The 56,547-nt window shown below is 49.4% G+C and carries 60 protein-coding genes and 1 other RNA gene (2 of these 61 running past the window's edge); 29 read left to right on the top strand and 32 right to left on the bottom strand.

Annotation, left to right across the window (positions count from 1 at the left end; all coding sequences use genetic code 11):
- Nucleotides 1-940 carry the 5' portion of a glucose-6-phosphate isomerase gene (gene pgi, locus AB1K62_RS03870; protein WP_367001395.1) on the bottom strand. 554 nt of this gene lie to the left of the window's left edge, so the window shows 940 of its 1,494 coding nt (coding positions 1-940); the start codon lies at nt 938-940; the stop codon falls past the left edge of the window.
- Between the two features lie 156 nt (nt 941-1,096).
- On the opposite strand from pgi, the gene lepB reads away from it, so the two are divergent.
- The 3 genes from lepB to era are packed head-to-tail and all read left to right on the top strand — an operon-like array spanning nt 1,097 to nt 3,469.
- Entirely contained in the window at nt 1,097-1,903 is an 807-nt protein-coding gene (gene lepB / locus AB1K62_RS03865) for a signal peptidase I (protein ID WP_367001394.1), read from the top strand.
- Nucleotides 1,896-2,564 (top strand): ribonuclease III, encoded by a 669-nt coding sequence (gene rnc / locus AB1K62_RS03860; RefSeq protein WP_367001392.1) that lies wholly within the window; start codon nt 1,896-1,898, stop codon nt 2,562-2,564. Before lepB ends, rnc begins: the two co-directional genes overlap by 8 nt.
- Complete coding sequence (gene era / locus AB1K62_RS03855; protein ID WP_367001390.1) at nt 2,561-3,469, top strand: GTPase Era; 909 nt, start codon at nt 2,561-2,563, stop codon at nt 3,467-3,469. The genes rnc and era overlap by 4 nt, the downstream gene beginning before the upstream one ends.
- 37 nt (nt 3,470-3,506) lie before the next feature.
- On the opposite strand, the gene topA is transcribed toward era, so the two are convergent.
- The 3 genes from topA to plsY form a co-directional block, all read right to left on the bottom strand.
- Complete coding sequence (gene topA / locus AB1K62_RS03850; protein WP_367001388.1) at nt 3,507-6,122, bottom strand: type I DNA topoisomerase; 2,616 nt, start codon at nt 6,120-6,122, stop codon at nt 3,507-3,509.
- Nucleotides 6,123-6,251: 129 nt separating this feature from the next.
- Nucleotides 6,252-7,373, bottom strand: a complete 1,122-nt coding sequence (gene dprA / locus AB1K62_RS03845; RefSeq protein ID WP_367001387.1) for a DNA-processing protein DprA — start codon at nt 7,371-7,373, stop codon at nt 6,252-6,254.
- A gap of 62 nt (nt 7,374-7,435) precedes the next feature.
- Complete coding sequence (plsY, locus tag AB1K62_RS03840) at nt 7,436-8,029, bottom strand: glycerol-3-phosphate 1-O-acyltransferase PlsY (RefSeq protein ID WP_367001385.1); 594 nt, start codon at nt 8,027-8,029, stop codon at nt 7,436-7,438.
- Between the two features lie 164 nt (nt 8,030-8,193).
- Here plsY and murI point away from each other — a divergent pair, with 164 nt between their 5' ends.
- Nucleotides 8,194-9,006 (top strand): glutamate racemase, encoded by an 813-nt coding sequence (murI, locus tag AB1K62_RS03835; protein WP_367001383.1) that lies wholly within the window; start codon nt 8,194-8,196, stop codon nt 9,004-9,006.
- 110 nt (nt 9,007-9,116) lie between these two features.
- Nucleotides 9,117-10,331, top strand: a complete 1,215-nt coding sequence (gene hemA / locus AB1K62_RS03830; protein WP_367001382.1) for a 5-aminolevulinate synthase — start codon at nt 9,117-9,119, stop codon at nt 10,329-10,331.
- A gap of 206 nt (nt 10,332-10,537) precedes the next feature.
- Here the strand turns inward: hemA and AB1K62_RS03825 are convergent, their stop codons facing one another.
- The gene (locus tag AB1K62_RS03825; RefSeq protein WP_367001380.1) at nt 10,538-11,521 is read right to left on the bottom strand and encodes a threonine/serine dehydratase; all 984 of its coding nucleotides are present in this window, start codon (nt 11,519-11,521) and stop codon (nt 10,538-10,540) included.
- Nucleotides 11,522-11,574: 53 nt separating this feature from the next.
- Here AB1K62_RS03825 and AB1K62_RS03820 point away from each other — a divergent pair, with 53 nt between their 5' ends.
- Both AB1K62_RS03820 and AB1K62_RS03815 read left to right on the top strand, forming a co-directional pair.
- On the top strand, nt 11,575-12,792 hold the full coding sequence (locus tag AB1K62_RS03820; protein ID WP_367001378.1) for a saccharopine dehydrogenase family protein: 1,218 nt from the start codon (nt 11,575-11,577) through the stop codon (nt 12,790-12,792).
- Between the two features lies 1 nt (nt 12,793).
- Entirely contained in the window at nt 12,794-13,963 is a 1,170-nt protein-coding gene (locus AB1K62_RS03815) for a carboxynorspermidine decarboxylase (protein WP_367001376.1), read from the top strand.
- Nucleotides 13,964-14,032: 69 nt separating this feature from the next.
- Here the strand turns inward: AB1K62_RS03815 and AB1K62_RS03810 are convergent, their stop codons facing one another.
- The gene (locus AB1K62_RS03810) at nt 14,033-14,299 is read right to left on the bottom strand and encodes a hypothetical protein (RefSeq protein WP_367002081.1); all 267 of its coding nucleotides are present in this window, start codon (nt 14,297-14,299) and stop codon (nt 14,033-14,035) included.
- Here AB1K62_RS03810 and AB1K62_RS03805 point away from each other — a divergent pair.
- The 3 genes from AB1K62_RS03805 (at nt 14,203) to AB1K62_RS03795 (ending at nt 16,344) form a co-directional block, all read left to right on the top strand.
- Nucleotides 14,203-15,348, top strand: a complete 1,146-nt coding sequence (locus tag AB1K62_RS03805; RefSeq protein ID WP_367002055.1) for a type III PLP-dependent enzyme — start codon at nt 14,203-14,205, stop codon at nt 15,346-15,348. The genes AB1K62_RS03810 and AB1K62_RS03805 overlap by 97 nt on opposite strands.
- A gap of 99 nt (nt 15,349-15,447) precedes the next feature.
- Entirely contained in the window at nt 15,448-15,876 is a 429-nt protein-coding gene (locus tag AB1K62_RS03800; RefSeq protein WP_367001374.1) for an MAPEG family protein, read from the top strand.
- A gap of 36 nt (nt 15,877-15,912) precedes the next feature.
- Entirely contained in the window at nt 15,913-16,344 is a 432-nt protein-coding gene (locus AB1K62_RS03795) for an MAPEG family protein (protein WP_367001373.1), read from the top strand.
- A gap of 302 nt (nt 16,345-16,646) precedes the next feature.
- Here AB1K62_RS03795 and AB1K62_RS03790 read toward each other — a convergent pair whose 3' ends face one another.
- Genes AB1K62_RS03790 through AB1K62_RS03755 form a run of 8 tightly spaced genes read right to left on the bottom strand, consistent with a single transcriptional unit; the run spans nt 16,647 to nt 26,338 of the window.
- Nucleotides 16,647-17,858 carry a class I SAM-dependent RNA methyltransferase gene (locus AB1K62_RS03790; RefSeq protein WP_367001370.1) on the bottom strand — a complete coding sequence of 404 codons (1,212 nt, stop codon included), beginning with the start codon at nt 17,856-17,858 and terminating at the stop codon, nt 16,647-16,649.
- On the bottom strand, nt 17,855-19,258 hold the full coding sequence (locus tag AB1K62_RS03785) for an NAD(P)H-hydrate dehydratase (protein WP_367001369.1): 1,404 nt from the start codon (nt 19,256-19,258) through the stop codon (nt 17,855-17,857). Before AB1K62_RS03785 ends, AB1K62_RS03790 begins: the two co-directional genes overlap by 4 nt.
- Nucleotides 19,259-19,279: 21 nt before the next feature.
- Complete coding sequence (locus AB1K62_RS03780) at nt 19,280-19,690, bottom strand: hypothetical protein (protein ID WP_367001368.1); 411 nt, start codon at nt 19,688-19,690, stop codon at nt 19,280-19,282.
- A complete protein-coding gene (gene ilvD, locus AB1K62_RS03775; protein ID WP_367001367.1) occupies nt 19,671-21,392 on the bottom strand; it encodes a dihydroxy-acid dehydratase in 1,722 nt (573 codons plus the stop codon). Before ilvD ends, AB1K62_RS03780 begins: the two co-directional genes overlap by 20 nt.
- 57 nt (nt 21,393-21,449) lie before the next feature.
- Nucleotides 21,450-22,175: an N-formylglutamate amidohydrolase gene (locus AB1K62_RS03770; protein WP_367001366.1), complete on the bottom strand. Its 726-nt coding sequence runs from the start codon at nt 22,173-22,175 to the stop codon at nt 21,450-21,452.
- Complete coding sequence (locus AB1K62_RS03765) at nt 22,172-23,026, bottom strand: 4-(cytidine 5'-diphospho)-2-C-methyl-D-erythritol kinase (RefSeq protein ID WP_367001364.1); 855 nt, start codon at nt 23,024-23,026, stop codon at nt 22,172-22,174. The genes AB1K62_RS03770 and AB1K62_RS03765 overlap by 4 nt, the downstream gene beginning before the upstream one ends.
- Nucleotides 23,026-24,660, bottom strand: a complete 1,635-nt coding sequence (locus AB1K62_RS03760) for a tetratricopeptide repeat protein (protein ID WP_367001362.1) — start codon at nt 24,658-24,660, stop codon at nt 23,026-23,028. The genes AB1K62_RS03765 and AB1K62_RS03760 overlap by 1 nt, the downstream gene beginning before the upstream one ends.
- A gap of 22 nt (nt 24,661-24,682) precedes the next feature.
- A complete protein-coding gene (locus AB1K62_RS03755) occupies nt 24,683-26,338 on the bottom strand; it encodes an electron transfer flavoprotein-ubiquinone oxidoreductase (protein WP_367001361.1) in 1,656 nt (551 codons plus the stop codon).
- A 127-nt stretch (nt 26,339-26,465) separates the two neighbouring features.
- On the opposite strand from AB1K62_RS03755, the gene AB1K62_RS03750 reads away from it, so the two are divergent.
- Together AB1K62_RS03750 and AB1K62_RS03745 are read left to right on the top strand one after the other, a co-directional pair.
- Complete coding sequence (locus AB1K62_RS03750) at nt 26,466-27,269, top strand: uracil-DNA glycosylase family protein (protein WP_367001359.1); 804 nt, start codon at nt 26,466-26,468, stop codon at nt 27,267-27,269.
- Between the two features lie 53 nt (nt 27,270-27,322).
- Nucleotides 27,323-29,029: a lytic transglycosylase domain-containing protein gene (locus AB1K62_RS03745; protein WP_367001356.1), complete on the top strand. Its 1,707-nt coding sequence runs from the start codon at nt 27,323-27,325 to the stop codon at nt 29,027-29,029.
- A gap of 65 nt (nt 29,030-29,094) precedes the next feature.
- Here the strand turns inward: AB1K62_RS03745 and ahcY are convergent, their stop codons facing one another.
- Both ahcY and AB1K62_RS03735 read right to left on the bottom strand, forming a co-directional pair.
- Nucleotides 29,095-30,513: an adenosylhomocysteinase gene (gene ahcY / locus AB1K62_RS03740; RefSeq protein WP_367001355.1), complete on the bottom strand. Its 1,419-nt coding sequence runs from the start codon at nt 30,511-30,513 to the stop codon at nt 29,095-29,097.
- Nucleotides 30,514-30,675: 162 nt separating this feature from the next.
- Nucleotides 30,676-31,236 carry a YqgE/AlgH family protein gene (locus AB1K62_RS03735; protein WP_367001354.1) on the bottom strand — a complete coding sequence of 187 codons (561 nt, stop codon included), beginning with the start codon at nt 31,234-31,236 and terminating at the stop codon, nt 30,676-30,678.
- A 148-nt stretch (nt 31,237-31,384) separates the two neighbouring features.
- Here AB1K62_RS03735 and AB1K62_RS03730 point away from each other — a divergent pair, with 148 nt between their 5' ends.
- Nucleotides 31,385-31,864 (top strand): peroxiredoxin, encoded by a 480-nt coding sequence (locus AB1K62_RS03730; RefSeq protein ID WP_367001353.1) that lies wholly within the window; start codon nt 31,385-31,387, stop codon nt 31,862-31,864.
- A 58-nt stretch (nt 31,865-31,922) separates the two neighbouring features.
- Here the strand turns inward: AB1K62_RS03730 and AB1K62_RS03725 are convergent, their stop codons facing one another.
- From AB1K62_RS03725 to AB1K62_RS03710, 4 genes are all read right to left on the bottom strand, one after another.
- Nucleotides 31,923-33,776, bottom strand: a complete 1,854-nt coding sequence (locus AB1K62_RS03725; RefSeq protein ID WP_367001352.1) for a M2 family metallopeptidase — start codon at nt 33,774-33,776, stop codon at nt 31,923-31,925.
- 57 nt (nt 33,777-33,833) lie between these two features.
- A complete protein-coding gene (locus tag AB1K62_RS03720) occupies nt 33,834-34,361 on the bottom strand; it encodes a hypothetical protein (RefSeq protein WP_367001351.1) in 528 nt (175 codons plus the stop codon).
- A gap of 32 nt (nt 34,362-34,393) precedes the next feature.
- Nucleotides 34,394-35,188 carry an alpha/beta hydrolase gene (locus AB1K62_RS03715; RefSeq protein ID WP_367001349.1) on the bottom strand — a complete coding sequence of 265 codons (795 nt, stop codon included), beginning with the start codon at nt 35,186-35,188 and terminating at the stop codon, nt 34,394-34,396.
- Between the two features lie 223 nt (nt 35,189-35,411).
- Nucleotides 35,412-36,059 (bottom strand): DsbA family protein, encoded by a 648-nt coding sequence (locus tag AB1K62_RS03710; protein WP_367001346.1) that lies wholly within the window; start codon nt 36,057-36,059, stop codon nt 35,412-35,414.
- 127 nt (nt 36,060-36,186) lie between these two features.
- Here AB1K62_RS03710 and AB1K62_RS03705 point away from each other — a divergent pair, with 127 nt between their 5' ends.
- Genes AB1K62_RS03705 through AB1K62_RS03695 form a run of 3 tightly spaced genes read left to right on the top strand, consistent with a single transcriptional unit; the run spans nt 36,187 to nt 39,288 of the window.
- Entirely contained in the window at nt 36,187-36,645 is a 459-nt protein-coding gene (locus AB1K62_RS03705; protein ID WP_367001343.1) for a MarR family transcriptional regulator, read from the top strand.
- On the top strand, nt 36,638-37,741 hold the full coding sequence (locus AB1K62_RS03700) for an HlyD family secretion protein (protein WP_367001342.1): 1,104 nt from the start codon (nt 36,638-36,640) through the stop codon (nt 37,739-37,741). The genes AB1K62_RS03705 and AB1K62_RS03700 overlap by 8 nt, the downstream gene beginning before the upstream one ends.
- Entirely contained in the window at nt 37,738-39,288 is a 1,551-nt protein-coding gene (locus AB1K62_RS03695; RefSeq protein WP_367001340.1) for a DHA2 family efflux MFS transporter permease subunit, read from the top strand. Before AB1K62_RS03700 ends, AB1K62_RS03695 begins: the two co-directional genes overlap by 4 nt.
- Before the next feature lie 62 nt (nt 39,289-39,350).
- On the opposite strand, the gene AB1K62_RS03690 is transcribed toward AB1K62_RS03695, so the two are convergent.
- The 7 genes from AB1K62_RS03690 to ffh form a co-directional block, all read right to left on the bottom strand.
- Nucleotides 39,351-40,376, bottom strand: coding sequence for an aspartate-semialdehyde dehydrogenase (locus AB1K62_RS03690; protein ID WP_367001339.1), 1,026 nt, complete (start codon nt 40,374-40,376; stop codon nt 39,351-39,353).
- Nucleotides 40,377-40,459: 83 nt separating this feature from the next.
- Complete coding sequence (gene rplS, locus AB1K62_RS03685; protein ID WP_367001338.1) at nt 40,460-40,849, bottom strand: 50S ribosomal protein L19; 390 nt, start codon at nt 40,847-40,849, stop codon at nt 40,460-40,462.
- Complete coding sequence (trmD, locus tag AB1K62_RS03680) at nt 40,846-41,592, bottom strand: tRNA (guanosine(37)-N1)-methyltransferase TrmD (RefSeq protein WP_367001337.1); 747 nt, start codon at nt 41,590-41,592, stop codon at nt 40,846-40,848. Before trmD ends, rplS begins: the two co-directional genes overlap by 4 nt.
- The gene (locus AB1K62_RS03675) at nt 41,589-41,882 is read right to left on the bottom strand and encodes a hypothetical protein (RefSeq protein WP_367001336.1); all 294 of its coding nucleotides are present in this window, start codon (nt 41,880-41,882) and stop codon (nt 41,589-41,591) included. Before AB1K62_RS03675 ends, trmD begins: the two co-directional genes overlap by 4 nt.
- Nucleotides 41,879-42,364: a ribosome maturation factor RimM gene (gene rimM / locus AB1K62_RS03670; protein WP_367001335.1), complete on the bottom strand. Its 486-nt coding sequence runs from the start codon at nt 42,362-42,364 to the stop codon at nt 41,879-41,881. The genes AB1K62_RS03675 and rimM overlap by 4 nt, the downstream gene beginning before the upstream one ends.
- A gap of 121 nt (nt 42,365-42,485) precedes the next feature.
- Nucleotides 42,486-42,923, bottom strand: a complete 438-nt coding sequence (gene rpsP, locus AB1K62_RS03665) for a 30S ribosomal protein S16 (RefSeq protein ID WP_367001334.1) — start codon at nt 42,921-42,923, stop codon at nt 42,486-42,488.
- 42 nt (nt 42,924-42,965) lie between these two features.
- Nucleotides 42,966-44,429, bottom strand: a complete 1,464-nt coding sequence (gene ffh, locus AB1K62_RS03660) for a signal recognition particle protein (protein ID WP_367001332.1) — start codon at nt 44,427-44,429, stop codon at nt 42,966-42,968.
- A gap of 297 nt (nt 44,430-44,726) precedes the next feature.
- Here ffh and AB1K62_RS03655 point away from each other — a divergent pair, with 297 nt between their 5' ends.
- From AB1K62_RS03655 to ispZ, 5 genes are all read left to right on the top strand, one after another.
- Nucleotides 44,727-46,367, top strand: coding sequence for an EAL domain-containing protein (locus AB1K62_RS03655; RefSeq protein ID WP_367001331.1), 1,641 nt, complete (start codon nt 44,727-44,729; stop codon nt 46,365-46,367).
- A 92-nt stretch (nt 46,368-46,459) separates the two neighbouring features.
- Nucleotides 46,460-47,278 (top strand): diaminopimelate epimerase, encoded by an 819-nt coding sequence (dapF, locus tag AB1K62_RS03650; protein ID WP_367001330.1) that lies wholly within the window; start codon nt 46,460-46,462, stop codon nt 47,276-47,278.
- Complete coding sequence (gene mtaB, locus AB1K62_RS03645) at nt 47,275-48,555, top strand: tRNA (N(6)-L-threonylcarbamoyladenosine(37)-C(2))-methylthiotransferase MtaB (RefSeq protein ID WP_367001329.1); 1,281 nt, start codon at nt 47,275-47,277, stop codon at nt 48,553-48,555. Before dapF ends, mtaB begins: the two co-directional genes overlap by 4 nt.
- On the top strand, nt 48,555-49,484 hold the full coding sequence (gene ftsY / locus AB1K62_RS03640; protein WP_367001328.1) for a signal recognition particle-docking protein FtsY: 930 nt from the start codon (nt 48,555-48,557) through the stop codon (nt 49,482-49,484). Before mtaB ends, ftsY begins: the two co-directional genes overlap by 1 nt.
- Nucleotides 49,481-50,095 (top strand): septation protein IspZ, encoded by a 615-nt coding sequence (gene ispZ / locus AB1K62_RS03635; protein ID WP_367001326.1) that lies wholly within the window; start codon nt 49,481-49,483, stop codon nt 50,093-50,095. The genes ftsY and ispZ overlap by 4 nt, the downstream gene beginning before the upstream one ends.
- 46 nt (nt 50,096-50,141) lie before the next feature.
- Here ispZ and AB1K62_RS03630 read toward each other — a convergent pair whose 3' ends face one another.
- Complete coding sequence (locus tag AB1K62_RS03630; protein WP_367001323.1) at nt 50,142-50,747, bottom strand: superoxide dismutase; 606 nt, start codon at nt 50,745-50,747, stop codon at nt 50,142-50,144.
- A 178-nt stretch (nt 50,748-50,925) separates the two neighbouring features.
- On the bottom strand, nt 50,926-51,990 hold the full coding sequence (gene pspF, locus AB1K62_RS03625; RefSeq protein WP_367001321.1) for a phage shock protein operon transcriptional activator: 1,065 nt from the start codon (nt 51,988-51,990) through the stop codon (nt 50,926-50,928).
- 168 nt (nt 51,991-52,158) lie between these two features.
- On the opposite strand from pspF, the gene AB1K62_RS03620 reads away from it, so the two are divergent.
- The 8 genes from AB1K62_RS03620 to AB1K62_RS03585 all read left to right on the top strand — a co-directional run bounded on the left by AB1K62_RS03620 (nt 52,159) and on the right by AB1K62_RS03585 (nt 55,308).
- Nucleotides 52,159-52,341 carry a hypothetical protein gene (locus AB1K62_RS03620; protein ID WP_367001319.1) on the top strand — a complete coding sequence of 61 codons (183 nt, stop codon included), beginning with the start codon at nt 52,159-52,161 and terminating at the stop codon, nt 52,339-52,341.
- 161 nt (nt 52,342-52,502) lie between these two features.
- On the top strand, nt 52,503-53,186 hold the full coding sequence (gene pspA / locus AB1K62_RS03615; RefSeq protein WP_367001318.1) for a phage shock protein PspA: 684 nt from the start codon (nt 52,503-52,505) through the stop codon (nt 53,184-53,186).
- Nucleotides 53,186-53,488 (top strand): envelope stress response membrane protein PspB, encoded by a 303-nt coding sequence (pspB, locus tag AB1K62_RS03610; protein ID WP_367001317.1) that lies wholly within the window; start codon nt 53,186-53,188, stop codon nt 53,486-53,488. The genes pspA and pspB overlap by 1 nt, the downstream gene beginning before the upstream one ends.
- A complete protein-coding gene (gene pspC, locus AB1K62_RS03605; protein ID WP_367001316.1) occupies nt 53,485-53,865 on the top strand; it encodes an envelope stress response membrane protein PspC in 381 nt (126 codons plus the stop codon). Before pspB ends, pspC begins: the two co-directional genes overlap by 4 nt.
- A gap of 41 nt (nt 53,866-53,906) precedes the next feature.
- On the top strand, nt 53,907-54,224 hold the full coding sequence (locus AB1K62_RS03600) for a hypothetical protein (protein WP_367001315.1): 318 nt from the start codon (nt 53,907-53,909) through the stop codon (nt 54,222-54,224).
- Between the two features lie 23 nt (nt 54,225-54,247).
- Entirely contained in the window at nt 54,248-54,508 is a 261-nt protein-coding gene (locus tag AB1K62_RS03595) for a hypothetical protein (RefSeq protein WP_367001314.1), read from the top strand.
- Nucleotides 54,509-54,550: 42 nt separating this feature from the next.
- Complete coding sequence (locus tag AB1K62_RS03590; RefSeq protein WP_367001312.1) at nt 54,551-54,781, top strand: hypothetical protein; 231 nt, start codon at nt 54,551-54,553, stop codon at nt 54,779-54,781.
- A 116-nt stretch (nt 54,782-54,897) separates the two neighbouring features.
- The gene (locus AB1K62_RS03585; protein ID WP_367001311.1) at nt 54,898-55,308 is read left to right on the top strand and encodes a SufE family protein; all 411 of its coding nucleotides are present in this window, start codon (nt 54,898-54,900) and stop codon (nt 55,306-55,308) included.
- Here AB1K62_RS03585 and AB1K62_RS03580 read toward each other — a convergent pair.
- From AB1K62_RS03580 to AB1K62_RS03570, 3 genes are all read right to left on the bottom strand, one after another.
- The gene (locus AB1K62_RS03580; protein WP_367001309.1) at nt 55,305-55,841 is read right to left on the bottom strand and encodes a DnaJ domain-containing protein; all 537 of its coding nucleotides are present in this window, start codon (nt 55,839-55,841) and stop codon (nt 55,305-55,307) included. The genes AB1K62_RS03585 and AB1K62_RS03580 overlap by 4 nt on opposite strands.
- Before the next feature lie 99 nt (nt 55,842-55,940).
- Nucleotides 55,941-56,317: RNase P RNA component class A (rnpB, locus tag AB1K62_RS03575), an RNA gene on the bottom strand.
- 6 nt (nt 56,318-56,323) lie between these two features.
- A protein-coding gene (locus AB1K62_RS03570) for an N-acetylmuramoyl-L-alanine amidase (RefSeq protein ID WP_367001308.1) crosses the window boundary here: on the bottom strand, nt 56,324-56,547 show its 3' end. It continues 463 nt past the right edge of the window; only the last 224 of its 687 coding nucleotides appear in the window; its start codon lies beyond the right edge, outside the window; its stop codon occupies nt 56,324-56,326.

The following is a 56,547-nucleotide window of genomic DNA, read 5'->3' as shown; positions in this document are numbered from 1 at the left end:
GCTCGTCATAGGCAAATATCGCGCGTGCTTCACATCCGCGGGCCTGATTATAATATTGGTCGCAAAATGCGGCTATAACCGGAATATTCTGATCAAATGAAGCGGATTGGAAATGCTGGTCCATTTCTGCAGCTCCGGCTAACAGATCGTCAAAAACATCGATGCCAAGGGTTAGAGCCGCGCTAAAACCAATGGATGACCATAAAGAATATCGCCCGCCAATAGTTTCTGAAAAAGGCAGAATACGGGTTTCATCAATGCCCCATTCCAGCGCTTTTTCCGGCATGGCGGTCAACGCCACGATTTTGCCAAACGGATCGGAAACCCCCTGTTCGCGCATCCAGTCTATCACCGAATGTGCGTTAAGAAATGTCTCGGCAGTCGTGAAACTTTTGGATGCAATAACTATCAGGGTTTTATGTGCATCAAACCGCTCTAAAACCGGCTCCAATGCACAACCGTCAATATTTGAGATGACCGCCGTTTGATATTCCTCATCGCCAATTTTCAACGCCTCCAGCAACAGTTCAGGCCCCAATGCCGATCCGCCTATGCCAAGATGGATAATATATTCAATTTCACCCAGCGCCCCTGCATCAATGGCCTGGATCAAAGCCTGCATGCGGATTCTCAACATATTGGCATGTTCAACGCTTGACTGTGCGCCCATGCCCCTTTCAGCAGTATGTTCCGCAGGGCGATTCTCGCTGGAATTGACAATAGCACCAGTGGTGAGCGCCATTATCTGGCCAGCCAGATCCTGATGCTCAGCCAGACGAAGGAATTTTTCCAGCAAGACATTTTCCATATGGGTTTTAGAAAAGTCGAAATATATTCCGGATTGTTCAAAACCTAATTGTTTTGTCCGATCGTCATTGGCATCAAATAACGCTCTTATGGGCGTTTCAATATGGGTTTCTATCGCATTCCAGTGATCCAAAGCTGGTTTCTTTCCTGTAATATATATGATTGATACACGGCCTGTTTCGATTATTGCTCTATCCTGCGTGTATCGGGCGAACAAGGCTGAATTATTGGATTTTACCGAAACATACTGTCTCTTGACCGCGCGGACCAATATAAGCAAAGGGGCGCGATGAAAGATAATAGCCCAAAGCGGTCCGAAACCGCTGATTTCATGATATTCCTCGTAAAATTGGCGTTTTTTGTCATTATTTTACGCAGCTTCATTATGTCACCGTTCAATATTCCCTCGGAATCCATGCAGCCGCGGCTGATGGTTGGTGATTATCTGCTCGTAGCAAAATGGCCCTATGGCTATTCCAAATATAGCATGCCGTTCAGTGTTCCGGTCATTCCCGGAAGGATTTTAGCCAATGAGCCGGAGCGCGGCGATGTGGTTGTGTTCAAAGCGCCGCCCAGTGCGAAAGATGACTATATCAAGCGGGTTATTGGCTTGCCCGGCGATATTATAAAAATCACCAACGGCGTTGTATTTCTTAACGGTACTGCCATTGAACGCAAAAAGATTGAAGATTATACACATCGGGTTTCGCCCAACAGCCCCTGTTATGCCGATTATTTTGAAACAACGAACAAAGATGGTGAACGGATTTGCCGCTATCCCCAGTTTGAAGAAACCCTGCCCAATGGTAGAAGTTACAAAGTATTGGACGTGAATGAAGCGTCTGAAGGTGATAATACCCAAAGTTATGTTGTACCGGACGGACATTTGTTCATGATGGGCGATAACCGGGACCGCAGTGCAGACAGCCGCTTCCCGGCAGAAGACGGAAAAGCAATTGGTATGGTGCCACAGGAAAATCTGGTAGGCCGTGCGCTGGTGTCCGTATTCTCGACTGACGGTTCCGCGGAGTGGATCAAGCCATGGACATGGTTTAGCGCAACGCGATGGAACCGGATTGGAGAGAGTTTTGATTAAGACGGAATTTCTTGACTGGTTAACCGAGCTGACCGGACGAAAGCCCGAGAATGAAACATTATATATCCGCGCCTTTACCCATGGCAGTTTTGGCGACGGCGATTATCAACGGCTTGAGTTTTTAGGCGACCGTGTTCTGGGATTCACCATTGCGGCGCATCTTTATGATCAGTTTCCCGATGAGCCGGAAGGTATTTTGTCCCAGCGGCTGAACAGTCTGGTATCTGGCAAGGTTTGCGCGGAAATTGCCCGCGCTATAGGTGTTTCCAACCATTTGCGTCTTGGCAAACAGGCACGGGATGACGGAGCGCGCCAAAGCACAAAGGTGCTGGGCGATGTGATGGAATCGTTAATAGGGGCGGTTTACCTTGATCTCGGGATGGAAACGGCCAAGCAATTTATCTTGAAGCACTGGAGTGACCGCATCTCAGGTATGGCGCAGGATATTCGCCACCCCAAATCCGCGCTACAAGAATGGGCCGCTTCCCATAACCGCAAGATGCCGGTTTACGAACTGGTTGAAAAAAACGGTCCGGACCATGATTTGCGTTTTACGATCAAGGTTGCTGTTAGTCAGGTAGGCGAAGTCGAAGCCACCGCATCCTCCATACGGACGGCCGAGACAACAGCCGCGAAACTTTTTCTGGAAAAATTCACATGACAGATAAACATGCCCTCCCAAAATGCGGCGTAGTGGCGTTAATCGGCGCGCCCAATGCCGGGAAATCCACGCTGATCAACGCCTTGGTCGGTCAGAAAGTCGCCATCACCAGTTCAAAACCGCAAACAACGCGCACGCGGTTGCTTGGCATTGCGATCGAGGATGATGTGCAGCTTTTGCTGGTCGATACGCCCGGTATTTTTGAACCGCGCCGCCGGCTTGACCGGGCGATGGTTTCCGCCGCATGGGACGGCGCGGAAGACGCTGACGTTATCGTTTTTCTTGTTGATGCGCGCGCCGGACTTGGCCCCAAAGTCACATCCATCATCGAACGTGTGAAGCATCGTGAAGAAAAAATCATCCTCGTACTGAACAAGGTCGATATCGCGGCAAAGGATAAATTGCTAAACCATGCGGCCAAGCTGAATGATTTGTCGGCTTTCGACGAAACATTTTTTATCAGCGCCAAAACGGGTGACGGACTGGAAGAATTAAAGGCTTATCTGGTCGGCGCTATGCCGGAAGGACCATGGCATTTCCCCGAAGATCAGGTTTCCGACGCCAGCGAACGCATATTGGCCGCAGAAATCACTCGCGAACAAGTGTTTCGTCAGCTCCACGCCGAACTGCCTTATGCAACCGCGATTGCGATGGAACAATATAAGGAGCGCCCCGACGGGTCGATCGAAATCCATCAACAGATATTGGTCGAGAAATCCAGCCAGCGCGCCATCATCCTTGGCAAAGGCGGGCACCAGATTAAAGACATAGGCGCAAAGGCCCGCGCGGAATTATCCCGGATATTGGGCAAGACAGTCCATCTCTATCTCCACGTTAAAGTCAGCGCGAATTGGGATGAAGACAAAAGCCTGTATCAGGACATGGGACTGGATTGGGTTAAATAGGGGGCGCCCTCCCCCTCACGGGGGAGAGCGATACATCTTACTCCGCTTCTTTGCTGGCAGTCACTTTTTTGGTCGCAGCTTTCTTTGCCGCCGGTTTTTTTGCAGCAGGTTTCTTAGTAGCGGTTTTCTTTGCTGCCGGCTTCTTCTTGGCAGCAGGTTTTTTCTTCGGAGCAGCCTTTTTCTTGCGCTTCTTGGCCGGACCCTTAGCGGCGCGATCATCAATCAACTGCGCTGCTTCTTCCAGAGTCAGCTCATCCTTATCTACCGTTTTGGGCAAGGACGCATTGGTTATGCCGTCGGTAACATAAGGCCCGTAGCGGCCATCCATCAGCTTGATCTCTTCATCGGTCCGAGGATGTTTGCCCAAGATTTTCAGGGGTTCAGCACTTTTGCGTCCGCCTTTGCCATTTTTGGCAGCGTCAGCGAGTTTCGCAACAGCCGCGTTCATACCAATTTCAAAGACTTCCATGGTATTTTCGAGGCTTGCGGATTTTCCGTCATGACTCAAATAGGGACCATAACGACCAATTTGTGCAGTGACTTCCTTACCCGTTTCCGGATGTTTTCCGACTTCACGGGGAAGAGAGAGCAGTTTCAAAGCCCATTCCAGACCAAATTCTTCCTTAGGGACATCTTTGGGAATGGAGGATCTTTTGGCTTCCTTGCCCTCGCCGCGCTGGACATAGGGGCCAAAGCGGCCAACCATTTTCGTGACCTTTTCATCCGTATCCGGATCGATGCCCAAGTCTTCCGGGCCTTCATCCGCATCGGCATTAGCGCCGCCGCCTTGGGCAAAGCGGCGGGTAAACTTACATTCGGGATAGTTGGAACAGGCCACAAAGGCACCAAAACGTCCACCACGCAGGGCCAGCTTTCCTTCATTACAACGTGGGCAAAGACGCGGGTCGCTTCCGTCTTCTTTTTCCGGGAAGAGATAATCTTTGAGGAAAGTATCCAGTTCCGCGGTTACTTCGGACGGCAAACGCTCCATGACTTCGGCTGTTTTGGGTTTGAAATCCTGCCAGAATGCTTTGAGCACCTTTTGCCATTGCGCGCGGCCATCACTGACATCATCCAGCTCTTCTTCAAGACCGGCCGTATAATCATAGGCGACATATCGTTCAAAAAATCTTTCGAGAAACCCTATTAAAAGCCGCCCACTTTCCTCTGCAAAGAAACGGTTTCCTTCGGTCCGTACATAGGCACGGTCCTTGAGGGTTTTAATGATCGACGCATAAGTCGATGGACGGCCAATGCCCAGTTCTTCCATTTTTTTAACCAGACTGGCTTCACTGTAGCGGGGTGGCGGCTGTGTGAAATGCTGGTTAGCTTCGACCGATTTTTTCGCCGGGCTGTCGCCTTTCGACATTGCCGGTAACAAGCCGCTGTCTTCGTCATTATTATCGTCACGGCCTTCTTCATAAAGCGCAAGAAAGCCGGGGAATTTAACAACCTGACCCGTTGCCCGAAGGCCGGTTTGGCCCGTGCCGTCGCGCATTTCAATTGTTGTCCGTTCCAGACGGGCCGCGGCCATTTGGCTGGCCATCGCACGCTTCAGGATCAAACTGTATAATTTGGCATGATCGCCGCTACCTGCGCTATCACGGGTAAAGCTGGTGGGCCGGATGGCTTCATGGGCTTCCTGTGCGTTTTTGGCTTTTGATTTATAGACTCGCGGCTTGTCCGGAACATAGCTGGCGTCATAGCGGTCGGAAATGGCTTTACGCGCTTCCGATATGGCGCTGTCGTCCATCTGGACCCCGTCGGTACGCATATAGGTGATCGCGCCATCTTCATAAAGCTGCTGTGCGATACGCATGGTGTGACTGGCTGAATAGCCTAGTTTACGAGCGGCTTCCTGTTGCAGGGTTGATGTGGTGAAGGGCGGTGGAGGATTGCGCGTTAGCGGTTTTGTCTCAACCGTTTCAATTGTGAACAGGCCGTTTTCAACCGCAGATTTGGCGGCCATAGCTGCTGCTTCATCTGGCAGGTCCATCTTGCCGAGCTTCTTGCCCTGATGAATGGTCAGACGCGCTTCAAATGATTGGCCGCCCTGCTCCATTTGCGCCGCTACAGACCAATATTCTTCCGGTTTGAATATTTCAATTTCATGCTCACGCTCGACGATCAGACGCAAGGACACGGATTGTACCCGGCCGGCCGATTTCGCGCCGGGCAATTTGCGCCACAACACCGGAGAAAGCGTAAATCCAACCAGATAATCCAGTGCGCGACGCGCACGATACGCGTCGATCAGGTTATCATCCAATGCGCGGGGATTGGCCATGGCCTGTGTCACCGCCGCCTTGGTAATCGCGTTAAACGTGACGCGATCCACCTCATCCGGCAGAGCTTTCTTCTTCCGCAACACTTCCTGTACATGCCAGCTAATCGCCTCCCCTTCGCGGTCAGGGTCAGTTGCGAGGATCAGGCGCGAGGCTTTTTTCGACAGATCGGTAATTGCCTTTAGCTGTTTGCTTTTGTCCGTATAGGGCTGCCACACCATGGCGAAACCATCATCAGGATCAACCGAGCCGTCTTTGGGAGGCAAGTCACGGATATGGCCATAAGAGGCCAAGACCTTGAAATCCGATCCCAGATATTTTTCGATTGTTTTCGCCTTGGCGGGTGACTCAACGATTACTAATTGCATATTTTCCGATTTTCATTTGTCTCACGTATACACGCGAGGCTGTGACACAGATGGGACATTCGTCAAGCACTTGATCGACGAAATTGCCATTTAGGCTAATTACAGGGGAATTCAACCGGCCAGCCTTGATCAACCGGTTAACCCTACGCGCGCTCCGGCGTGGCGGGATAGCTTGCCTGCCAGTTCCAACTCCAGCAACATCATTTGAACCGATGCGGCGGGCAATGCGGATTGCCGGACCAATTCGTCCACCGATACGGGCGTCATGCTTAATAAACCGGCTAAAGATTGCCGGGCAGAATCATCAATATTTATATCATTACCGGGCGGATTTTCCTTTAATTTTGGAGAGGCAGTTGGACTATCAAATAAATCATAAGGGATGTTTGCTCCCGCTGCACGGTCATCAAAATGCCCGATCAACTCAATGATATCATCGGCGGACTGGACGAGTATTGCGCCCTCACGGATCAATCCGTTGCATCCCCGTGAACGTGGATCAAGCGGAGAACCGGGGACGGCCATCACATGTCGTCCGGCTTCTGCGGCCAGACGAGCGGTGATCAGCGATCCGGATTTAGGAGCGGCCTCAACGACCACGGTGCCTTGCGAAAGGCCGGCGATAATCCGGTTGCGATAAGGGAAGTGGCGCGCTCTGGGTTCCGTTCCGGGTGGTTGTTCCGACAGTAACAGACCATCAGACGCTATTTTCTCTTGCAACTGCTGATTTTCTGGCGGGAAATATACATCTGTTCCGCCTGCGATAACGGCGATTGCAGAACGGTTTAGCGACCCTTGATGTGCTGCAGTATCAATGCCGCGCGCCAGACCGGAAACAACCGACACGCCTTCGCCGGCCAGCGCGTTGGCAATATCCCTTGCAAATCGGCAGGCAGCGGCAGAGGCATTACGCGCACCGACGATGGCGACCGTCGGGTGGCTGAGCAAAGAAAGATTGCCGCGATAAATTAACGCAGGCGGAGCGTTGCCAAGTTCCGCAAGGAGATACGGGTAATCCGGATCGTCCATAAACAGATATTTTGCGCCGAGCTTCTCGACTTTTTCAATTTCGCGCCACACCGTATCTGCATCGGATATCCGGGGTGCTCTGCCGCCCCCTCTCGCGGCGAGTTCGGGGAGCATGTCCAGCGCGTTTCCTGCTGAGCCATAGCGTCGAATAAGCTGAACATAGCTGACCGGGCCGATATTCGCGGATCGAATCAGCCTCAATCTGTCAAAATATTCTTTCATGATAGGTGCCGTTTAACGGTTATGGCCTGTGAAACGGGTGGATTCAGGCAGTGGAATGGCAATCAGGATGCGCCGACTTTGGGCTCTTCACCCGCCATCAGCCGCTCGATATTAGCGCGATGCTTCCAGATTACAAGTAACGCAAAACCGACGAACATCGGCGTGGACGAATAATCCCCCATGATGAGGGTCGTCAGTGGTACGGAAACCGCAGCCAACATTCCGGCAACCGACGAGAATCTGAAAATTGCTAGGACGATCAGCCATGTAATGGCAAAGACCAGCCCCAGAACAGGTGCCAGTGCGGTAACTATACCAAGCAGGGTCGCAACCCCTTTGCCCCCCGCAAACCTGAGCCAAACGGGATAAAGATGCCCAAGAAACGCGCCCATACCGGCTAGTACGGCCAGCCCGCTGTCAACTTTGGCGGCAATCAGAACTGCCACCGCGCCTTTGCCGACATCGAGCAATAACGTCAGTGCGGCTATAGCCTTGTTTCCGGTCCGCAGCACATTGGTCGCACCGATATTCCCTGAGCCCATTTTACGCAGATCACCACCGCCTGTAATCCGCGTAAGCAGTAAACCAAACGGAACTGACCCCAGCATATAGCCAAAAAATACTGCCAAAATTGGTTCAATCCAGATGGATTGCATTATATCAATTTCCTTATAAATCCACCGGAGAGCTATCTCTAACGCATCATTCGCGCAATGAAAATCCTAACAATCACCAACAGATAAACATACGGACAACAAAACAGTTGCAAACTAAATCAAGATAGTTGCTGAACGCGCCTTGCCAATTTAAGGGAGCAACCATGACAGGCGACCAAGTAGATACATCCGGCCCACTTCTATTCTTCGACACGGGGGTTGGAGGCCTGTCTATTTTGCGTGAGGCGCAAAAATTGCTGCCTGATGCTCCAATTGTCTATGCTGCTGATTATGCGGGCATGCCCTATGGTATGAAAACCGAAGAAGAACTTTCCACCCGCATCCCTTTGCTGCTGGGGCGGCTCGTCGAGAGGTATAAGCCGCAATTGGTTACAATGGCATGTAATACAGCCTCCACCATTGCGCTTGATGTTGTCCGGTCGGTTCTTGATATTCCGGTGGTCGGAACCGTTCCCGCAGTCAAGCCAGCGAGCCAGATAACGAAAACAGGTGTTATCGGTTTATTGGGAACCTCTGCTACGATCCGCCAGCCTTATGTAGACCGATTGGCTGATGAATTTGCTTCAGATAAAAAGCTGTTGCGTTTCGGTGCTCCTGATCTGGTTCATTCCGCGGAAGCCAAATTACGCGGTGAAATACCAGACCCCCAGGCTATACAGGCTGCGGTTGCGGGTTTAATCGAACAGGAGCATGGAGACGAGATTGATACCGTCATTCTGGCCTGCACCCACTTCCCTTTAGTGGAAGAGGAGTTGCAGAAATATTTCGTTCAGCCTGTTCAGTTTATTGATGGTTCACAGGGAATTGCGAGGCGGATTGCTTATCTTACCAAAGGAACCAAATGGCCGGAAACTAAGCATGATGGTGTTCTCGTAACAACCGGCGAGCTTGACCAAATGGCCCCATATTGTAAGAAACTTCATGAATTTGGTTTAAGAAAGCTAGAACTACTTTAGTATTGCCGCTTATTGCGAATGGTTCTCGCTGGAAATTCCGCAAAAACATCGTTATTGGCTATGCTGAAAATCGCTTGGTACAATTACGAAGTAACAGGAACGGGTATAAAGTGGACTACGATAAGGTTTTTTCTCAAGCGATCGATCGCTTGCATAGCGAAGGACGCTACCGAGTTTTTATTGATATTCTGCGTAATAAGGGAAACTTCCCTAATGCCCGCTGTTTTGCCCATCACAACGGGCCAAAGCCTGTCACAGTCTGGTGTTCCAATGATTATCTCGCCATGGGGCAGCATCCCGATGTCGTCACTGCAATGGAAGATGCTTTGCATGATGTCGGGGCCGGCTCTGGCGGCACACGCAATATTGGTGGCAACACCCATTATCATGTCCAACTTGAAAGTGAGCTTGCTGATCTGCACGGAAAATCCGGTGCACTTTTATTCACATCAGGCTATGTTTCCAACGAAGCAACCCTTTCGACGCTCACCAAAGTTTTGCCCGGCTGCATTATTTTTTCTGATGAACTGAACCATGCTTCCATGATTGCAGGCATTAAAAATAGTGGCTGCGAGAAGCGTATTTTCCGCCATAATGATCTGGAGCATCTTGAACAGCTTTTGGCTGCCGAAGATCCCGAAGCGCCAAAGCTGATCGCTTTTGAAAGCATTTATTCAATGGACGGTGATGTCGCGCCGCTGCATGCGATTTGTGATCTTGCCGATAAATATAATGCATTGACCTATTGCGATGAAGTCCATGCCGTGGGCATGTATGGCGAACGAGGAGGTGGTATTTCCGAACGTGACGGCGCGGCTAGCCGTATCACGATTATTGAAGGCACTCTGGCAAAGGCCATAGGCGTCATGGGTGGTTATATTACCGCAGATCAGAAAATCATCGACGTAATCCGTTCCTATGCCCCCGGCTTTATTTTTACGACCAGCCTGTCTCCCGTTCTTGTAGCCGGAGCCTTGGCAAGTGTCAGGCATCTTAAAAAATCCAGCGTGGAACGCGATGGCCAGCAGGCTGCTGCACAGTTCCTAAAAGATATGTTTTGCGAAGCGGGCTTACCCGTCATGGACACAACCACTCATATCGTTCCTTTGTTGGTGGGCGATCCTGTGAAAGCCAAAAAGATCAGTGATATTTTGCTTGCAGAATATGGAGTCTATGTGCAGCCGATAAACTATCCTACCGTTCCGCGCGGTTTGGAACGTTTGCGCTTTACTCCGGGACCAGTCCACACCAAGGAAATGATGGTCGATCTTACCAAGGCGCTGGTTGAAATCTGGAGCCGGATGGAATTGCAACTCGCTGCCTGATGCGGCTTCTGTAAGATAAATATCTGTCCTACATGGCACGGGCAATGCTAATGCTTTGTCCGGCTCTTTCTCAATCTCGAATATGGTTCGTTTTGTGCTGATCTCTTGGCATGAGATTATGTGTTTTTTCTCACGCAATCACCGTGTGAATTGTGTGAACTTTGGCAGGGAAAAAAGCATTCTTGGTGTGAACTTAGTGAACTTAGCTAGCGGTCGCCCATTATTTTGGCGAAATATTTACGATCAATATTTCCGCCTGAAAGTGTAAGAGCTGTGTGGTTCGTTACCGGCGCTTTGCCAGCTAATATGGCCGCGAGTGCAACTGCGCCACCGGGTTCTATGACCAGTCGTAATTGTTCATAAGCAATCCGCATTGCGTGATGAACTTCTGTTTCTGAGACAGTAACGCCTTTTGCCTGATGCTCTTTTAATATGTCAAAGGTCAGCGGTGAGACTAATAAGGTCTGCAAGGCATCACAATCGGTAGCAGGTGGATTATCGCGAACCGGAACAATCCGCCCGTTTTCCAGCGACCGTTTCATGTCATCCCAGCCCTCGGGTTCCACAACAGTAATATTGGCTTCCGGATTGGCCAGCGATATTCCAGAAGCCAGCCCGCCTCCCCCGCAACAAATGACGAGATGATCGGGTTCCGAACCGCTTTGGTCTATCATTTGCTGACGGATTTCGATGCCGGTGCTGCCCTGCCCTTCTATGACCCATGGATCAGCAAAACTGGGAACAAGGACCGCACCATTTTTACCAGCGACTTCCGTTGCTATCTCTTCGCGCGATTCCGTTAGCCTGTCATAGGTAATGACCTTAGCGCCCAGTTTTTTGGTGTTTTCCAGTTTTGCAGCCGGCGCATCGGCAGGCATGATGATTGTTGCTTTAATTCCCAATCGCTGAGCTGCCCAAGCCACACCCTGCGCATGATTACCGCTGGAGAAGGCTACGACGCCGCGATGTTTTTGATCTTCATCAAGATCAGTTAAACGGTGCCATCCACCGCGTATCTTGAAAGCACCAATAGGCTGAAGGCACTCTGCTTTGCACCAGACTGTCGTGCCCTCGATAATGAGCGGTAGTAAAGGAGTAGGGGGTAAAATAGCGGCAATTTTTTTGGCTGCGCGTTTGACACCTGCCATATCGGGTTTTCTGGCAGGGTCCAAAAGTAATTGCTCTGTCATGATGACCTCTTATATGCGAGTACAGGATTCCTCTAGCGAAATGAGAATATATTATGAGTAAAGTTTTGGTGATCGGTGCAGGTGGCGTCAGCTCTGTGGCAGTCCACAAGATGGCACAATTACTCGCCGCTAAGACGGGACCGTTTTCGGAAATTATGTTGGCCAGCCGCACAATTGCCAAATGTGATGCCATTGCAAAGTCCGTAAAAGAGCGAACTGCCGTGGAGATTCAAACGGCTCAAATTGATGCAGATGATGTAGCTGCTACGATGAAGTTGATCGACGAAGCAAAGCCTGATCTGGTCGTTAATCTGGCTCTCCCTTATCAGGACTTGCCGATAATGGATGCGTGCCTGGCAACCAAAACAGATTATCTGGATACCGCCAATTATGAACCGCGCGATGAAGCGAAATTCGAATATAAGTGGCAGTGGGACTATCATGACCGTTTTCGTGAAGCCGGTATCATGGCGTTGCTTGGTTCGGGCTTTGATCCCGGCGTTACGTCGGTGTTCACAACATGGCTAAAGAAGCATCACTTCGACCGCATTGACACGCTTGATATACTGGATTGCAATGGCGGTGATCATGGCCAGCATTTTGCGACGAATTTTAATCCAGAGATTAATATCCGCGAAGTTACTGCACCCGCCCGTCATTGGGAGAATGGAGCTTGGGTTGAAACGCCTGCGCTTTCCCACAAACAGACGTTTGATTTTGCCGAAGTAGGCGAGCGCAACATGTATCTTATGTATCATGAGGAAATTGAATCTTTGTCCAAGCATATCCCGGAAATTAACCGAATTCGATTCTGGATGACTTTTGGTGATGCTTATCTCACGCATCTTAAGGTGCTTGAAAATGTTGGCATGACTTCGATTGAACCGGTTGAATATGAAGGCCAGCAGATTGTCCCGCTCCAGTTCCTGAAAGCCGTTCTGCCGGAGCCGTCAAGCCTTGGCGAAACAACAAAAGGTAAAACTAATATCGGTGTGATCGCCACTGGTGAAAAAAATGGCTCACAGAAGACTCTGTATATCAAAAATATATGCAGTCATGAGGCGGCGTACGAAGAAACCGGAAACCAAGGCGTCAGCTATACTACCGGTGTTCCTGCAATGATCGGATCGGCGCTGATGCTCTCTGGTAAATGGTCAGGAAAAGGCGTGTTCAATATGGAAGAATTTGATCCTGATCCTTTCATGGAAATGCTGAACGAACATGGCCTGCCATGGACACTTGAGGAAATGGACGCGCCCCTGGCATTTTAAAATGGAGACGAAAGCAGGAGATCCCGGCGCATTCGCGCATTTTGATTTAGCCCGTGTGCCCTCCCCGGCTTTTGTTGTGGATGAGATGGCTGTCCGCCGGAATCTTGAGATTCTGGCAGATGTAAAAAAGCAATCAGGAGCAAAAATATTATTGGCGCTTAAAGCTTTTTCGATGTGGTCGCTGGCCCCTTTGATAGATCAATATCTTGATGGATGCTGCGCCTCGGGGCTTTGGGAGACAAAACTTGCTGACGAGCAGTTTAATGGTTTAATCAGCACCTATTCACCAGCTTATAAATCTGCTGATCTAATAGAAATTGTAGAACTTTCAGACCATGTAATCTTTAACAATCCAGCCCAGATTGACAGCTGGAAAAACCAAAATGACCAGAGGATCGATTTTACCAGCTGCGATATTGGTTTGCGTCTGAACCCTGAAATCGCTCTTGGAGAAACGCCAAAATATGATCCCAGCCAACCGCACAGCCGTTTAGGTTTCCCGCTTTCACAGGTAGAGTCTTCACATCTAGATGATATTTCCGGGATACATTTCCACAATCTTTGCGAGCAGAATTTTGATGCCTTAGAACAGACTTGGGAAAAAATTGAGCCAGTAATTGCTCCCTATTATGACCAGCTCGATTGGATCAATCTGGGCGGTGGCCATCATATAGTCAGAGATGATTATGATCGTGATGCTCTGGTGCGTTTTTTGCGTGAACTTAAAGCCAAGTCAAATTGCGAGATTTACCTTGAGCCTGGCGAAGCCGTTGCCCTTGATAGCGGAATATTGGTCGGTGAAATATTGGATCTATTTAACAACGGTATGTCGATAGGCATTACCGATATTTCCGCCACCTGCCATATGCCCGATGTTATCGAAGCTCCATATCGACCCGCGATGCTAGGTGAGCGCAGTGAAGGAAATGTTATACGTCTTGGCGGACCAAGTTGTCTGGCAGGTGATATTATCGGCGATTACCGACTATCCGATCAAGCACATATTGGCCAGCGGATAGCTTTTCTGGATCAGGCTCATTATTCGATGGTTAAGACCAATACATTTAACGGAGTCCCTTTGCCCTCTATATGGCTATGGAATAGTGACTCGGATGAATTGCGCTGTATAAAACAGTTTGGCTGGACCAGTTTTCGCGACCGTCTTGGCTGAAAACCGGCTTGAAACACTGCATTGCAGCAATGCTCGACGGTGGTTTTAAAATTATCGTTTATTGACACTTTACAGAATGAATATGCGGCCATATAGCCGCCCTCGCTGCCCCATGGCTGACCCCGAATCATCATGGCAAATCCGCAAGGCAGCTTGATTTTTCACAGAAATGTAGGGGTTCCCTTGATTTGCATAATTTTCATGATGCGAAGGAGTTAACCAAAACTCTTTGTCCCGAAATTCCAGTTCTGTTGAATCGCCCGCACGCTGCCAGGCGCGCTGCGCGTTACTTTGTCGAACAATTTTCAGGTAGGTCGCTTTACGCTGTAAAAGCAAACCCTTCGCCTGCGCTTTTGAAACTACTTTACAGTGAAGGCATTACGCATTTTGACGTTGCCTCGATAGAGGAGGTGCGTCTTGTTCGTAACATTTTACCAGCAGCTGTTCTGTGCTTCATGCATCCAATCAAATCTGAAGCTGTCATAAGTGAAGCTTATCATGAACACGGCGTACGTGTTTTCTCGCTTGATAGCATGGATGAGCTTGAGAAAATTGAACGTGCTACTGGTCACGCCGAAGATTTGACACTTTGTGTGCGGTTAAAGGTCGCATCGGAATTTTCGCAAATCAGCCTTGCATCCAAATTCGGCATTGATGTCGATGAGAGTACCGAGCTGTTAATGCGGACGCGTCAAACGGCTGAAATTATGGGTATCTGCTTCCATGTCGGTAGTCAGGCAATGACGCCGCTTGCTTATGTTCATGCGCTGGAGCGGGTACGTACCGCGATTGTAGAGGCCTCCGTCACGGTCGATATTGTGGATGTCGGTGGCGGGTTTCCATCCATATATCCAGATATGTCGCCTCCTTCGCTCAATCATTATTTCAGCGCAATCCATCGGACTTTTGAGGATTTGCCTATCAGCTACTCAGCAGAGCTTTGGTGCGAACCGGGCCGGGCCTTAGCGGCAGAGTATAATTCGCTGATAGTCAAAGTAGAGCAACGCCGCGGAAACGAACTGTATATCAATGACGGCGCATATGGTACTTTATTCGATGCAGCCCATATCGGATGGCGTTTTCCGGTACAATTGATTGGATCTGGTTCTGATCCGGCGACCACGGAATATAGCTTCTATGGTCCGACATGCGACGACATGGATCATATGGCCGGACCGTTCATATTACCGGAAAATGTAAAAACCGGCGATTACATTGAGATCGGCATGTTGGGTGCATATGGATCAGCGATGAGGACCAAATTTAACGGCTATGGATCAATTGACGATTATGATGTCAGCGATGAACCGATGGCTAGTGTATATGTCGGTGACAATCTTGATCGTACAGACCGGGAGAATGTTGTCTCCTTCCCCCGTGTTTGAGAATATCGTTTAATCAATTTGGGTTAAGTAGCATTTGACAATGCAGTATATGTAACGCAGTTTCTCTCGACCGGTTATTGGCTTGGGGAGGACGCTGTCATGGACACCGTTATATTGGCACCAGCCGCTTTGTTGGTGGTCTGGTCACTGATAATGCTTTTCTGGATGGCCGGAACACGTCTTCCGGCGGCAAAGAAAATGGGGATCGACATTTCCGCTAAACCCGGTGGTCGCGGACCTGATCTAGATCCGCAAATGCCCGACAAGGTCGCATGGAAATCCCATAATTACACCCACCTGATGGAGCAGCCTACCTTATTTTATGCGACGGTATTCATATTGGCCATCGCGGAAGCTGGCACAGGTATAAATCTTTGGCTGGCATGGGGCTATGTTGCCCTGCGTATCATTCACAGTATCTGGCAATCGACGGTTAATCTAGTGAATGTCCGTTTCCTGCTGTTTTTGGCATCAACTCTTTGTCTGCTCATCATAGCGCTTAACGCGCTTTTCACAACTTTAATCTGAACTACAGCTTTAATTACTCTTGGGGGAGAGAATTTAATGGAAAACAGTCCTATATTACAGCCTGTCGTAGCGCTTATCCTTTGGACCATGCTCATGTGGCTTTGGATGTATATTACTCGTATTCCGGCGATGAATAAAGCCAAAATTGATACAGGCAATTTGAAAGGTGGCACGGGAGGGATGCTTGACGGGTTGCTACCCGCAGAAGTCCAATGGAAGGCGCATAACTACAATCATTTGTTGACCGAGCCGACGCTATTTTACGCTGTTTCACTTGTTCTTGCGATGATCGGACAGGGTGACGGATTAAATTTGACGTTTGCATGGATTTATGTCGGTTTACGTGTTGTACACAGTCTGATTCAAGCGACTGTGAATAGAGTTATGTTTCGCTTCATGGTATTTGCGCTCTCCAGCTTATGTATAATTGTGTTGGCTGTCCAAGCTGCGATCGCGGTGTTCCGCTGACTTTTTATTTAGCGCTAAAGCGATGCTGTAATTGAGTAGCCTCTATCTAAACTCTAATTTTAATTAAAAATCAGGGGCTACTCTATTATTTTACTATGAGTTCGCACTCATGGAATGCTCTATTTCGCTCTAAGTTCACTAAATTCACACCAAGGAGTATTTATTTTCCGCCAATTTTTGTGATTTGCGGATTTTCCAACATGTTTTTCATCTACCTTCCGATAATAAAAAAACGAAAGAGCCGTGCCTATCATGAGCGCAGACATGTAGGAAAGCGCTTTATATTATTGGCTCCATGCACTTCATTCCCGCGTGAAGCTTGATACCAATTCAACATGGGTTGACCATAGAAATTGCCCGACCGGCCACACGGCATTGAGCTTATATCCAGCATCACATAATTGTTTCGCATCGCGGGCAAAGCTTGATGGATTACAGCTAATATAACAGATTTTGGGCACTTTGGATTGTGCGAGCTGAGCAATTTGATCGCGCGCACCGGCGCGGGGTGGATCCAAAATTACGGCACCAAAGCGATTTAATTCTTCGGGACTAAGTGGGCGTCTATACAAATCACGATGTTCCGGGAAAATCTGACGCCCCGACTGGTTAGCTGTCATTTTCAGGGTGCTAATGGCATCGCGTGAACCTTCCGCAGCATAGACTTTGCGATTATCTCCGAGCGCAAAAGTAAATGTACCCAGACCAGCGAAAAGATCCGCGATCATTCGGGTATCGCCAACAGTTTCCAACATTGCAGCGACAAGCGCATCTCTTCCTTCATATGTAGGTTGGAGAAAACTATTGTGCGGCAGGCCCACAGCCAGTCCGCCAAGCGTGACAGTTACCGGCTCTGGTTCCCACTGTGTTTCAGGGCCAAAACCATTATCAACAGACAGTCTGGCAAGTTTATTAGCTTTAGCAAAATCAGCTAACGCTTCCCGCTGTTGGAGATTTTCAGGTTCATAATTTTTGATAGATAGATCAACACCCTGATCCGCGAGGTTCATCTCGACATTCATATCATGTTTGCGCGTAGCGATTGACTTGAGGAATTTGCGTAGCGGTTCAATGACAGCAAAAAGTTCGGGGCGCATTATTTCGCATTGTTTCAGGTCGATAATCCTATGACTACCAGCGCCGCTGAAACCCAGTTTGAAACTTTTTCCCACCATCGCGGCACGCAGGCTTATACGAATGCGGCTTTTTGGCTTTGAAATTTGCGGTGGGTGCAGCGTGCCAGCGTGCAACCCCTGCCCTTCAAGAGCATAGGCAACGCGGTCAGTGACAAATTTCCCATAGCTTTCTGCATCTAAGTGCTGAAGAGAGCATCCCCCGCATTTCTTGAAATGTTGACAAGGAGGCTCAACATGGTGGGGGCCTTTAATCAGGCCACCTTCGGCGTTTAGTCGGTCAAGTGGCGCAGAAAATGCGACATGGCGGCCATCAGCAGTTACGCCGTCCCCTTTTGCCGCGACGCGCAAAATGATATTTGGATCGTTTTCAGTGTTCATAAGCACTCTTGTAGTGCTTTTGGGATATGATCAATCAGTATCTCGGGTGAAAAAGCCGGAGCAGCCAGTTTTCCAGCGCGGCTGTGAAGCCACTGCCCCTGGTTTGCAGCAAGATAAGGATTCTTATGGCCCGCAAAACGCGCAGCAATAATACCGGCCAGAACATCACCGGTTCCTGCGGTTGAGAGCCAGCTTGATGACGGGGGAACTAGCGTGACATCTCCCTTTGGGTTAGCGATTACGCTATCCGGTCCTTTATGGACAATAATTGCACCGCTCTTTGCAGCTAGTTGCACAGTCAGGTCAATTTTTGAACCTTGAGTGGCAGAGGAAACAGCCATGAATTCCCCGGCATGAGGCGTAATTATCACGGGATGGCTGTGATGTTTCAAGCGTTTGGCAGTATTTTTTTCCAGAATGATCAAGGCATCAGCATCGAGCAAAAGCGGTTTTTCACTATTTAAAACTATATTCAATATTTTAGACGCTTGCTCATCTCGACCAAGGCCGGGACCGATTAAAATGATATCAATGCGTTCATCTGATAATTGCTTGCGGAGTTGTTCCAGATCGCAATGATATTCCGTCACAATACTGTGATTAGGGGGCGAGAAGCCGGTTTGAGCAAAGATTTTTACATAGCCGGCACCAGATCGTTGAGCAGCCAAGGCAGCTAGTTTTGCTGCTCCTGGCATTGCACCTGCAATGACGGCGACCAGACCTCTTTTATATTTATGATTGGAATATGCGGGCGGGTTAATTGAAGGTTTTTCTAGTAACCGTATTTGTGAAACCGCGCTGACACCAATATCAACCCCCACCACATCCCCCATGAGTGCGCTAGCCGGATGTAGGAAATGTGCGGGCTTAAACGCCCCGAGCGCTATCGTCAGATCATAGGCGCAGACAGGATTAAGCAATGCGCCGGTATCGGTGGCTGCGCCACTGGGCAGATCAACCGCCACGCGTCGCTGTGCGCCATTGCAAAGCCTTTGATGATGATCCAGCAAATCGCCCGTAATGGGCCGGGTTAGGCCGGTTCCAAATAAACAGTCGACAAATTGCCGCATTGGTTTTGCGTCTTGCAGGTTAAGTGTTTCGCCTTTCCACAAAGATTTTGCATGTTTCGCGGCATCGGTTGTGGGGTTGCCACTCGCCGCAACGGCGACTTCTGTACCTTTTTCCAAAAGCGTTTGGGCAATAATATAGCCATCACCGCCATTATTTCCCGGACCGCAGAATATGAGTGTAGGATATTCGGGTGCAGAACGGGCAATATATTCCGCGGCTCCTGTGCCCGCTTTATCCATCAATTCTATGATTGAAATGCCATCATCTACAAGCATCTGTTCTGCTGCCTGCATCTCTTTAGTCGTCAGGATTTGCCCGTGATTGAGCATAAATACCTCTAACTTCTTGTATTAATTTCCAGCTTGAGACGCCGGTACCTCGTTATTAACAGCAGTCTCCATTCGGGCTGGCATAATATATTGGTCGGGCCCTACACTTACCAGTATCTTTTCATCCGCGACAATTTCAATCTTGGCTAACTCGGCTCCATCGGCAGCCTCTATTCCGCGACCATCTGTTAAAATCTTGAACCGGCGAAAGCCTCCGTCGGGATGATGGATGATAAGGGTCACTCCATTTTCTGTAGACAACCGCTCAGCTTGGCAACTATCGGAAAACTGGCTTTCACCATTGACCGCGCAGCGGATTTTACTGCCATCAAGCCCTTGGTTTATTGCATTTTCTGCTTCGGTATCGCTTTCCGATCCACATGCCGTGACCAATAATATAGCCGCAGAGATACTAGATATCCGCGTAAACATGCTTTTCCGCTTTGGCGCCAGGATGCGTTACAGCACCCTTATAGGCCGGACCGACATTTTGTGCATATCGCCAGAGCGCACCGGCTGCATAATCATTTTCATGCGGTTTGAACCGTTTGCGCCGCTCTTCCAGAGTTTTTTCATCCACCTCAAGGTCGATTACCCCTGTAACAGCATCAATATTTATCATATCGCCATCTTCAACCAAGCCGATTGGACCGCCATCGACCGCTTCGGGTCCGACATGACCGATGCAAAAACCGCGCGTCGCTCCTGAAAAACGGCCATCCGTAATAAGCGCTACTTTTTCGCCCATGCCTTGACCATATAGAGCCGCCGTTGTTGCCAGCATTTCGCGCATGCCCGGACCGCCTTTTGGCCCTTCGTTACGGATGACAATGACTGAGCCTTCCTTGATCTCACGCTTTTCTACAGCAGCGAAAGCATCTTCTTCGCATTCAAAAGTCTGGGCAGGACCGCGGAATTGCAGACGCGCCATGCCAGCGACTTTCACTATCGCTCCTTCGGGAGCCAAAGACCCTTTCAGACCGACAACCCCGCCCGTAGGCGTGATGGCATTGCTTACATCATAGATAACCTTCTGGTCGCTATTCCATGTGATCTCTTCAATATTTTCGCCCAGTGTTTTACCACTAACCGTCATGCAATCACCAAATAGCAGACCGTCATCCATCATGGTTTTCATGAGCATATACACGCCGCCGGCATCATGCATATCTTTGGCAACATATTTGCCGCCCGGTTTCAAATCGGCGAGATAAGGCGTTGTCTTAAACACTTCCGCAACGTCGAACAGATCAAAATCAATGCCCGCTTCGTTAGCCATTGCAGGCAGGTGAAGAGCAGCATTTGTTGATCCGCCAGTTGCAGCAACTACGCGCGCAGCATTAAAAAAAGCATCTCTGGTGCAAATATCGCGTGGCCGTAAATTACGTCCGATCAGGTCCATAATCTGACGTCCGGCGGCAACGGCCATGTCCTCGCGGGTTTCATAAGGCGCAGGTGCCATATTGCTGTTGGGTAGTGACAAACCAATTGCCTCGGCCACACAGGCCATTGTGTTAGCCGTAAATTGTCCACCACAAGCCCCATGACCCGGACAGGCCACTTTTTCCAGTTCGATCAACTCCTGAAGCGGGCAGTTACCTGCGCTATGTTGACCCACGGCTTCAAATACATCAACAACGGTCACATCCTCGTTATGGAAGCGGCCCGGCAGGATAGATCCGCCATAGACGAAGATCGAAGGAACATTGAGCCGTAGCATCGCCATCATCATGCCGGGCAGGCTTTTGTCGCAGCCGGCATAGCCGATCACCGCATCATAGCAATGACCACGCACACTCAGTTCTACTGAGTCGGCAATGACCTCACGCGATACAAGAGAGGATTTCATCCCCTGATGCCCCATGGCAATGCCGTCTGTAACAGTGATGGTGTTAAACCGTCGCGGGGTTCCGCCGCCTTCAATAACGCCTTGCCGGGCCATATCAGCCTGTGCATCAAGCAAAGTATTGCATGGCGCACTATCATTACCGGCAGAAGCAATCCCGACAAACGGTTTAGCAATATCTTCTTCGCTCATCCCCATGGCATAATAATAGCTACGTTGAGGCGCGCGTTCCGGGCCGACGCTGACATAGCGGCTTGGCAAGGTGGATTTATCGAATGTTCGGGTCATTTCATGGTCCTGCAAAAAAGTCAGTTATTGCCAAACGTCCTTCCAAAACTATGACGATCACGCAAGCCCTGTTCGTATCTTATCACACATTCGTATCAATAAATCGGCGAAATGGCGTTGACCGGTTTCATGGGTAATCAAATCTTGTCGTATTTCAATTTCCGTATAGGCTTGTCCGATATCCTCTGCTTGCCTCTTCATTGTGGCGTGAAGATCTTTGCCTGAATAGGGCTGCTGGTCGCCAACTACCAGTTGCTCATCTTTCAAAAAGTCCAGTGCCAAACGCGAAGCAATTTCATACTCATTGTAAAGAACTCCGATTTCCCAGGGCCGTTGTTCCACTGAACCGGATCGTAAATTGGGGGTAAAGCTGTGCAAGAAAAGAACCAGATCAGGGTTCATATCACGGATTAAAGACGCAACGCGGTTGTGATAGGGATGAAAATATTGGTTGAGCCGGGCTTCTCTATCCTCATCACTAATATCATTGCCGGTTATTTCCACACCATCGCTATGCTTGGGTATAGCAGCAGCTTCATCAGGATAGCGATTAAGGTCCACAACTAAACGAGAGACGGTCCCTAAAATAGATACACAATCTGATGTTTCAGACATATAGCGCGCAATATTAGCAACGCCGATATCATATGCGATATGTTCTTCCAGACATTCGGAAGGGATACCAAGATCAATATGCGACGGGACATGGTTTGAAGCATGATCCACTACGACCAATATGCCACCTTTTTGAACTATTCCTGAAATTTCAAATGGCTCAATCATTTTATTCCTCCGATCATAGTCCATATTTTCTCCAGTTTGCTGTTCATTGTGTCATTGGCGGAATGTGCTGCACCCAAACTTTCGTAAAGCGCGAAGCATGTCGCGCCTGATCCCGACATTCTGGCAACTACGGGATTTGTTTCATTCAGTCTCATTAGTATATCTCTGATAACGGGGGCATGACTTTCGGCGGGCAGTTGCAGATCGTTACGACCTGAAAGAGCCATCTCCATCGGAGTATTGCCCACAAGAGCACCGCGATCAATGCCGTCCCAATCACGGAAAACCGATGCTGTTGCTATTGGTATTAGTGGGTTAACCAATAGAGCGACATATTTCTTTAGTGCCGTGCTATCTAAATATCTAATGTCTTGGCCACTCCCCTTTCCCAAGCATGTCTGGCTATGGACACAAGCAGGAACATCAGCGCCAAGAGGAGCAGAAAGTTGTGCCAGTTCAGATATTGACAGATCGAATTTCCAAAACCGGTTAAGCAAACGGAGCGCCGCGGCTGCATCTGCGGACCCTCCGCCGATTCCGGATGCAATCGGCAGATGCTTCTCTAGAACGAGATTCGCATCCAGCTTTCTGTCGCTTTGTGATGCCAACAGATGCGCGGCATCCATAATTAGGTTATCGGTATCGCTCAATCCATTGGCAAAGGGGCCAGTTATTGAAAGATTGATCCCCTCACCCGGTTGCACCGACACAATGTCACCGTTGTCGAGAAACGCGAAAACCGTTTCAATGTCATGATAACCACTGATCAGCCGCTCACGAACATGAAGTGCAAGATTTATCTTTGCATAGGCGATTTCACTGTTGCCAGAATAGCTGTCTATTTGTGTCATTAAGGCGAAACAAGATTTGCACGAAGACCCAAGTCAATCTTGTCGGTCAAGCGTTCGGCACCAGTTATATCGGCAAATAATTTTGCAGATTTCCAAGCATAGCGAGCTTCATATTTGCGGCCTACTGCCCAATAAGCGTCTCCAAGATGCTCGTTAATCGTTGGGTCGTGGGGTTCTCCAGCACGCGCTAACTCCAGATAATCAACCGCTTTTTCATACTCGCCGGTGATATAATAGGCCCACCCCAGTGAATCCGTGATCGCTGGAGAGGATGGCCTAAGCTTATAGGCTTTGCGGATTGCAGCAATGGCTGCCTTGGTGTTTTCCCGGCGTTCCAACTGCGCGTAGCCAAGATAGTTTAATATACTGGCAGATTTCGGTAGCAAAGCATTAGCTTTTTTCAATGATTCAAGGCCTTTGGGCCAAAGCCCGGCCTGTTCCTGAGCACCGCCCAGCGCTAACCAATAGCTTGCAAGCACCCTGTCTGAAAGATTGCGCTTTTCAGCTAGAATAATAGCGTCTTCATAAGCTTTTGCAGCGGCTTTATTGTTACCGCTAACCTGAAACAATTGCCCGGATAAAGCCCTTAATTCTGGTATATCAGGGTGCAATGCGATGGTCTCTTCCATACGTTTATGACCAGCGGTATAGTTTTTGGTTTCTATATATCGTGCAATCTCCATGTTGATAGCTTGAAGCGCATAGATACTATTATCAGGTATTTTCTTCAGCTCGGCTATAGCTGCCGCGCTGTTTTTAATATTCCCATAAGCATCCGCCAGAACATGACGCCCATAGTCATTATCAGGAGAGATATTTGCTGCGGCTTGTGCAATTACGAGGCCGGAAAAATATGCTCGTTGAGCACCAAGATCCGCGGCAAGTCTTTGGAGCAGGAAAGCAGCCCCTGTCATTGCGTCGGCTTTTTGCGCTAATCCATGTGTGTTTCCGGCCTGAACCTCGCGGAACATTCTGGTCTCTGATCCGGTAACTTTATGTTGCAATATCTTTTGCGCCTGCTCCTCGTTTCCTATCGCTAGAAAATGACGGGCGATAAGAATACGCAACGGCGCCATTCGTGGTTCACGTCGATCAATCAATGCGTCAATCAACTGCATGACATCAGCTTCATAGCCGCCTGCCAAGGCATGTAATATCAACTGCTCTTGATGGTAATAAGCGCCATTCTTATCTTTGTTTGCCAGCGAGAGTTCCTTCACAGGGCTCTTCCCGCTAGCATTGGCGATCCAGGCGTTTAGCAAAGGTGTTAAAAAAGCCAGATGTTCCCGGGCTTTTAGTTCAAGCGAAGCCAGTTCCGCTGCCTTATAATCCTTACGTGCAAATGCGTCCGCAAATAGCAACAACGGCATTTCCGGATCAACGGCACCGCCTAATTCCAAAGCACGAACGGCTTTAAACGCCAGATGAAAATCTCCAGACTCAATAGCTTTTACGTAAGTTTTGCTAGCCAGAAGCAGGTTGTCAGGCTGCTTCTTCAATGTCTCTGCATAGATAACGGCTGCGTCCGCCGGTCGGCCATTTGATTCTGCCAACCTAGCTTCAACATATTTTTTTAGCATTTCAGCATCATCGCTGCGCTTCGCAAAGGCCGGGCTACCAAATAGAGTAGCCAATATGATGCTGCTTAAACCTATTTTACATATTGGGGTAATTCGGGCCTCCACCACCTTCTGGGACTACCCAATTAATATTCTGGGACGGATCCTTAATATCACAGGTTTTGCAATGAACACAGTTTTGCGCGTTAATCTGGAACTTCGGATTACCGGCTTCATCCTCAACGAATTCATAGACACCCGCAGGGCAATAGCGCTGCGAGGGACCAGCAAACTGGGGTAGGTTCACATCCACGGGTATTGAGGGATCTTTCAGTTGCAGGTGAACCGGCTGATCTTCCTCATGATTGGTATTGGACAGAAAAACAGATGACAGGCGGTCAAAGCTGATAACCCCGTCCGGTTTAGGATATTCAATCGGTGTGCAATGTTCTGCACGTTTCAAACGCGAATGATCCGGATGATGCTTCATCGTGAACGGCATTTTGATTTTGAAATTCTCTGCCCACATATTGATGCCGGCAATGATAGAACCAAGGAAATCACCATATTTCTCAACCGCTGGCAAAACATTGCGAACGACGCGCAATTCCTCACGTACCCAGCTATTTTCATAGGCTGTACCATAAGCTGTTAGCTCATCGTTTTCACGGTCTGCGATAATCGCCTCAAAAGCTGCTTCGGCCGCCATCATTCCTGTTTTCATCGCGGTGTGCGTACCCTTGATCCGCGGAACATTCACAAAACCAGCAGAGCAGCCAATTAACGCGCCGCCGGGGAAGAATAATTTGGGTACGGATTGAAAACCACCATCATTAATCGCGCGGGCACCATAAGAAACCCGCTTTCCGCCTTCCAATATCTTGCGGATTTCAGGATGTTGTTTCCAACGCTGCATTTCTTCAAACGGTGACAGATAAGGGTTTTCATAATTGAGCCAGGTGACAAAACCTACGGCAACCTGGTTATCGGCTTGATGATACAAAAAGCCGCCTCCGTTTGCGCCAGCAGTCAAGGGCCAGCCTTGACTATGGATAACGCGGCCCGGCGCATGTTTATCCGGATCAATATCCCATAGTTCTTTGACGCCTAGCCCGTAAACCTGTGGCTGGCTATCTGCATCCAAGGCAAACTTGTTTTTCAATATTTTGGTTAAATGCCCACGAACGCCTTCTGCAAAAAAAGTATATTTTGCATGAAGTTCCAGACCTGGCTGGTAATCAGCTTTGTGAGTGCCGTCACGAGCGACACCCATATCACCAGTGGCAACGCCTTTGACCGAACCATCATCATTATACAGAATCTCGGCTGCCGCGAAGCCCGGGAAGATTTCTACTCCCATATTTTCCGCACGCTCACCTAGCCAACGGCAGAGATTGCCAAGTGAACCTGTATAGGTTCCTTTATTTTGCATAAATCCGGGAAACATGATGTGAGGCAATGCATATTTTTTTCTTTTGGTCAGTACCCAGTGCTGATTGTCCGTCACAGGAACCGCCGCCATTGGGCAATCTTCTTCGCGCCAATTGGGGAGCAGTTCGTCCAAAGCCTTCGGGTCAACGACCGCACCGGACAAAATATGTGCGCCGATTTCAGAGCCTTTTTCAAGGATACAGACTGAAAGATCCTTACCCGCTTCATCCGCTAATTGCTTAAAGCGTATAGCCGCTGCTAGTCCTGCTGGGCCGCCGCCAACAATGACTATATCATAAGGCATGGATTCTCGTTCACTCATTGTATAATTCCCGTAATCGTCCTAATTAAACGTTTCAAATTCGCCCTGCCGCACATAACGACCTTTTGAACAGAAACATGCTTGCCCATCAATTGACCTATTCGTCAACTCATGACTCTATGCATAGATGACTTTAGCTACGCTTGAAAACCCCGAAAATACTCACTTTGAACAGATCACAAGTTTATATAACTGGTGGAGTCTGGCAGGCATTGATCTGCGATATGACAGCGCGCCAAGATCTCTTTTAACCGAAGTAGGCAAAGAGCCTGAAGCCAAGCTGTCGCAACCTGCTCTAGTGGACGCGAAGGCCGCTACGGAAAGCAAGCCTTCTTCTAAACCGGAATCCTCACTCCATATAAATGATAATCTGGATTTCCCTGCACAATATGCCGATTTTCTTGAATGGTTATCCATAAGTGAAAACTTGGTTGAAGCAGAATGGTCGCGACAATATGTATTGCCAGCGGGCGTGATAGAGCCAGAAATAATGATTATTACCGGAATGCCTGATCAGGAAGGCTTAGGGAGAGACTCATTATTTTCTGAAAAATGCTCTAAATTACTGACTAATATGCTTAGGGCCATGGGGTGCGATTCGAAGAAAATCTATTTGGCCTCCCTCTCCCTCGCGCGCTCCTATGATGGTCGTATTGATCCTCAATATAATTATGTACTTAAAGAGCGGATGCTCCATCTCATTAGATTGGTTCGCCCTGAAAAAATTATTTTCTTTGGTGAAACTCCATCACAAATATTTTTTGACCAGAATTTGCTCGCTGCTCGGAATAAATTACAATTTATTAACCAGTTTTCATACAAAACCGAAGCAATCACTACTTTTCATCCTCGGATATTGGTCGAAAGGCCTGAATTCAAAAGAGAGGTATGGAAAGATTTGCAATTGCTCTCGAGGGTCCCCAGCTTATGAAGAACCTGCATAGCTTAAAACAAAGACTGGTATTAACAGCTGGGATAATTACTTTGCCGTTATATCCAGCTATAGCTGAAGATAATGGAGCGATATTGTTCAATAGTTCCTCTATCGCTAAAGACATACCCTCCCAGATAAAACGTAGCCAATCAGAATATTATCGCGCTATTTTTCAAGCGATGAGGGATAATCAGTGGGAAACAGCAAGAGCTCTCATTGAAGAAGCTCCGGATGGACCGTTAAAACCGATCGCAAAGGCAGAGTTTTTCCTTGCCGCCAATTCGCCTCGGGCTGAATTGGGACCATTATTAATTTTAATCAATGAAGCGCCACATATTCCGCAGGCAGCTCAACTAAGTCGTCTTGCGAAGAAAAGAGGCGCGCAATTACTTCCTGATCTGCCGCAACGACGCAATCTCTCTTATGTTCCGGGATTACCCGTCCGGTCCAAACCCAATGCTATAAATTCAGATAGCATTGCGAATGCAATACGAAACCATATTATTGATTTTATCAAGAATGATAATCCACGCGAAGCAGAAGCATTGCTCTCGTCGTCTGCAAGAGAGTTATCATCTGATGCCCGCACTGAACTCGAACAGCGCGTGGCTTGGTCCTATTACATAGAAAATGACGATCAATCCGCTCGGCGTGTCGCACAAAAGGCTCAAAAAGGTAGTGGCTCCTGGGCTGCTCATGCCGATTGGGTAGTGGGGCTTGCCTCATGGAGATTGAGAGATTGCCAAACGGCCAGCGCCGCCTTTGACAAGGTTGGACGTCGAGCCGACAATCCTGACCTGCAAGCAGCCGGTCTCTACTGGAGCGCGCGTTCAGATATTGTTTGTGGGCAGCCACAGAACGCGCAAGGCAAGCTGCAAGCCGCAGCTAAGCGAAGCAGCGGTTTTTATGGTCTTCTTTCCGCACAGACCTTGGGTATGGATATGACTGTAACCAGAGTCAGGGATAGCTTTGCCAAAGATGATTGGAAAAACCTGCGTGATCATGACAATGTCAAAGCGGCCATTGCGCTAGTAGAAATCGGTGAAGAAGCACTTGCTGACAAAGTTTTACGTCATCAAGCGAGCATGGGGCATGACAATAATCACGGCGCTATGTTGAAACTTGCTCGTGACCTTAATTTGCCGCGGACGCAATTATGGCTTGCTCATAATGCACCGCGCGGGTTTAAGCCCGATTCACAGGCACTTTTTCCAGCGCCCAGTTGGAGACCTGATGGTGGGTGGCGCGTTGATCCAGCGTTAATCTATGCCCATGTTTTGCAGGAATCAGCATTCCGTAGTGAAGCAGTCAGCCCGGCTAATGCAATCGGCCTGATGCAGGTACTGCCTGGCACAGCATCCGATATTGCGCGCAAAAGGGGGCAGAGAATTGAAACGACTGCATTATTCAATCCTTCTACCAATCTCGAATATGGCCAGTCTTATCTGGAATATCTCAACGGTACATCAATTACAGAAGGTAAGCTGCCAAAAATTGCCGCTGCTTATAATGCCGGCCCGGGATCGGTTCAGCGCTGGAATACCGAAATCAGGGATAATAATGACCCGCTTCTTTATATGGAAAGTATTCCGTATGTCGAAACCCGTGGTTATGTCTCAATCATCATGCGAAATTACTGGAAGTATGAGCAACAAGCAGGCATCCGTTCTGAAAGCTTGGCAGCTCTAGCTCAGCATAAATGGCCAATATTCCCGAAGAAGCCGAGCAAAGATAAACTCTATTTTACGGCACGTTAGATAAAATATTATAACAGACACAGTAAATCCGGATGGGCCATTATAAGCCCATCCGGTTATGTTCATTAGTACCGGTAATGTTCAGGTTTGAAAGGACCTTCCGGTGTAACGCCAATATATTCGGCTTGTTCCTTCGACAATTTGGTTAGTTGTACACCTAGCTTGTGCAAGTGCAGTTCAGCCACTTTTTCATCAAGATGTTTAGGCAAAACATAAACGTCATTTTCATATTGTTCAGGCCGCAACCACAGTTCAATCTGTGCCATTACTTGATTGGTAAAGCTGGCTGACATGACAAAGCTGGGATGCCCGGTGGCACAGCCCAGATTGACCAGACGTCCCTGTGCAAGAATGATAAGTTTCTTGCCATCGGGAAATTCCACTTCATCAACCTGCGGCTTAATCTCGTTCCATTGCATGTTCTGTAATCCGGAAATCTGGATCTCGCTATCGAAGTGGCCAATATTACATACAATTGCGCGGTCTTTCATTGCACGCATATGGTCAACCGTAATGACATCTTTGTTACCTGTCGCTGTAACGAAAATATCGGCGCGTTTTGTCGCTTCTTCCATGGTGACAACTTCATAGCCTTCCATAGACGCTTGCAGCGCACAGATCGGATCAACTTCTGTCACGAGCACACGAGCACCGCCGTTGCGAAGTGAGTCAGCAGACCCTTTGCCAACATCACCAAAACCGGCGACACAGGCTACTTTGCCGGCCAACATTACGTCGGTCGCTCTGCGAATGGCATCGACTAACGATTCTTTACAGCCATAGAGATTGTCAAATTTGGATTTGGTAACACTGTCATTCACGTTAATCGCTGGAAATGGCAGTTTACCATTCTTGGCAAGGTCATAGAGCCGATGAACACCGGTGGTGGTTTCTTCTGATACACCTTTAATAGTTTCCACGGTTTTCGTCAGATATCCCGGGCGTTCGGCGAGAAAGCGTTTTAGCGTGGCAGCGAAAACCTTTTCTTCTTCATTGTCCGGCGTGAACAATTCTTCGCCTGCCTCAACCCGAGCGCCCCAAAGCGCAAACATGGTCGCGTCACCGCCGTCATCCAGGATCAGGTTACATGTTTCCTCTGGACCCCAGTCAAAAATACGTTGAACATAGTCCCAATATTCTTCGAGTGTTTCGCCTTTAATTGCGAATACTGGTGTACCGCCAGCCGCAATCGCAGCAGCTGCATGATCCTGAGTTGAATAAATATTACAAGAAGCCCACCGAACAGTCGCACCCAATGCCAGAAGCGTTTCGATCAATACCGCTGTTTGAATGGTCATGTGCAGCGATCCGGTAATCCTCGCGCCCTTCAAAGGCTGCTCCGCCCCGAACTCTTCACGCAAAGCCATCAGGCCTGGCATTTCTGTTTCGGCAATCTCGATTTCTTTGCGTCCGAAATCCGCCAGACCAATATCCTTGATGACGTAATCTTGCGTTCCGGTATCTGCTGTTGTGGCCACGTTCATTCTCCTTGAAAGACAAATTGCCGCATCGGAAATCCGGTGCGGCACTTATGTTATTTCTTAACAATATGCTGCTGTGGAAGCAAATATAAAGATCTCTTTATATTTGTTAGAAAGTTACTAACATGACCTATCGTCTATAATTATGGCATAGCCCTTTACGTTTCAGGCACTGCCAAACTGACCGGAGAGCATGTTTGGATCAATGCCCTGCGCTTGCCAGGCCATTTCCCATTTGTCCGGTGCATCGGTTTCATAGAGCCATTCGGGCTCACCTGAAAAAATTGACCAGCCATTTTGGGTTAATTCATATTCCAGTTGCCCTGCTCCCCAACCTGCATAGCCTAAAGCAGCAATCCATTTTTCCGGGCCGCGATTTTTCGCTATTGCTCCCAATATATCCAAGGAGCTACTCAATCCCCAACGATCACCGACCTGCAACGTATCGGAGAGATTGAAATCAAGGCTATGGAGAATGAACCCGCGATGCTCCTCCACCGGCCCGCCAATAAAGACATTGCGGTCTTCCAGAGACTGGGGAACGATATCAAATTGTTCCAATATACCATGAAAACTGATGTTGGGAGATGTCTCCCCGATATTAATACCCAATGCACCATGTTCATCATGGGAGCATATAGCAATGATAGAACGCGCGAAACGCGGGTCGGCCATGCCAGGTGTTGCAAGCAGGAACTGGCCAGAGAAATAGCGGGGACTGTCCATATCCTTATCTTAAACAACTTCTCGCCGCGTGCCCATGGTAAATTAGATAAATTGAGCATTATCATTCCATTGCTTGCAATTTCATAATGTCGTCACCACAAATGGATAGGATATGCAGACGATCTGCGAACCCGAACAAAGGAGCAATATGATGATCAGTAAAGGCGATAAAATACCCGAAGTAAATCTAGTCAAAGCGACGGAAAATGGCCCCGAAAAAATCAGCTCCTCTGAATATTTTGCGGGCAAGAAAGTGGCTTTATTCTCCGTTCCCGGTGCTTTTACACCGACTTGCTCGGCCAAACATTTGCCTGGTTTTGTGGAAAAAGCAGACGAATTAAAAGCCAATGGCGTCGATGAAATTGCCTGCACCGCAGTAAATGATGCGTTTGTTTTGGGTGCATGGAACAAGGAATCCGGTTCCGATGACATCACTATGCTAGCTGATGGCAATGGTGACTTTGCCAAGGCTTGTGGTCTGGAAATGGATGGCTCCGGCTTTGGTCTTGGCACACGCGGACAACGGTTCTCCATGATTGTTAATGATGGGGTGGTCGAAGAATTAAACGTCGAGGCACCCGGCGATTTTAAAGTGAGCACAGCAGATTATATGCTCGATCAGCTTTAAGACCGATCAAAAGACAAAAAACCGGCAGAGAAATTATCCTCTGCCGGTTTTTTAATATCTACCATCCGCAGGATTTGCCTTTATTCTCTTCTTTCAGCCAATCCATCAGCGGCTTGAAATAGCTGATCATCGCTGAGCCGTCCATTTCGCGCGTTCCGGTAAATTTTTCCAGAGCATCTGGCCAGGGTTTTGAAGCGCCAAGTTCCAGCATGGCATTCAGCTTGGCCCCCACTTCTTTGTTACCATAGAAAGAACAGCGGTGGAGCGGCCCTGTCCATCCCGCTTCATCACAGGCCGCTTTATAGAATTGGAATTGTAATATCCGCGCAAGAAAATAGCGCGAATAGGGTGTGTTGCCAGGGATATGATATTTCGCGCCCGGATCAAACGCATCGGCAGGCCGGTCAACTGGCGGTGTAATCCCCTGATATTCCAGCTTCAGGTCATGCCAGGCCTGTGTATATTCTGAAGGTTTGATATCGCCTGAAAATACCTGCCAGCGCCATTTATCAACCAACAAGCCAAAGGGAAGAAACGCCACTTTGTCCATCGCCTGACGTAGCAACAGACCAATATCCTTGTCCGAGCTGGGCACTTTGGCGGGATCGAGCAAATCAACCTGCACCAGATATTCCGGTGTGATCGACAGGGCTACCATATCGCCAATCGCTTCATGGAAACCGTCATTCGCGCCATCAAGATGCAAATAGCTCTGTTTGTTATAGGCGCGCTGGTAATAATTATGTCCCAGCTCATGATGGATCGTGGTGAAATCATCGCCGTTCACCTTGATACACATCTTGATGCGGATATCATCGACATTATCAATATCCCAAGCACTGGCATGGCACACGACTTCACGGTCCGCTGGCTTGGTAAATTGTGAGCGTTTCCAGAATGTGTCCGGCAACGGTTCAAAACCAAGAGAAGAGAAGAACCCCTCCCCCGCTTTGACCATTTTCATTGCGTCATAATTTTTGGCTTTTAACAGCTCGGTCGTATCAAAACCAATGTCCCCTGCCCCTTCCGGCGCAACAATATCATAGATGTTACCCCATTCCTGAGCCCACATATTGCCAAGCAGGTCAGCGCGGATCGGGCCGGTTTTGGCCTGAACCGTATCGCCATATTTTTCATTGAGTTTGTCACGCGTATAGCAATGCAGTTCGTCATAAAGCGGCTTCACCTGATTCCACAGCTTGTCGGTCAGCTTCGCAAAATCATCCGCGGGCATGTCATAACCGGATCGCCACATTGCGCCGACATCTGCAAAACCCAGTTCTTTGGCACCCTCGTTGGCGATTTCGACCATACGCGCATAATCGTCTTTCATTGGCGCGCCGACATTGGTGTGCCAACTTTCCCACATTTCGGACAGCTCATCCGGGTTACGGTTTGTCCCCATCGCGGCTTCTATGTCAGAGCCGTTTATTTCTTTGCCATTCAACGTCCCCTTGCCTTTGCCGTAAGCGGAGTTCAATTTGGTGGCGATGGTGTTCAGTTCCGTTGCCGCGCCCGCAGTCGTCGGAGCGGGAAGCACAATTCCGCCGCGCAGCTTATCAAGTTTGCGCGCCGTGACGGCGTCCAGCCCCTTAACATCTTTATATTTCGCCGCATCAATGGCCGCCTGCACCGCCATAGTCGTGCCTTCGGCACCGGCTTTGGCCGCCAGGACATCGGTATCATCGGTGATATAAGTAGAATTAATCCAGTAAATCCGCGATGCATCGACAGAATGTTCGAACATTTCCTTTTCGGTTTTGTCGACGAAATTTTTTGCATCTTCTGCTGTCGGATTGGCACTTTTTGCTTGAGTGTTTTCTTGAGCATAAGCCGGAGCGCTTAACGCAATCGCGGCGAGGGCAATGATCGAAGCGGCAGATTTCCCTGCTAATCTCGCTGATAATATCATATTCTATCCTCTGTAATTTGAAAATCTGGTATGGATTGAAACTTTATTTTACTACCGTCAAGCCCGTCTTTCCCGGCTTCTCCAAATCAAGGCAGCGATCATTCCGAGCGTTCCGACAATCAAGGCCAAGGATTTGGGCGGCATAACAAAGGCTGCAATAGACGCTAACCTATCGTCCCCCTGCTCTTGCAAGAGCTGTGTTATCTGACAGATGGTTTCGATGTAATCGAGCAAGCCGAACAGGAAATAGATCAGCACCAGTAAGAGACCGAGTTTTTTTAACGACGGTGAGTGGGCATCCTGCCACAAAAGACGTCCACCGATGATGCCGCCAATGGAATAAAGCCCGATAAACACCAGATCAGTGATCATCGACCATCTGGCTTGGCTCATCTGCCCTGCTGCGGCCCAGCTTTGCTGAATAGCATTGATACGTTCAGCCGAACCGGCTCGCTGATGATCCACTATTCCACCCGGTGCGATATCCGTGGCTAGCGAACCACTTGTAAACACCATGAAGATAAAGACTGCGAGACCTCCAAGCCAGAATATCCAGAAATTACGCCAGTTTATATATTTATGCATCGGCTTCCCCCTCCGTTCATAGTGATTATTTTTTAGCTATTTAGAAACTTCAAAATCTCTTGCCCCAGCTCAGGCTTTGTTACGCTGCTCATATGCGTGCCCGGAATGGCGACATGGTGGCCATTTGGTAACAGCTGCGCGAGGGCCTCCGGGTCGCCATTATCCCGGTCTTCCGATCCGCATAGAACAAGTGTCGGCGTTGTGATTATTTGTATGGCATCCGGCTCCATATCGGAAAATGTCTTGAGCAGATGGGCCGCTGCGACGACATCAATTTTCTGGCTTTTCATAAACTGGATAGCCATCCAATGGGGATCATCACGCTTGGCGGTGTCACGCAATTCTATGGCTTTGAGAAAAAATCCCTGACGCTGGTTCCAACCCGATAGTCCTTCCAGACCCATGCCCGCTAATATGGCTTTTCGCGGAGAGAGTTCGGTCAGCAATCTGGCGGTTGTTCGCGCACCAAGAGAAAAGCCGCCCAGATCATATTCGGGCAGATCGAGATGAGTAATCAGCGCATGAATGTCCTTTATCAACACATCTTTCGGATAAGCATCGGCTTCATGCGGCGCATCGCTTTGCCCATGGGCTCGCAGATCCGGCATGATGACGCGAAACCCCGCCTCGGCCAAAAGTGCGGCATGACCGAATTTTATCCAGTTGGTATACGCATTGGAAAACAGACCATGCAGCAAAATGACTGTAGGTTGCGTATCAGATGAAGAAGAAGCGGAAGCCAAGGGCTGAGCTGAATCTTGCCCCATTTCGTGAATTTTTAGCTTCACGCCGTCAAAAGACGGTAAATCCCAATTATTTGCTTCCATTATATAGTCCCTAAATCATTACGCATGCGGCAAGCTCGTCCGGCTAAGTTCACTAAGTTCACTAAGTTCACTAAGTTCACACCAATGAAGCACTATATTCTGCCATTTCCGAACAAAAATGTTGGAAAATTGGCTGGCAAAACAGGGATAGAGAAACCACAGGGCAAGACGATATCCATCGTGAGAGCGTAACGGCGCAATCCAAAGTAGGAAAGCCAATAATCTAGCGTTTCTCAAGACCCTCTTGCTTCATTCTCCACACAGCCAGATCAATGCGGTCCTGCCCGAAAAACGGCTCGCCTTCAAACACCAGTGTTGGAACGCCCCAATGACCAGAGGCTTCCAGCGCTTTTTGGTTGTCCGCTATTTCAGTGTCCAGTTCCTCCGCTTGTGTTTCTGCTTCGCTCTTAAGTTCTGTCAGGTCCAATCCGGCACGCGTCGCGGCCTGTGCCAGATGATCGCCCGTATGCCAGTCTTTTACTCCGCCCCAGATCAGGCGGGAAACTTCATCGGCAAACTCCAGCCCCTTGCCACGGCGCGAGGCAGCTTGTCCCATGCGGGTTAGCAAAAATATATGGGGTTGATCCTCGGCAATTTTACGCGTCGCAATATCCTGCACAATCGGGTCAGGATTGGGCGGGGCCAGCGGAATATCCATATATTGTGCGATCCGGAACATATCCTTGAACACATAGCCCAGCCAATTGGGGTGGTTTTTCTCGAAAAAATCCGGTTCCCGGATCGCCAGTGGATAGACAAATCGCTGATGGATCCGAAGATCATAGTCCCGTGTCAGCGCCACATATCGCCGCGTAGCTAGATAGCTATATGGAGAGCGGAAAGACCAATAAACGTCTGCTTCTAATGTCATATCTCCATCATGACACAATCTTCACCAGCCTTCCATATCAAAACCGATATCGGGCGAATCCCGCAAATACGATGTCTGGGCAAAACTAGTCATTGTATATAATAAACTATGTTATTAGTTAGCTGGCATGAGTGACAGTATCGGATTCCTGATCGGTGACATTTCGCGCCTGATCCGCCGGACGTTTGACAAACGTGCCAAGGCCATTGGTGTGACCCGGGCACAATGGCGGGTTCTTACCTGGCTGCAACGCCATGTCGGTATCAATCAGAGCACTTTGGCGGATATGCTGGAATTGGAGACCATGACAGTTTGCCGAATGGTTGACCGCCTACAATCCGCTGATCTGGTGGAGCGTCGCGCTGATGTTGATGACCGGCGGGCATGGCGGTTGTTTCTGACGCCTAAAGGCGTCGCGTTGACGGAGCAATTAACCCCTGTCGGGGAGCAATTATTGCAAGAAGCAATGATTGATCTGGCCGATACAGAGAAGGATCAGTTTTTGCATTTGCTGGAACGGGTTCGCAGCAACCTTCAATCCATTGATGATGCAGATTTGCAAGAGAAACGGACTAATCATGGCTGATAATCCCAACCCGAACATAGAAATACCGGAAAGTCACGACATCGCTAAGCCCCATGATGAAGCTGAACCTGAACTGGCCGATATATCGCTGGCCCGCCGGATTAGCCGATGGATATTAATGCTGTCGGTTCCGTTAATTCTGGTTGGTTTTGGCGTTTTTTACTGGATAAACAGCAGCCGCTATGCCTCCACCGATAATGCCTATGTTCAGCAGAATATAGTCTCTGTCTCTTCAGAAGTTGGCGGAAAGATTATCGAAGTGGGAGTGAGCGAGAACCAGCCGGTTGAGGCAGGTGATTTGCTATTTGCTATCGACCCGGAACCGTTTGAACTGGAAGTTGCCCAAAGCAGCGCCCGCATTGCCGCCGCGCAAGTGGAGGTGCAGAATCTTGAGACGGATTATCAGGTAAGCGGAGTAGATATTGAAGTGGCACGCAAGGACATTGCCTTTGCCCAGTCCAATTACCAACGTCAGGCCGCGCTAATGGAAAAAGGGTTTACCACGCGGGCGCGTCTGGATGCTGCTCAACATGAAGTTGATGTGGCACGGGCCAAATTGAAATCCGCTCAAGCCGATGTTCGGGCCGCAAGGGCGCGACTGTCGACCGGATCGGCTGTTCCGGGGAAAAATCCTGCAATTGCAAATGCACAGGCAGCCTATGAACAGGCGCGGCTTAATCTTTCCCGCACGCGGGTTGTGGCACCTATTTCCGGGCGAGTTGCCCAATCGACGCGGCTACAAACCGGTCAGATGATGGTTGCCGGATTGCCCGCAGTGTCCATTGTCGATGATCAGAATAGCTGGATAGAGGCTAATTTCAAGGAAACCGATCTTGCCAGAATGGCAGTGGGGCAAAAGGCGACTATTAGCTTTGATGCTTATCCGGAATTGGAACTATATGGCCGGGTCGAGAGCATCGGCGCGGGGACCGGATCGGAATTTTCTGTGCTGCCTGCCCAGAATGCCAACGGCAATTGGGTTAAAGTGACCCAGCGTGTGCCAGTGCGGATTAAAATTCTGGACAAATCACCGCGTCAGTTAATTGCCGGGATTTCTGCTGAAGTGACTGTTGATCTGCGTACCGGTAAACAGTGACTTCCAACGATCCCAATGTAGCGGCCTTGCCGGTTAATAACCGTTTGTTACTGACGATAGCGGCCATGCTGGGCAATATCATGCAGATATTGGATTCCACTATCGCCAATGTGGCTTTGCCTCATATGCAGGCCGGATTGGGTGCCACGCTTGATACGGTGACATGGGTATTGACCAGCTATATTCTTGCCACCGCTATTGCCATTCCGATTACCGGATGGATTTCCGACAGAATTGGCTCACGTAAACTTTTTCTGCTTTCGATTGCGGGTTTCACTGCATCTTCCTTGTTATGTGCCACGGCTACCAATATTGAAATGCTAGTAATATTCCGGGTCATTCAGGGGTTGTCCGGCGCGTTCATCATGCCGTTGTCACAAACAGTCATGCTGGACATCAACCCACCCAAAGACCATCCCAAAGCCATGGCAATATGGGGCATGGGCGTGATGATTGCTCCTATAACCGGCCCGATTATCGGTGGTTATCTTACTGATAATTTCAGCTGGCCGTGGATCTTCCTGATTAACGTCCCGATTGGCATTATCACCTTTACCATGCTCTGGACTTTATTACCGTCGAAACCGATCGCACGGCGGAAATTTGATGTGTTCGGGTTCACTTTGTTCGCGATTTTTATCGCATCTTTTCAACTGATGCTCGATCGCGGTAATGGAGAAGACTGGTTTGATAGTTGGGAAATCATCATCGAATTCGGTTTGGCAGCCGCCGCGCTATGGATGTTCACGGTCCATATGATGACTTCGAAAAACACATTTTTGTCCAGAGATTTGTTCAAGGACCGTAATTTGGTCACCGCAATGTTGTTGATGATTGTCGCGGGTGTTGCGATGTTCTCGGTCATGGCCTTATTGCCACCAATGCTTCAGAATATCTATCATTATACCCCGACCGATGCCGGTATTTTGCTCGCTCCGCGGGGAGTTGGTGTCTTTTTGGGCATGGCCATCGCTAGCCGGCTAGCAACTATTGTCGATGCCCGGTGGGTCGTTGCGGGAGGGATGGCGCTGGCGTCCTATTCCGCATGGATGATGACGGGATGGAGCCTTTCCATGAATCATTGGCCAATCATCAGCAGTGGCCTTGTTCAAGGGCTGGGCATGGGGGCGCTGTTCGTCACAATGAATATATTGGGGTTTTCAACGCTTCCCCCTGCCCTGCGAACCGATGGTGCCAGTATGCTCAATCTGTCGCGCACCATTGGAGGTTCAATAGGTATTGCGGTGTTTGTCGGCTTGCTCAGCCGCAACTGGCAGATCAGCCATGCCGATGTCGCCGCTAATGTTACCGAAGCCCGCCTATCACCGCTCAGCCCCGCCTTAATCAGCCGCTTTGGTCAATATGGTGATCAGGCAATGACTATGATCGACGGGGAAGTGAACCGGCAGGCGTTGATGATTGCTTATATCGGGGACTTTTGGTTGATCGCTGTTGCTACTGCTATTTGTGTGCCGCTGGTATTCTTGATGAAAAAGCCCCAGAGGGCAAGTTTGGAAACAATGGATAGCGCCAGCGCAGCACACTAGAGTTTAATATTATACCACCGTCATTCACCTTTGCATGGAAATGACGGTGGTGTTTACTGTCTTTAACCTTTTTGCAATTGCGTGCGGCCCAGTAACTCTGCAATCTGCACGGCGTTAAGTGCAGCGCCTTTTCGCAGGTTATCCGACACGCACCAGATCACCAGGCCGTTTTCGACCGTCGGATCTTCGCGGACACGGCTGACATAGGTAGCCCCGTCCCCGACACATTCAACGGGGGTGATATAGCCTTCGTCCTCACGCTTATCGAACAGCATAATGCCAGGTGCTTCACGGAGAATATCCCGTGCCTGTTTGACGGAAATCTCATCTTCAAACTCGATATTAATTGCTTCGCTATGCCCGACAAAAACCGGTACGCGTACGCAAGTAGCAGTAAGTTTGATCTTCGGATCGAGGATTTTCTTTGTCTCGACCACCATTTTCCACTCTTCTTTGGTCGATCCATCGTCAAGGAACACATCAATATGCGGAATGACGTTAAATGCGATCTGCTTGGTAAAGACCTGATTTTCCTTGGGATCACCGACAAAGATTGCGCGTGATTGTTCGAACAGCTCGTCCATGCCACCTTTACCAGCGCCGGAAACAGACTGATAGGTTGATACCACGACCCGTTTGATCGTAGCGGCATCATGGAGTGGCTTTAACGCCACCACCATTTGAGCGGTCGAGCAATTGGGATTGGCGATAATATTGCGGGCTTTATAACCTACAATCGCGTCCGGATTCACTTCCGGCACGATTAACGGGACATCCGGGTCCATCCGGTAAAGCGAGCTATTGTCAATGACAACACAGCCCGCCGCAGCCGCTTTGGGTGCATATTCCTTGGTCGGTCCGGAGCCTGCTGCAAATAAAGCCATGTCCCATCCGCTGAAATCAAAATGCTCGATATTCTTGACCTTGAGCATCTTGCCAGTGTCGCCAATTTCAATCTCGCTACCCTGTGAACGAGCGGATGCGACAGCGGCCAGCTCGTCAATTGGAAATTCACGCTCTGCAAGGATGCTCAGTATTTCGCGCCCTACATTCCCGGTCGCGCCTACAACTGCTACTTTGTAACCCATAAAACTTTCCTGTGTTAGATATGAAAACAGCCGGTTTTCCTTTGGTGGAGAACCGGCTGCCTATATTTGGTTATGAAGCTATCCTACTTTGCTTCAGCGCCTTTGGCGGGCTGGTTCAAGCGACGTTCCGCAATACGGGCCCGTTTACCTGTGCGGCCGCGCAGATAGTAAAGTTTCGCACGGCGTACAATACCGCGGCGAACAACTGTAATCGATTCGATATTAGGTGAGTAAAGCGGGAACACACGCTCAACACCTTCACCAAAGGAAATTTTCCGTACGGTGAAGCTGGAGCCCATGCCGCGATTCGAGCGTGCAATGCAAACACCTTCATAATTCTGGGTACGAACACGCTCACCTTCAACAACGCGAACGCCAATGCGAAGGGTATCGCCAGCACGAAATTCGGGGATATCTTTTGATGCTGCAAATGCGTCTACAGCTTCTTTTTCAAGTGTCTGGATCAGGTTCATGTCCGATCTTCCTTTTTCTGTCCTTGCGTACCAGAGGGCGACTGATCCGGAGCATCCCTGTGATGCTCCCATAAATCGGGCCGCCTTAGCCGTGTATCTTCCTCTGCCCTTTGTTTCCGCCAAGCAGCTATTTTCGCATGATCCCCCGATCGCAAGATTTCAGGGATAATACGCCCTTCCCATTTCTGAGGCCGGGTGAATTGCGGGTATTCCAAAAGTCCGGTTTCGAAACTCTCATCATCTCCGCTAGAAGAAGCGCCCATTACCCCGGGAAGCAACCGAATGCAAGCATCCAGTAGCACCAAAGCGCCCATCTCCCCTCCGGAAAGGATATAATCGCCGATCGAAACCTGTTCAATCGGCCGCGCATCGAAAATCCGCTCGTCAAATCCTTCGAAACGGCCACATAATATGGTGACGCCGGGACCGGAAGCAATTTCCCGCACACGCGCCTGTGTAAGCGGTTTTCCGCGCGGGGTCATGGCTAATATAGGAGCGCCGGGTTGCTGTTCCAGTGCATGATCAACTGCTGACGCGAGGATGTCGGGGCGCAAAACCATACCAGCGCCGCCGCCCGCTGGCGTGTCATCAACAGATCCGTGCTTGTCAGTAGCAAAATCGCGCATCTGTATGGGACCGCAAGACCATTTCCCCTCTTCCAGCGCTCTGCCGGCAAGGGATATGCCCAGCGGTCCGGGAAACATTTCCGGATAAAGCGTCAGGATTTGCGCAGCAAAGGTCACGGCTTTTTGCCTCCGGTATTTTTCATCTCAAGAATCGCGAAGGTCATGATTGAAATTGCGAGTGCCATCGCAGCATATATGATGACAGTTCGTAGAGGGTTCGCCCCATCAGGGCCGCCACCGAACAGAACAATCAAACCGACGCCAGTAGTCAGTATCAACTGACCGCCCAATATAGTGCACGCCATGCGGGTAAATTGTTCATATTTTTGGCCGAGTTTCCACCCGCCAATAGCTGGTAAAGCCGCCAATATCGCTAATAATGCTATGAAAAATATCGATCCGGTCACGGTTCAACGAAGTCCGCCAATACCACAGCCGGATCACTATCCACATCAATTGCGATAATCGGAACCATGAACTTCTTGCCGTTCATCCGTTCAATTTCAATAATATCGCCAGCACCAAAGTCATGTATAGCAAATATCTTGCCCAGTTCCTCGCCATTGTCCGACACACAGCGCAGGCCGATAATATCCATGTGATAAAATTCGTCCTCGCCCAGTTCCGGCAAGGCCGATCGCGGGACGGAGAGTTCGGTTCCGCGCGCAGCGTCGGCTCCATTGCGGTCGGTAATTTCGGCAAAGCGGGCAATCGCACCCATTTTATGGGGCTTTACTGATTTCAGCGTTAGTTTTCCGCCATTATAGCTCTGATATTGTTTCAGACTGTCGAGGCTCTCGCAAAAAAGCTTGAGCCGGACCTCGCCTGTTACCCCGTGTGCACCAATAATGACGGCAAGCGGGACAGGCGTATCGGGTCTGGAGGTCACGAACCCCTCCCCACCAAGGAAGGAGTCGAGGCGGGATATAATGAAACCGGTTTATCGCTGGATAAACAATGTTTATTCATAACCACCCCGATCTCCTCTCTCAAGAGGAGGGGCTTAAACATTAACCTTCAGCCTTTTCTGCACCTTCATCAGCTTTTGCTTCTTCAGCAGGTGCTTCCTCGGCAGGAGCGGCCGCAGCTTCTTTGGCAGCTTCTTCTGCCGCAGCTGCTTTTTCAGCTTTCTCTTCCATACGCTCGGTTGCTTTTTCGCCGGGCTTGCCTTTGTTGGGGTTGTTACGTGCTTCGCGCTTCATCAAACCGGCTGCATCCAGAAAACGGGCGACGCGGTCGGAGGGCTGTGCACCAACGCTCAACCAATGTTTTGCGCGATCAATATCAAGCACAACGCGCTTTTCATCATCTTTGGCGAGCAGCGGGTTATAGCTGCCGATACGCTCAATAAATTTACCGTCCCGGGGTGCGCGAACATCTGCGATCACGATTTTATAATAAGGGCGTTTCTTGGAGCCTCCACGGGCCATTCTCATTGCTACTGACATAATAAACCTTTCTAAAACAATATGAATACGTAACGTCTAAAACTATTTTTTCTTGTTCAACAAATTCGCGAGATCAGGTGGCAACCCGCCGGGGGTCATGTCAGGCAATCCGGGCATACCGGACATCCCGCCATTCTGGCCGCCCATACCTGCACCAGCAGCGCCGCCGGCACCGCCAAACATGGAGGCCAGTCCTTTTAATCCGCCCATTTTCTTGATCTTTTTCATTGCCTTGGACATTTCCTGATGCATTTTCAGCAGCTTGTTCACATCCTGCACCGTGGTGCCCGATCCTTTGGCTACACGCACCTTGCGCTTGGCATTGAGCAATCCGGGACGGACGCGCTCTTCTTTGGTCATTGATCCGATAATCGCGTCCATCCGTACAAGCACTTTATCGTCCATTGCGCCGCCAGCCATTGCGGCCTTGGCTTTTTTCATGCCCGGCATCATGGAAGCCAGCGCGCCAAGCCCGCCCATTTTGGTCATCTGACGAAGTTGCGAGCGCAAGTCGTTAAGGTCGAATTGGCCCTTGGCCATTTTCTCGGCCAGCGCTTCGGACTCTTCTTTGTCCACTGTCGCTGCGGCTTTTTCGACCAGACTGACGACATCGCCCATACCAAGGATGCGGCCAGCAACACGCTCTGGATGAAATTCTTCCAGCGCGTCAATTTTTTCACCGACACCGACAAATTTAATCGGCTTGCCCGTAACCGCCCGCATTGACAGTGCGGCACCGCCGCGCGCATCGCCATCCATTCGGGTCAGCACGACGCCGCTCAGATCAACCTGTTCAGAGAAGTTCGACGCTACATTAACCGCGTCCTGGCCGGTTAGTGCATCGACAACAAGTAAAGTTTCCTGAGGTTTCGAGACATTGGCAACGGCCTTCATCTCGTCCATCAATTGCTGGTCAACGTGCAAGCGCCCTGCCGTGTCGAGCAACAGGACATCAAAGCCCTGCAACTTGGCTGCCTGCAAGGCGCGTTTCGTAATTTCGACCGGTTGCTGCCCTTCGACAATCGGTAAAGTCGCGGTGTTAATCTGTTCACCGAGAATCGCCAGTTGTTCCTGCGCTGCTGGACGATTGACGTCGAGCGAGGCCATCATGACCTTTTTATTCTCTTTGTCCTTCAGGCGTTTTGCAATTTTTGCCGTGGTCGTTGTTTTACCAGAACCCTGCAAACCCACCATCATGATAATCGCGGGCGGCGATACAGCAAGGTTAAGACTGCTGATTTCTGCACCAAGCATATCTGCAAGCCCGTCATTGACGATCTTTACAACCTGCTGCCCCGGAGTGATGGATTTAAGGACGGATTGTCCGACCGCCTGTTCGGTAACTTTTTCAACAAAATCGCGCACAACCGGAAGTGCAACATCAGCTTCCAGTAAAGCAATACGGACTTCGCGCATCGCGGCACGAACATCTTCTTCTTTTAGCGCTCCGCGTCCACGCAGTTTGTCAAAGACGCCACCGAGCCGATCGCTTAATTTATCAAACATGGCGTCTTCCTTTCTATCGCATCAGCCGAAACCGGCTTAAAACCGCTCAACGCAAAAAGCGCCGGTGGGCGAAACCTCGCTGACCGGCGTGTGAGCTTTAAACTCGAAATTCAAATTACAATACATATAGCAGCACATACAGTGCCGTTATTCGGGACGCGCTTAGCTGATTATGATCAGACCTGCAACCCCGTAGATTCACAATATTTCATGCAATCTTAACTTGAAATTGAGGATTATTAAATAGGAATATCGGGTCATGAGGGTCGCTAGCTCATAGACGGCTTAGGATAAAAAGTGGAAGACACGAAGACCGAAAAGAAAAAACATCGTTATAGTTTGTCTACCCGTAACGACTTGTTAACCGGGCTAGTCGTCATATTTGCTATCCTGATTTTCGTGGGAACCGGCGGAACTGTTATAAACGAAGCAATTGCATCGCTCGCCGGATATGGCGGCGGCAGTGACAAGATGCTGGTATCCGCCTTCCTGCTAAACATTGCGCTGATCATCTTTGGCTGGCGGCGCTACCGTGATCTGGCTGCCGAAGTCGCGGAACATGCGGCGGCCGAAAAGCGCGCACATTCCCTTGCTATTACCGACCCTTTGACCGGGTGCCTGAATTGTAGAACATTGGTCAAGAAAACAGAAGATATGATCGCAGCGGTCGAGCTTACAAAAAAAAGCACGGCGTTCCTGATGCTTGATCTCGATAATTTCAAGGTGATTAACGACACACATGGTCATAGTGCGGGTGATTTTGTTTTAAAGGAAGTGGTCGCCCGTATCTCCGCAACTCTTCCGCCTGATAACCTTCTGGTCCGGCTTGGCGGGGATGAATTTGCCTGTGCGTTCATTTACGATCCCGAGCGCCCAGAAATGGTCGATAGAATTGCCGATGATCTGATTAGTAATATCGCTATGCCGGTTTTTGATAACGGCAATCATTTGGCCGTTACGACATCCATAGGTATTGCCTGTCTTGAAGCAGATTGCGATGATGCGGATGCCTTGATACGCCGCGCTGATATCGCGATGTATAGTGCCAAGAAGCAAGGCCGTAACCGATATTGCTGGTTCGATATATCGATGGAAAACGAGCTTCGGACCCGTGATATGATTGAAGCGGGTATACGCAAAGGCATATCAGCGGGTGAATTTATCCCATATTATGAGCAGCAAATTGATCTAGCGACTGGCAGGTTGGCCGGGTTTGAAGTTCTGGCCCGCTGGAATTCACCGGAACAAGGACTGGTTTCGCCCGATATATTCATTCCTATCGCAGAAGAAACCGGGATGATTGGTGAGCTGTCGCTCTGTGTGATGCGGCAGGCGTTTGAAGATGCCAAGACCTGGGATCAGGAGATAACCATCTCGGTCAATATTTCACCAATTCAGTTTCGGGACCGTTGGTTGGCTCAAAAAATTGTCAAGCTGCTGGTTGAAACAGGCTTCCCTGCCAATCGTCTCGAAATAGAAATTACTGAAACCGCGATTCTGGAAGACCTGGCTCTCGCGCAATCGATTCTAGGTAGCTTGGCCAATCAGGGGGTATCCATTGCCTTGGATGGTTTCGGTATCGGCTATAGCTCATTGACCCATCTTAATTCCCTGCCGTTTAACCGGATTAAAATTGATCACAGCCATGTCTCGTCAATGCTTCATAATACCGGTAATGCAGCCATTGTGAACGCAATTGCGGGCATAGCGAAAAATCTCGATATACCGTTTGCGGCGGAAGGCGTTGAGAGCAAATTGATTGAGGAAGAACTGCGTAATATTGGTTGTGGAACGGCGCAAGGCTGGCATTATGGTCGCCCCCTATCATATAAGCAGGTGAACGAGGTGCTGGGCCAAAGGGCCGAGCAACTTTCAAGGACAGAAACCGGGGTAGATGAACTGGATACTCCTGAAGAAACGGAGCGGAAAGCCAGTTAAGCAGACTGGTAAAGCAATTTTGTTCGCTTAATCACAATGCAATTCCGCCTGAAATGCTGGACTCGCTAAGCATGCATCCCTAAATCGCCCACATGACACATGGGCAATTTCACAAAATGCATGGGCTGGGCAATGATTTTGTCATCATTGACGCACGCGCGCCCGCTCTGTCGGACGCACTGCATATGCCAGCGATCAAAGCATCTGCCATAGCGAACAGACATAGCGGTATCGGATGTGATCAGCTTATCATCCTCAGGCCATCGGACACAGCCGATGTGCAGATGCAGATATATAATGCAGACGGCGGAGAAGTTGAGGCCTGCGGCAACGCAACCCGCTGCGTGGTCAAATTGTTAGGGGACAGTATTTCCATAGAAACCGGCGCAGGCATGCTTTCCGGTCAGGCGACGGACAGCGGTGCCATTGTTGACATGGGCAAACCGCGTTTTGACTGGGATGAGATCCCCCTCGCCTATGCAATGGATACATTGCGCATGCCGGTAGGCTGGGAGAATTTACAAGACCCGGCGGCAGTTAATGTCGGCAATCCGCATGTTATTTTCTTCGTCGAGGATAGCGATGCTGTCGCACTTGATCGCTTGGGACCAATGATCGAGGTTGATCCCCTGTTTCCGCAACGAGTGAATGTGAATGTCGCTCATGTGAAGGACGGTGACATATATTTGCGCGTCTGGGAGCGCGGTGTTGGCTTGACCCGCGCCTGTGGCACTGGGGCCTGTGCAACAGCTGTGGCCGCGTTGCAGCGCGGATTAGTGCAAAGCCCTGTAAACGTGCATCTACCGGGTGGCACGTTGATCGTATCGTGGGAAAAAGATAGCTCTATCTTGATGCAGGGGCCGACTACCTATGTTTTTTCCGGTGAAGCAGATTGGGATGATTTCGGATGAGTAGCCCTGCGACTACCGGCCCTGATATTATCAGCATGGGATGCCGCCTGAATATTGCCGAGAGTGAGGCGATCCGCCAAACCATCAAAGCATCCCGCGTGAATGCGGACCAACTTATCATCGTCAACAGCTGCGCCGTAACCAATGAAGCTGTGCGTCAGAGCCGTCAGGCGGTTCGCCGTGCCAAAAAGGATAATCCGGACAAAACTGTAGTTGTTACCGGCTGCGCGGCGCAGGTTGATCCTGAGATGTTCGCGACTATGCCCGAAGCATCCGGTGTGGTCGGCAATTTCGACAAATATGATGCCGACAATTTCAAATTCGGACTGGAAAGTAACAAACCGGATATTCGCGTATCGGACATTATGCAGGTCCGGGAAACTGCGCCGCATATGGTCAGCGCCTTTGCTGAACGATCCCGCGCCTTTGTCGAGGTACAAAACGGCTGCGACCATCGCTGCACCTTTTGCATCATCCCCTATGGCCGCGGAAACAGCCGTTCGGTTCCGGCAGGCCAAGTTGTAGAACAGGTTCAGGCGCTGGTTGACAAAGGGTTTAACGAGGTCGTTCTTACGGGCGTGGATGTCACCAGCTATGGCCCGGACTTGCCCGGCAGCCCTACTCTAGGGCAGCTTGTCGAGCGTGTCTTGAAACATGTTCCTAATCTTAAACGGCTGAGGCTATCCTCGGTTGATGGCGTAGAGATTGACGACCGCTTGTTTGACATACTGACAGACGAAAGCCGGATGATGCCACATGTCCATTTGTCGCTACAGTCGGGTGACAATATGATTCTCAAACGCATGAAACGCCGCCACAGCCGCGAGCAAGCGATAGAATTGGTGGCGCGGCTAAAGGAAAAACGTCCTGAAATTGCAATTGGTGCTGATATTATCGCCGGATTTCCGACTGAAACAGAGGCGATGTTTGAAAATAGCATGGATATTATAGATCAATGCGACATCATACATGGTCACATATTTCCCTATTCGCCCCGGCAGGGAACGCCAGCGGCTAATATGCCGCAGGTCAATGGTGCCCTTATCAAACAGCGGGCCAAGGCTTTGCGGCAGAAGGTCAGCGAAAAAGCGCAGATATGGCGAGATAGCCTTGTCGGGACACGGCAAAATGTGCTTTGCGAATTAAATGGCAAAGCGGGATATGCGGAGAATTTTGCTCATATTATGTTATCGGAACAAACTGGACCAGAAGGCCAGATCATTCCTGTGGAAGTCATCTCGTCCGATGACGGCAAACTGATCGGAAGAAGAATATAATGAGTGACAAACCGGGTTGGAAAGATCGTCTGTTCGGCGGTTTCAGCAAGACTTCGGGTCGGCTGACGGAAAATCTTACCGGGCTTGTGACCAAAGCAAAGCTCGATGAAGCAACGCTTGACGAGATCGAGGATGCCTTGATTATGTCTGATCTTGGCCCGGCAACAGCTGCGTCGATCCGTGAAAAATTATCAAAAGAGCGGTTTGAAAAAGGCCTTAGCGAACATGCAGTTCGTGAAATTATCCAGTCAGAAATGGCGGATATATTGGAACCTGTAGCTATCCCGCTTGAAATTGATGCCTTTCCGCGGCCCCAAGTCATATTGGTGATTGGCGTCAATGGCTCTGGCAAAACAACCACAATCGCCAAATTGGCACATTTGTTTCTGGAGCAGGATTACGGCGTTATGCTTGCTGCGGGTGATACGTTCCGCGCAGCTGCAATCGGACAGTTAAAAGTATGGGCTGAACGACTGGGCGTTCCGATTGTCAGCGGGAAAGAAGGCGGGGATAGCGCCAGCATCGTATATGAAGGCGTCAAGCAAGCAACAGCAACCGGAATTGATGTTTTGATTGTCGATACCGCCGGACGGCTGCAAAACCGTAGTGAGCTGATGGATGAGCTTGATAAAATCCGCCGTGTTTTAGGGCGGCTTAATCCCGAAGCACCGCATGATGTTGTGCTTGTTCTGGACGCGACAACCGGACAAAATGCTCTGTCACAAATTGAAGTATTCAAGGAAGTGGCAAAAGTTACCGGTTTGATCATGACCAAATTGGACGGTACCGCACGCGGGGGTGTCCTTGTCGCTGCCGCCAAAGATTTTCAAATGCCAATACATGCTATTGGAGTCGGAGAAACTATGGAAGATTTGCGTCCCTTTGACGCGAATGATCTGGCCGCAGCTATAGCAGGAATTGAAGAATGAGTGATGATGTCATCAATGTAGACCCAAAAAAAGAAAATAAAGGTCTTGGCTTTGCGCTTGATTTCGGACCGTTGCTGGTATTTTTTCTCGCCTATAAATTCATCGGTATCATCGCCGGCACTGCTGCATTTATGGCAGCAATATTAGTGGCGGTAGTCATATCAAAATGGAAAATGGGTAAAATTTCACCCATGCTCTGGCTCTCGGCGGTGCTGGTTATGGGCTTTGGTGCGCTCACCATTTATTTTAATGACCCACGTTTCATCCAGATTAAACCGACCATCATATATACTGGTTTTGCCGTTATATTGGGTGTCGGATTATTGCGCGGCAAAGCAATGCTGAAATATCTATTGCAGGCGGCCTACGAAGGGCTTTCAGATGAAGGCTGGCTCAAACTCTCACGCAATTGGGCAATTTTCTTTGTTGCCATGGCTGTGTTGAACGAGGCTATGCGCCTGACCCTGACTTTTGACCTGTGGCTAACCCTGAAAGTATGGGGCATCACCATATTGTCCTTCATCTTTGCAATTGCCAATGTGCCAATGCTGATGCGGCATGGCTTGGATCTGGGGAAAGATGAGGAAACCGAAAAGGCTGCTTCCAAATAAAACCGCGCCCGTTTGACAGGGCGCGGTTTATTTCAATTGGTTAATTTTAACCCTGGTCAGCGCGGCTCACACCTTCGCCATCAAGGTTCTTCGCGACAAAATCCCAGTCGATCGCATTGTCCAGCAAGGCAGAAACATAGTCAGGACGCGCATTCTGGTAATCCAGATAATAAGCATGTTCCCAGACGTCGATGGTCAACAGCGGCTTCATGTCATGGGCAACCGGGCTATCGGCATCATGCAGGGAAGTGATTTCGAGCTTGTCACCATTGAGCACCAACCAAGCCCAGCCACTGGCGAAATGGCCGACAGCTTCAGCTTTGAATTTTTCTTTAAACTCTTCAACCGAACCAAAATCGGCCTCGAGACGGCTTTTCAGTTCAGCCGGAATATCTTTCTTTTCGGGACTAAGGCACAGCCAGTAAAAGCTGTGATTCCATACTTGGGCGGCGTTGTTGAAAAGGCCGCCCTCTGCGCCCTTGATAACTTCTGATAATTTTTTATCGGCCTTATCTGTACCTTTGATCGCATCATTGGTTTTGGTCACATAGGCTTGGTGATGTTTACCATGATGGTAATTAAATGTTGCTTCCGAGATCAAGTCTCCAAAAGCGGTTTTCGAGTAAGGCAGTTCGGGAAGTTCGAAGGACATCGGAAATTTCTCCTTAGTTAGAGTGACTTTCTGATACCCCATATGGTGACAAAAGGTTGCAGTATCAACTGCCATTAAGAACATATGCACGCAGTTCTCGTGAAGTTTGCTCTACTTTTCATATAGCTGTCATGTAACTTCGCTCCAGAAAAGAGCATGCCTTCAAGTTTAGCAACATCTATCCGAGCAGATCATGTCGTTTCAAGGCATGACGCAATTGATCATATGTGAGGTTCAACGCCTTGGCTGTTTGTCGCTGGTTATAGCGTGACTTTGCCAGAGCTACCTCTAATATCCGTTTCTCAAAAGCATCAACCGCTTCTTTCAAATCATCGACCTCCGCGAAAGCCTGTTCTTGAGGTTGAACTGAAGCCACTACTGACGTTCTGGCTTCATCAGCGGGTGTATGCGTTGTTGTTGGCTTTGATTGCCCTGATAGCGATTTTTCCGATTTCAAGGAGGCCGGTTTCCAGGGAGATGCAAACGGATCAAATACGACATGATCTACAGGCCTGCTATAATCATTCCACTGATAGACTGCGCGCTCGACAACATTACGCAATTCCCGTACATTTCCGGGCCATTGATGCCGGGCTAATGCTTCGGAGGCGAGTTGGCCAAATCCGGGCCATTGCTCCCATTCCAGTTCGGCTGCCATACGACGTCCAAAATAATCGGCCAGCACAGGAACATCCCCCTCGCGATAACGCAGCGGCGGCAAAGTAACGACTTCAAAGCATAAGCGATCTAGCAAATCTGCCCGGAATTTTCCTTCTTCGGCTAATTGCGGAAGATCAGCATTTGTCGCTGCGACAATCCGCACGTCCACCCGCCTTGGCCGCGATGAGCCAATGGGCGTTACCTCTCCATATTCAACTGCGCGCAATAGGCGTTCCTGCGCCGCGGAAGACAGGGTTCCTAATTCGTCGAGAAATAACGTACCGCCATCAGCCTCTTCAAACCGCCCGACGCGACTTTTCGTTGCTCCGGTAAAAGAGCCAGCTTCATGTCCGAATAATTCTGCCTCGATCAGTGTTTCGGGCATGGCTGCACAATTCAAGGTGACTAACGGCCCATCCCAACGCATACTGAGCCGGTGTAACCGTTCCGCGATCAACTCCTTACCTGTGCCGCGCTCCCCGATTACGAGCACTGGGCGGTTCAAACCTGCGGCGCGGCTTGCTTTCTCCACTGCATCAAGAAATGCACCGGACTCTCCGATAGATTGATTTTCTCGTTCCATTGCGAATATATAGTATGGATTCCCATTTAATAGCAAATATTACTATATATGCTCTAGCGTATTTTTAAACTTTTCCATTTAATTCAATATGTTAAAAAATTGGCATGTCTTCTGCAATGTTAGTTTCAAACCCGCAAGGGACATGAAATCAATCGGAGGAAGATAAAAATGTCAGCAGCCAAAAAAACAGGGAAATTGGCAAATATGAGCAGAACCGATGTTTCTGCGGTTATATCTGTTCTGCTGTTCACTCTGACAATTTTAATCAGTGCGGTTGGTCCTGCCGGTGCACAAGGCCCTGCCATTTCCGAAGATGGTATAATTTCCCCAACTGTCAGCTATAAAGCGTGACAGACAGCATGGCCGGGACCTCTTCATTTCCCCTTGCCGAAGTCAAGTCCCGGCCACCTTTTCAGATAGGAGAGGTAGAATTTATTGACGACCAGCCTGAACGTTCGAACCATTCCAGGCAAAAAGCTAGCAACAACCCTAATAATTACCGGAGTTTAACCATGGGTATTTTTTCAAGAACGCGCGATATTATCGCCGCCAACGTCACTGATATGTTGGACAAAGCGGAAGATCCGTCCAAACTGATCCGCATGATCATCCTCGAAATGGAGGAAACCCTCGTTGAAGTCCGGGCTTCGGCTGCCCGCACCATTGCCGATCAAAAGGAAATGCGCCGGCATATAGACAAGCTCAACCATCTGAGCGACGACTGGACCGAAAAAGCGGAATTGGCACTGTCAAAGGACCGCGAAGATCTCGCTAAAGCGGCGTTGGTCGAGAAACGTAAAGCCGCGGATATGGCCGAACAATTAACTGCCGAGCTACAAGTTCTGGACGATAGTTTACGCGCCTCGGAAGGTGATATCGCTAAACTGCAAAAGAAATTGCAGGAAGCGCGGTCACGCCAGAGTAGCTTGGTCAATCGTCTCGAAAGCGCAGAAAACCGCTATAAAATTCGCGAAATGTATAATGGCGAGAAAGTACATGATGCATTTTCTAAATTTGAATATCTCGAACGTCAGGTTGATTACGCCGAAGGCCGTGCGGATGCCCTGAATATGGGCGGAGATCCGGATGCACTGGAAAACCAGATTGCAGCGCTGGAAAGCAACGACAAGGTTGATGATGAGCTGGAAGCTATGAAGGCGGCGCTTAAAAAATCACATCAGAAAGGTGGTAGCTAATGGAAGATATTCTCGTACCCATATTTGTTGTCGGCATGTTGTTTATCGGCCTGCCGTGGATCATCTTTCACTATGTTACAAAATGGAAAACCTCCGCGACCATAACCAATGAAGACGAACAGCTTTTAGACGAATTGCACACTATGGCTCGTCGTCTGGATGAGCGGATGGAAACGATCGAACGGATCATGGCGGCGGATAATCCCAATTGGCGCGAGTCTGCTTTGCCAGGGGTCGGCAGCGATCCCAAACCGACTCTCGAAAATTTTGACAACCTACTTAAGGAAAGGCGCTCATCATGACTTTTAGCCGTACCAAATTCTATCTTGATAAGCGTCGCGCCAAATGGAGCGGAGTATGTGCAGGAATTGCCGATTATACCGGAATTAATGTTTTCTGGGTCCGGATTGCAGCAGTAATTGCCACAATAACTTTTGCTTTCCCATGGACATTATTGGCTTATTGGGTTGCTGCAAAAACATTCGATCCTAAGCCGTCTGAACTCTATGGCAGCATCGAAGATCAGCAGTTCTGGCAAGGTGTTCGACAGTCCCCACGCCGCACGGCTCGTGACGTCAAATCCCGTTTTCGCGAAATAGACCGCCGACTGGCCGATATGGAATTATATTATACCAGCAAGAATACAACGCTTTCGAACGAAATTGAGAGCCTTCGTTAATAAGAATCACAAGGTAAGAAGAACCACTAGGGAGATATTTTATGAGTTGGGGTGGACCGGGCTTCGTAATCGCCATTATCGCCGTTTTCTATGCGGGCTGGATCATTAATAATTGGATCAGAGCCAAACATGGCTATCCGTTGGAAAATGAATGGGGCGGCATGACGGATAGTGAAAATGCCTCAGGGAAAAAAAGCAGTCTTGAAGCAGAACGGAAGATAGAACTGCTTTCGAATGAAAATGCCCAGCTTGTTGGCAAAATCGACCGGTTGCAAGAGCGTCTTGCCGTGCTGGAGAGGATCGCTACGGACCCCGCTAAGCGCACAGCTGATGAAATTGAAGCTTTAAGAGATTGCTAAAAGACAGGGAGGGAAATGAATAGATGAACCCGTTTGAAATGGTAGTCGCTATAATTGTCGTCATTACGATTGGAAAAGTGCTCAATACCCGTTTCCAAGCCAGGCACGCGTTGCCATCGGACGAAGAAGGAAACGGCACTTATAGTCAAGATCCAGATGCCAGCCGGCTTCGTGAAGAGATCAAATATTTGAAAGAACGGGTCGCTGTTCTGGAAAAAATTGCCACTGATGATCGCGGTGCACGCGAGCTTGAAAATGAAATTGAAAAACTTCGGGACCGCTAAAAAGGTCTCTGAAGCAAGCAGTTAAACGAGAAGGATAAGATCATGCAAGAACCCGGTTTATACCTGATGACTGCAATATTTACGCTGATCGGACTAACGGCAGTATCGTTAATCATCTTGCGTGGTTGGCGCGACTGGATTGCGCTGAAAGCCAAGGAGTTGGAGTATCAGCGTCAAGATGATCCGTCGAGCGCAGCCTCTCGCATAGAAGTTGCTGACCTTAAGGAGCGCATCCGCAAGCTGGAAGCGATAGCGGCAGGAGTAGAGCTTTAACGATTATCAAAGCATGAGCAGATGGTCATGGCCGCATAGAGTAATTCAGGACTTTGATATTGTCTCGATGACATAAAACTGGTGACGCGAATCCCCTGCCCTGCTAGCTGTCGAGCATGAGTAGATTTGATGACCTTGTAGAAGAATATGAATTTCTGGAAGCCGATGACCGGTATCGGCTACTAATAGATTTGGGCAAGGATCTGGAGCCGATGCCAGACGCCTTAAAAACCGATGCGACTTTGGTGCGTGGCTGCTCTGCCGCCGTCTGGGTCTATCCTACACAGCTTGATGATGGACGCCTGCATTTTCTTGCAGATAGCAATGCCGCCATAACGAAGGGTATTATTGCATTGGTGCTGGAAACGGTTCAGGATCAGACTGCTGATGCTATTCTGGAAACCGATATAGCGGAGAAGCTCGCCCCATTTGACCTTAAAAACCAGCTAAGTTCCAATCGCACACAGGGCATTCCGAACATGATTGCGTTAATCGCGCAAACGGCTGCGCGCTATCAACAGGCTTAAACCGGTTTCCAGACCCGGCGTTCCTCGGCAATTTTCAACACATCAAAAGCGGCCTGTGCGGCTTGAAACTTTTTGGCGGCCTCTTCATCGCCCGGATTAACGTCAGGATGATATTCTTTGGCCATCGCGCGCCACGATTTTTTCACCGTTTCAAAATCGACATCGGGCGTAAGATCAAACACTTCTAACGCCGTCATTTCGTCGCGGGAGCGGCTACCGTCACCAGACCCCATCCAGCTATAATGCTTTGCCTCTTGGTAAGCATTGGCATCGCGCTGCTCATCGGCTTCACGCTTTGCCCGCTCTTCTTTATCGAGGCCCTCAAAATAATCCCAACCACGATTATATTCCGCAGCGTGCTTCTCACAGAAATACCAGCGGTCGGGGCTATTCGGTGATTTTGGCGCAGGGCAAAGCCCGGCTTCGTCACAGCCATGCCGGTCACACAGCTTGACCTGCTGCGTCTCCCGTGAACTTTCATAGCTGCTCCAGCGGGGAAAGCCCCAGTTATCGGATCGTTTTGCTTTAGGCATGACGCATATTTAGCAAGACAGACGCTAGACTGCCAGTGGTAATCAAAAATATTTGGCTTAATCGCTTTGCTTGTGGTGCGGAGTGAATATAAAAATCAAAATACCAGAGGGTCTGTAAGCCGGGTTCTGTCCATCCTCATTGAGGAATAGCCAGTCATTCATCTGGGCGATGCATTGCTGCACCGCTCTAGCAACCAACCCGGGCAGCAGGCCGAAAATACCATGTGCCGCCCCTATTTGGTCTTGCTCCGGGTGGGGTTTACCGTGCCAGACCTGTTGCCAGATCCGCGGTGCGCTTTTACCGCACCCTTTCATTATCACGGGTCCGAAGACGTCGCGACCTGCTTTCTGTTGCACTGTCCCTGAACAGGGGATCGCTCCCCTGCCCGCCGGATGTTATCCGGCACCTTTTAATCGTGGAGCCCGGACTTTCCTCGCGGATATTTGCATATCCACGCGACTGGCCGACCCTCTGGTGCCTTCTATTTAGTGATTCCGCGCTCTCTGTCGAGCATTAACGATAATAAAATCGTCCGACATTCGCCGTCGATCACGCCATCAATATTTTCGGGACGGAACCTGCGCTGGAAAGCACGCACAGCGTCTTCTTTGGCGGTTATATCGTAGCCAAACCGCTCCAGCGCCAGCATAAAACCGCTATCTGTCCAAGGGGGATCACCAAGCCTTAATGACGGTTTTTTAAGAG

This window comes from Parasphingorhabdus sp. JC815, from assembly GCF_040717415.1.
Taxonomy (GTDB): Bacteria; Pseudomonadota; Alphaproteobacteria; order Sphingomonadales; family Sphingomonadaceae; genus Parasphingorhabdus.
The sequence above is the reverse complement of the archived record's forward strand: the minus strand, read 5'-3'. Positions and strand labels throughout refer to the sequence as shown.

What these genes read in the sequence shown, in the direction of transcription:
- ftsY (WP_367001328.1), top strand. Translation starts at nt 48,555, where the DNA reads ATGAGTGACAAACCGGGTTGGAAAGATCGTCTGTTCGGCGGTTTCAGC.
- AB1K62_RS03720 (WP_367001351.1), bottom strand. Translation starts at nt 34,361, where the DNA reads ATGCATAAATATATAAACTGGCGTAATTTCTGGATATTCTGGCTTGGA.
- AB1K62_RS03815 (WP_367001376.1), top strand. Translation starts at nt 12,794, where the DNA reads ATGGAGACGAAAGCAGGAGATCCCGGCGCATTCGCGCATTTTGATTTA.
- AB1K62_RS03715 (WP_367001349.1), bottom strand. Translation starts at nt 35,188, where the DNA reads ATGGAAGCAAATAATTGGGATTTACCGTCTTTTGACGGCGTGAAGCTA.
- AB1K62_RS03585 (WP_367001311.1), top strand. Translation starts at nt 54,898, where the DNA reads ATGAGTAGATTTGATGACCTTGTAGAAGAATATGAATTTCTGGAAGCC.
- topA (WP_367001388.1), bottom strand. Translation starts at nt 6,122, where the DNA reads ATGCAATTAGTAATCGTTGAGTCACCCGCCAAGGCGAAAACAATCGAA.
- ffh (WP_367001332.1), bottom strand. Translation starts at nt 44,429, where the DNA reads ATGTTTGATAAATTAAGCGATCGGCTCGGTGGCGTCTTTGACAAACTG.
- era (WP_367001390.1), top strand. Translation starts at nt 2,561, where the DNA reads ATGACAGATAAACATGCCCTCCCAAAATGCGGCGTAGTGGCGTTAATC.
- mtaB (WP_367001329.1), top strand. Translation starts at nt 47,275, where the DNA reads ATGAGTAGCCCTGCGACTACCGGCCCTGATATTATCAGCATGGGATGC.
- rplS (WP_367001338.1), bottom strand. Translation starts at nt 40,849, where the DNA reads ATGAACCTGATCCAGACACTTGAAAAAGAAGCTGTAGACGCATTTGCA.
- AB1K62_RS03780 (WP_367001368.1), bottom strand. Translation starts at nt 19,690, where the DNA reads ATGTTTACGCGGATATCTAGTATCTCTGCGGCTATATTATTGGTCACG.
- plsY (WP_367001385.1), bottom strand. Translation starts at nt 8,029, where the DNA reads ATGCAATCCATCTGGATTGAACCAATTTTGGCAGTATTTTTTGGCTAT.
- AB1K62_RS03770 (WP_367001366.1), bottom strand. Translation starts at nt 22,175, where the DNA reads ATGATTGAGCCATTTGAAATTTCAGGAATAGTTCAAAAAGGTGGCATA.
- pspC (WP_367001316.1), top strand. Translation starts at nt 53,485, where the DNA reads ATGACTTTTAGCCGTACCAAATTCTATCTTGATAAGCGTCGCGCCAAA.
- AB1K62_RS03620 (WP_367001319.1), top strand. Translation starts at nt 52,159, where the DNA reads ATGTCAGCAGCCAAAAAAACAGGGAAATTGGCAAATATGAGCAGAACC.
- pspF (WP_367001321.1), bottom strand. Translation starts at nt 51,990, where the DNA reads ATGGAACGAGAAAATCAATCTATCGGAGAGTCCGGTGCATTTCTTGAT.
- AB1K62_RS03785 (WP_367001369.1), bottom strand. Translation starts at nt 19,258, where the DNA reads ATGCTCAATCACGGGCAAATCCTGACGACTAAAGAGATGCAGGCAGCA.
- AB1K62_RS03730 (WP_367001353.1), top strand. Translation starts at nt 31,385, where the DNA reads ATGATGATCAGTAAAGGCGATAAAATACCCGAAGTAAATCTAGTCAAA.
- lepB (WP_367001394.1), top strand. Translation starts at nt 1,097, where the DNA reads ATGAAAGATAATAGCCCAAAGCGGTCCGAAACCGCTGATTTCATGATA.
- pspA (WP_367001318.1), top strand. Translation starts at nt 52,503, where the DNA reads ATGGGTATTTTTTCAAGAACGCGCGATATTATCGCCGCCAACGTCACT.
- AB1K62_RS03795 (WP_367001373.1), top strand. Translation starts at nt 15,913, where the DNA reads ATGGAAAACAGTCCTATATTACAGCCTGTCGTAGCGCTTATCCTTTGG.
- AB1K62_RS03750 (WP_367001359.1), top strand. Translation starts at nt 26,466, where the DNA reads ATGACTTTAGCTACGCTTGAAAACCCCGAAAATACTCACTTTGAACAG.
- AB1K62_RS03825 (WP_367001380.1), bottom strand. Translation starts at nt 11,521, where the DNA reads ATGACAGAGCAATTACTTTTGGACCCTGCCAGAAAACCCGATATGGCA.
- AB1K62_RS03755 (WP_367001361.1), bottom strand. Translation starts at nt 26,338, where the DNA reads ATGAGTGAACGAGAATCCATGCCTTATGATATAGTCATTGTTGGCGGC.
- AB1K62_RS03800 (WP_367001374.1), top strand. Translation starts at nt 15,448, where the DNA reads ATGGACACCGTTATATTGGCACCAGCCGCTTTGTTGGTGGTCTGGTCA.
- AB1K62_RS03700 (WP_367001342.1), top strand. Translation starts at nt 36,638, where the DNA reads ATGGCTGATAATCCCAACCCGAACATAGAAATACCGGAAAGTCACGAC.
- AB1K62_RS03790 (WP_367001370.1), bottom strand. Translation starts at nt 17,858, where the DNA reads ATGAACACTGAAAACGATCCAAATATCATTTTGCGCGTCGCGGCAAAA.
- AB1K62_RS03600 (WP_367001315.1), top strand. Translation starts at nt 53,907, where the DNA reads ATGAGTTGGGGTGGACCGGGCTTCGTAATCGCCATTATCGCCGTTTTC.
- AB1K62_RS03820 (WP_367001378.1), top strand. Translation starts at nt 11,575, where the DNA reads ATGAGTAAAGTTTTGGTGATCGGTGCAGGTGGCGTCAGCTCTGTGGCA.
- dapF (WP_367001330.1), top strand. Translation starts at nt 46,460, where the DNA reads ATGACACATGGGCAATTTCACAAAATGCATGGGCTGGGCAATGATTTT.
- AB1K62_RS03705 (WP_367001343.1), top strand. Translation starts at nt 36,187, where the DNA reads ATGAGTGACAGTATCGGATTCCTGATCGGTGACATTTCGCGCCTGATC.
- pspB (WP_367001317.1), top strand. Translation starts at nt 53,186, where the DNA reads ATGGAAGATATTCTCGTACCCATATTTGTTGTCGGCATGTTGTTTATC.
- AB1K62_RS03710 (WP_367001346.1), bottom strand. Translation starts at nt 36,059, where the DNA reads ATGACATTAGAAGCAGACGTTTATTGGTCTTTCCGCTCTCCATATAGC.
- AB1K62_RS03765 (WP_367001364.1), bottom strand. Translation starts at nt 23,026, where the DNA reads ATGACACAAATAGACAGCTATTCTGGCAACAGTGAAATCGCCTATGCA.
- rpsP (WP_367001334.1), bottom strand. Translation starts at nt 42,923, where the DNA reads ATGTCAGTAGCAATGAGAATGGCCCGTGGAGGCTCCAAGAAACGCCCT.
- AB1K62_RS03580 (WP_367001309.1), bottom strand. Translation starts at nt 55,841, where the DNA reads ATGCCTAAAGCAAAACGATCCGATAACTGGGGCTTTCCCCGCTGGAGC.
- AB1K62_RS03690 (WP_367001339.1), bottom strand. Translation starts at nt 40,376, where the DNA reads ATGGGTTACAAAGTAGCAGTTGTAGGCGCGACCGGGAATGTAGGGCGC.
- AB1K62_RS03630 (WP_367001323.1), bottom strand. Translation starts at nt 50,747, where the DNA reads ATGTCCTTCGAACTTCCCGAACTGCCTTACTCGAAAACCGCTTTTGGA.
- AB1K62_RS03725 (WP_367001352.1), bottom strand. Translation starts at nt 33,776, where the DNA reads ATGATATTATCAGCGAGATTAGCAGGGAAATCTGCCGCTTCGATCATT.
- AB1K62_RS03735 (WP_367001354.1), bottom strand. Translation starts at nt 31,236, where the DNA reads ATGGACAGTCCCCGCTATTTCTCTGGCCAGTTCCTGCTTGCAACACCT.
- AB1K62_RS03590 (WP_367001312.1), top strand. Translation starts at nt 54,551, where the DNA reads ATGCAAGAACCCGGTTTATACCTGATGACTGCAATATTTACGCTGATC.
- ispZ (WP_367001326.1), top strand. Translation starts at nt 49,481, where the DNA reads ATGAGTGATGATGTCATCAATGTAGACCCAAAAAAAGAAAATAAAGGT.
- dprA (WP_367001387.1), bottom strand. Translation starts at nt 7,373, where the DNA reads ATGAAAGAATATTTTGACAGATTGAGGCTGATTCGATCCGCGAATATC.
- murI (WP_367001383.1), top strand. Translation starts at nt 8,194, where the DNA reads ATGACAGGCGACCAAGTAGATACATCCGGCCCACTTCTATTCTTCGAC.
- ilvD (WP_367001367.1), bottom strand. Translation starts at nt 21,392, where the DNA reads ATGACCCGAACATTCGATAAATCCACCTTGCCAAGCCGCTATGTCAGC.
- ahcY (WP_367001355.1), bottom strand. Translation starts at nt 30,513, where the DNA reads ATGAACGTGGCCACAACAGCAGATACCGGAACGCAAGATTACGTCATC.
- AB1K62_RS03595 (WP_367001314.1), top strand. Translation starts at nt 54,248, where the DNA reads ATGAACCCGTTTGAAATGGTAGTCGCTATAATTGTCGTCATTACGATT.